The sequence below is a fragment of the Bradyrhizobium sp. LjRoot220 genome, assembly GCF_964252915.1.
Lineage (GTDB): Bacteria > Pseudomonadota > Alphaproteobacteria > Rhizobiales > Xanthobacteraceae > Bradyrhizobium.
Genome location: NZ_CAXUPS020000010.1, coordinates 168,122 through 224,765, shown reverse-complemented (window position 1 = coordinate 224,765; position 56,644 = coordinate 168,122). Strand labels below are relative to the sequence as shown.

At 62.2% G+C, this 56,644-nt stretch carries 54 protein-coding genes and 2 pseudogenes (2 of these 56 cut by a window edge); 27 read left to right on the top strand and 29 right to left on the bottom strand.

Annotated features, from left to right (window positions below):
* Together ACSQ84_RS31375 and ACSQ84_RS31370 are read right to left on the bottom strand one after the other, a co-directional pair.
* Positions 1-90, bottom strand: the 5' end (the start) of a protein-coding gene (locus tag ACSQ84_RS31375; protein ID WP_436215598.1) for a rhodanese-like domain-containing protein. Its footprint begins 324 nt before the window's first position; the window shows 90 of its 414 coding nt (coding positions 1-90); it begins with the start codon at positions 88-90; the stop codon falls past the left edge of the window.
* A gap of 127 nt (positions 91-217) precedes the next feature.
* Complete coding sequence (locus ACSQ84_RS31370) at positions 218-1,393, bottom strand: vWA domain-containing protein (protein WP_436215597.1); 1,176 nt, start codon at positions 1,391-1,393, stop codon at positions 218-220.
* A gap of 158 nt (positions 1,394-1,551) precedes the next feature.
* On the opposite strand from ACSQ84_RS31370, the gene ACSQ84_RS31365 reads away from it, so the two are divergent.
* The 6 genes from ACSQ84_RS31365 to ACSQ84_RS31340 all read left to right on the top strand — a co-directional run bounded on the left by ACSQ84_RS31365 (position 1,552) and on the right by ACSQ84_RS31340 (position 7,343).
* Entirely contained in the window at positions 1,552-1,794 is a 243-nt protein-coding gene (locus ACSQ84_RS31365; protein WP_436215596.1) for a GlsB/YeaQ/YmgE family stress response membrane protein, read from the top strand.
* 98 nt (positions 1,795-1,892) lie between these two features.
* On the top strand, positions 1,893-2,735 hold the full coding sequence (locus ACSQ84_RS31360; RefSeq protein ID WP_192740053.1) for an AAA family ATPase: 843 nt from the start codon (positions 1,893-1,895) through the stop codon (positions 2,733-2,735).
* A 98-nt stretch (positions 2,736-2,833) separates the two neighbouring features.
* Positions 2,834-4,336, top strand: a complete 1,503-nt coding sequence (locus ACSQ84_RS31355) for a flavin-containing monooxygenase (protein ID WP_436215595.1) — start codon at positions 2,834-2,836, stop codon at positions 4,334-4,336.
* A gap of 192 nt (positions 4,337-4,528) precedes the next feature.
* A complete protein-coding gene (locus tag ACSQ84_RS31350) occupies positions 4,529-5,578 on the top strand; it encodes an aromatic ring-hydroxylating dioxygenase subunit alpha (RefSeq protein ID WP_436215594.1) in 1,050 nt (349 codons plus the stop codon).
* 26 nt (positions 5,579-5,604) lie between these two features.
* A complete protein-coding gene (locus ACSQ84_RS31345; protein WP_436215593.1) occupies positions 5,605-6,357 on the top strand; it encodes a GntR family transcriptional regulator in 753 nt (250 codons plus the stop codon).
* A gap of 8 nt (positions 6,358-6,365) precedes the next feature.
* Positions 6,366-7,343, top strand: coding sequence for a PDR/VanB family oxidoreductase (locus ACSQ84_RS31340; RefSeq protein WP_436215592.1), 978 nt, complete (start codon positions 6,366-6,368; stop codon positions 7,341-7,343).
* On the opposite strand, the gene ACSQ84_RS31335 is transcribed toward ACSQ84_RS31340, so the two are convergent.
* The 7 genes from ACSQ84_RS31335 to ACSQ84_RS31305 form a co-directional block, all read right to left on the bottom strand.
* On the bottom strand, positions 7,340-8,194 hold the full coding sequence (locus tag ACSQ84_RS31335; RefSeq protein WP_436215591.1) for an arylamine N-acetyltransferase family protein: 855 nt from the start codon (positions 8,192-8,194) through the stop codon (positions 7,340-7,342). The genes ACSQ84_RS31340 and ACSQ84_RS31335 overlap by 4 nt on opposite strands.
* An 11-nt stretch (positions 8,195-8,205) precedes the next feature.
* On the bottom strand, positions 8,206-9,837 hold the full coding sequence (locus ACSQ84_RS31330) for a GMC family oxidoreductase (protein WP_436215590.1): 1,632 nt from the start codon (positions 9,835-9,837) through the stop codon (positions 8,206-8,208).
* A gap of 29 nt (positions 9,838-9,866) precedes the next feature.
* Entirely contained in the window at positions 9,867-10,460 is a 594-nt protein-coding gene (locus ACSQ84_RS31325; RefSeq protein ID WP_436215589.1) for a GNAT family N-acetyltransferase, read from the bottom strand.
* Positions 10,461-10,581: 121 nt separating this feature from the next.
* Positions 10,582-11,508, bottom strand: a complete 927-nt coding sequence (locus ACSQ84_RS31320) for an SMP-30/gluconolactonase/LRE family protein (protein WP_436215588.1) — start codon at positions 11,506-11,508, stop codon at positions 10,582-10,584.
* A gap of 293 nt (positions 11,509-11,801) precedes the next feature.
* Positions 11,802-12,944, bottom strand: coding sequence for a hypothetical protein (locus tag ACSQ84_RS31315; protein ID WP_436215587.1), 1,143 nt, complete (start codon positions 12,942-12,944; stop codon positions 11,802-11,804).
* A 515-nt stretch (positions 12,945-13,459) separates the two neighbouring features.
* Positions 13,460-14,296, bottom strand: coding sequence for an AraC family transcriptional regulator (locus ACSQ84_RS31310; RefSeq protein ID WP_436215586.1), 837 nt, complete (start codon positions 14,294-14,296; stop codon positions 13,460-13,462).
* A 133-nt stretch (positions 14,297-14,429) separates the two neighbouring features.
* Positions 14,430-14,780 (bottom strand): hypothetical protein, encoded by a 351-nt coding sequence (locus tag ACSQ84_RS31305; protein WP_436215627.1) that lies wholly within the window; start codon positions 14,778-14,780, stop codon positions 14,430-14,432.
* A 199-nt stretch (positions 14,781-14,979) separates the two neighbouring features.
* Here ACSQ84_RS31305 and ACSQ84_RS31300 point away from each other — a divergent pair, with 199 nt between their 5' ends.
* Positions 14,980-15,198 (top strand): hypothetical protein, encoded by a 219-nt coding sequence (locus ACSQ84_RS31300; RefSeq protein ID WP_436215585.1) that lies wholly within the window; start codon positions 14,980-14,982, stop codon positions 15,196-15,198.
* Positions 15,199-15,366: 168 nt separating this feature from the next.
* On the opposite strand, the gene ACSQ84_RS31295 is transcribed toward ACSQ84_RS31300, so the two are convergent.
* On the bottom strand, positions 15,367-15,531 hold the full coding sequence (locus ACSQ84_RS31295; RefSeq protein WP_436215584.1) for a hypothetical protein: 165 nt from the start codon (positions 15,529-15,531) through the stop codon (positions 15,367-15,369).
* A gap of 88 nt (positions 15,532-15,619) precedes the next feature.
* The gene (locus ACSQ84_RS31290) at positions 15,620-16,273 is read right to left on the bottom strand and encodes a glutathione S-transferase family protein (protein ID WP_436215583.1); all 654 of its coding nucleotides are present in this window, start codon (positions 16,271-16,273) and stop codon (positions 15,620-15,622) included.
* 204 nt (positions 16,274-16,477) lie between these two features.
* Here ACSQ84_RS31290 and ACSQ84_RS31285 point away from each other — a divergent pair, with 204 nt between their 5' ends.
* A complete protein-coding gene (locus ACSQ84_RS31285) occupies positions 16,478-17,701 on the top strand; it encodes a polyhydroxyalkanoate depolymerase (protein ID WP_436215582.1) in 1,224 nt (407 codons plus the stop codon).
* A gap of 241 nt (positions 17,702-17,942) precedes the next feature.
* On the opposite strand, the pseudogene ACSQ84_RS31280 reads toward ACSQ84_RS31285, so the two are convergent.
* Both ACSQ84_RS31280 and ACSQ84_RS31275 read right to left on the bottom strand, forming a co-directional pair.
* A pseudogene (locus tag ACSQ84_RS31280) lies at positions 17,943-18,890 on the bottom strand (alpha/beta hydrolase); the annotation flags it as partial.
* An 85-nt stretch (positions 18,891-18,975) separates the two neighbouring features.
* Entirely contained in the window at positions 18,976-19,425 is a 450-nt protein-coding gene (locus ACSQ84_RS31275; protein ID WP_436215581.1) for an ester cyclase, read from the bottom strand.
* Positions 19,426-19,760: 335 nt separating this feature from the next.
* Between ACSQ84_RS31275 and ACSQ84_RS31270 the strand changes: the two genes are divergently transcribed.
* The 3 genes from ACSQ84_RS31270 (at position 19,761) to ACSQ84_RS31260 (ending at position 22,943) form a co-directional block, all read left to right on the top strand.
* Complete coding sequence (locus ACSQ84_RS31270) at positions 19,761-20,393, top strand: LysE family translocator (protein WP_436215580.1); 633 nt, start codon at positions 19,761-19,763, stop codon at positions 20,391-20,393.
* Positions 20,394-20,654: 261 nt separating this feature from the next.
* Positions 20,655-21,947 carry a M20/M25/M40 family metallo-hydrolase gene (locus ACSQ84_RS31265; RefSeq protein ID WP_436215579.1) on the top strand — a complete coding sequence of 431 codons (1,293 nt, stop codon included), beginning with the start codon at positions 20,655-20,657 and terminating at the stop codon, positions 21,945-21,947.
* Positions 21,948-22,148: 201 nt separating this feature from the next.
* A complete protein-coding gene (locus tag ACSQ84_RS31260) occupies positions 22,149-22,943 on the top strand; it encodes a substrate-binding domain-containing protein (protein ID WP_436215578.1) in 795 nt (264 codons plus the stop codon).
* 215 nt (positions 22,944-23,158) lie between these two features.
* Here ACSQ84_RS31260 and ACSQ84_RS31255 read toward each other — a convergent pair whose 3' ends face one another.
* From ACSQ84_RS31255 to ACSQ84_RS31245, 3 genes are all read right to left on the bottom strand, one after another.
* Positions 23,159-24,898, bottom strand: coding sequence for a protein kinase domain-containing protein (locus ACSQ84_RS31255; protein ID WP_436215577.1), 1,740 nt, complete (start codon positions 24,896-24,898; stop codon positions 23,159-23,161).
* Between the two features lie 125 nt (positions 24,899-25,023).
* Complete coding sequence (locus tag ACSQ84_RS31250; protein WP_436215576.1) at positions 25,024-25,836, bottom strand: formate/nitrite transporter family protein; 813 nt, start codon at positions 25,834-25,836, stop codon at positions 25,024-25,026.
* A 558-nt stretch (positions 25,837-26,394) separates the two neighbouring features.
* Entirely contained in the window at positions 26,395-27,192 is a 798-nt protein-coding gene (locus ACSQ84_RS31245; RefSeq protein WP_436215575.1) for a transporter substrate-binding domain-containing protein, read from the bottom strand.
* 61 nt (positions 27,193-27,253) lie between these two features.
* Between ACSQ84_RS31245 and ACSQ84_RS31240 the strand changes: the two are divergent.
* Together ACSQ84_RS31240 and ACSQ84_RS31235 are read left to right on the top strand one after the other, a co-directional pair.
* A pseudogene (locus tag ACSQ84_RS31240) lies at positions 27,254-28,231 on the top strand (GMC family oxidoreductase); the annotation flags it as partial.
* 66 nt (positions 28,232-28,297) lie between these two features.
* Positions 28,298-28,960, top strand: a complete 663-nt coding sequence (locus ACSQ84_RS31235; RefSeq protein WP_436215626.1) for a GMC family oxidoreductase — start codon at positions 28,298-28,300, stop codon at positions 28,958-28,960.
* A 19-nt stretch (positions 28,961-28,979) separates the two neighbouring features.
* Here ACSQ84_RS31235 and ACSQ84_RS31230 read toward each other — a convergent pair whose 3' ends face one another.
* A complete protein-coding gene (locus tag ACSQ84_RS31230) occupies positions 28,980-30,158 on the bottom strand; it encodes an MFS transporter (RefSeq protein WP_436215574.1) in 1,179 nt (392 codons plus the stop codon).
* Between the two features lie 94 nt (positions 30,159-30,252).
* Here ACSQ84_RS31230 and ACSQ84_RS31225 point away from each other — a divergent pair, with 94 nt between their 5' ends.
* From ACSQ84_RS31225 to ACSQ84_RS31215, 3 genes are all read left to right on the top strand, one after another.
* On the top strand, positions 30,253-31,053 hold the full coding sequence (locus tag ACSQ84_RS31225; protein ID WP_436215573.1) for an AraC family transcriptional regulator: 801 nt from the start codon (positions 30,253-30,255) through the stop codon (positions 31,051-31,053).
* Positions 31,054-31,245: 192 nt separating this feature from the next.
* The gene (locus ACSQ84_RS31220) at positions 31,246-32,598 is read left to right on the top strand and encodes a malonyl-CoA decarboxylase (RefSeq protein WP_436215572.1); all 1,353 of its coding nucleotides are present in this window, start codon (positions 31,246-31,248) and stop codon (positions 32,596-32,598) included.
* A 56-nt stretch (positions 32,599-32,654) separates the two neighbouring features.
* Complete coding sequence (locus ACSQ84_RS31215; RefSeq protein ID WP_436215571.1) at positions 32,655-33,905, top strand: DUF418 domain-containing protein; 1,251 nt, start codon at positions 32,655-32,657, stop codon at positions 33,903-33,905.
* Between the two features lie 2 nt (positions 33,906-33,907).
* Here ACSQ84_RS31215 and serA read toward each other — a convergent pair whose 3' ends face one another.
* The 7 genes from serA to ACSQ84_RS31180 all read right to left on the bottom strand — a co-directional run bounded on the left by serA (position 33,908) and on the right by ACSQ84_RS31180 (position 40,033).
* Complete coding sequence (gene serA / locus ACSQ84_RS31210) at positions 33,908-35,173, bottom strand: phosphoglycerate dehydrogenase (RefSeq protein WP_436215570.1); 1,266 nt, start codon at positions 35,171-35,173, stop codon at positions 33,908-33,910.
* Positions 35,174-35,377: 204 nt separating this feature from the next.
* Positions 35,378-35,641 carry a DUF3297 family protein gene (locus tag ACSQ84_RS31205; RefSeq protein WP_436215569.1) on the bottom strand — a complete coding sequence of 88 codons (264 nt, stop codon included), beginning with the start codon at positions 35,639-35,641 and terminating at the stop codon, positions 35,378-35,380.
* The gene (locus ACSQ84_RS31200) at positions 35,638-36,114 is read right to left on the bottom strand and encodes a glutathione peroxidase (protein WP_436215568.1); all 477 of its coding nucleotides are present in this window, start codon (positions 36,112-36,114) and stop codon (positions 35,638-35,640) included. Before ACSQ84_RS31200 ends, ACSQ84_RS31205 begins: the two co-directional genes overlap by 4 nt.
* A 75-nt stretch (positions 36,115-36,189) precedes the next feature.
* On the bottom strand, positions 36,190-37,590 hold the full coding sequence (locus ACSQ84_RS31195; RefSeq protein ID WP_436215567.1) for an amidase family protein: 1,401 nt from the start codon (positions 37,588-37,590) through the stop codon (positions 36,190-36,192).
* Positions 37,591-37,660: 70 nt separating this feature from the next.
* Entirely contained in the window at positions 37,661-38,227 is a 567-nt protein-coding gene (locus ACSQ84_RS31190; RefSeq protein WP_436215566.1) for a c-type cytochrome, read from the bottom strand.
* A 138-nt stretch (positions 38,228-38,365) separates the two neighbouring features.
* On the bottom strand, positions 38,366-39,646 hold the full coding sequence (locus ACSQ84_RS31185; RefSeq protein ID WP_436215565.1) for a PQQ-dependent sugar dehydrogenase: 1,281 nt from the start codon (positions 39,644-39,646) through the stop codon (positions 38,366-38,368).
* Between the two features lie 129 nt (positions 39,647-39,775).
* Positions 39,776-40,033 (bottom strand): DUF6894 family protein, encoded by a 258-nt coding sequence (locus ACSQ84_RS31180; protein WP_436215564.1) that lies wholly within the window; start codon positions 40,031-40,033, stop codon positions 39,776-39,778.
* 304 nt (positions 40,034-40,337) lie between these two features.
* Here ACSQ84_RS31180 and pqqA point away from each other — a divergent pair, with 304 nt between their 5' ends.
* The 10 genes from pqqA to ACSQ84_RS31130 all read left to right on the top strand — a co-directional run bounded on the left by pqqA (position 40,338) and on the right by ACSQ84_RS31130 (position 50,409).
* Positions 40,338-40,418 (top strand): pyrroloquinoline quinone precursor peptide PqqA, encoded by an 81-nt coding sequence (pqqA, locus tag ACSQ84_RS31175; RefSeq protein ID WP_012029362.1) that lies wholly within the window; start codon positions 40,338-40,340, stop codon positions 40,416-40,418.
* 148 nt (positions 40,419-40,566) lie between these two features.
* Positions 40,567-41,496 (top strand): pyrroloquinoline quinone biosynthesis protein PqqB, encoded by a 930-nt coding sequence (gene pqqB / locus ACSQ84_RS31170; RefSeq protein ID WP_436215563.1) that lies wholly within the window; start codon positions 40,567-40,569, stop codon positions 41,494-41,496.
* 20 nt (positions 41,497-41,516) lie between these two features.
* Entirely contained in the window at positions 41,517-42,272 is a 756-nt protein-coding gene (gene pqqC, locus ACSQ84_RS31165) for a pyrroloquinoline-quinone synthase PqqC (RefSeq protein WP_436215625.1), read from the top strand.
* Positions 42,273-42,329: 57 nt separating this feature from the next.
* Positions 42,330-42,641, top strand: coding sequence for a pyrroloquinoline quinone biosynthesis peptide chaperone PqqD (gene pqqD, locus ACSQ84_RS31160; RefSeq protein WP_436215562.1), 312 nt, complete (start codon positions 42,330-42,332; stop codon positions 42,639-42,641).
* Positions 42,638-43,843, top strand: a complete 1,206-nt coding sequence (pqqE, locus tag ACSQ84_RS31155) for a pyrroloquinoline quinone biosynthesis protein PqqE (RefSeq protein ID WP_436215561.1) — start codon at positions 42,638-42,640, stop codon at positions 43,841-43,843. Before pqqD ends, pqqE begins: the two co-directional genes overlap by 4 nt.
* Positions 43,833-44,813: a prolyl aminopeptidase gene (pip, locus tag ACSQ84_RS31150; RefSeq protein ID WP_436215560.1), complete on the top strand. Its 981-nt coding sequence runs from the start codon at positions 43,833-43,835 to the stop codon at positions 44,811-44,813. Before pqqE ends, pip begins: the two co-directional genes overlap by 11 nt.
* Before the next feature lie 11 nt (positions 44,814-44,824).
* A complete protein-coding gene (locus ACSQ84_RS31145; RefSeq protein ID WP_436215559.1) occupies positions 44,825-45,496 on the top strand; it encodes a hypothetical protein in 672 nt (223 codons plus the stop codon).
* A gap of 241 nt (positions 45,497-45,737) precedes the next feature.
* Positions 45,738-47,537: an FAD-dependent oxidoreductase gene (locus ACSQ84_RS31140; RefSeq protein ID WP_436215558.1), complete on the top strand. Its 1,800-nt coding sequence runs from the start codon at positions 45,738-45,740 to the stop codon at positions 47,535-47,537.
* Positions 47,507-49,357, top strand: coding sequence for a 2-oxoacid:acceptor oxidoreductase subunit alpha (locus ACSQ84_RS31135; RefSeq protein WP_436215557.1), 1,851 nt, complete (start codon positions 47,507-47,509; stop codon positions 49,355-49,357). The genes ACSQ84_RS31140 and ACSQ84_RS31135 overlap by 31 nt, the downstream gene beginning before the upstream one ends.
* Positions 49,354-50,409, top strand: coding sequence for a 2-oxoacid:ferredoxin oxidoreductase subunit beta (locus tag ACSQ84_RS31130; RefSeq protein ID WP_436215556.1), 1,056 nt, complete (start codon positions 49,354-49,356; stop codon positions 50,407-50,409). Before ACSQ84_RS31135 ends, ACSQ84_RS31130 begins: the two co-directional genes overlap by 4 nt.
* Before the next feature lie 49 nt (positions 50,410-50,458).
* On the opposite strand, the gene ACSQ84_RS31125 is transcribed toward ACSQ84_RS31130, so the two are convergent.
* The 4 genes from ACSQ84_RS31125 to ACSQ84_RS31110 all read right to left on the bottom strand — a co-directional run bounded on the left by ACSQ84_RS31125 (position 50,459) and on the right by ACSQ84_RS31110 (position 54,181).
* A complete protein-coding gene (locus tag ACSQ84_RS31125) occupies positions 50,459-51,742 on the bottom strand; it encodes a sensor histidine kinase (protein ID WP_436215555.1) in 1,284 nt (427 codons plus the stop codon).
* Complete coding sequence (locus ACSQ84_RS31120; RefSeq protein ID WP_436215554.1) at positions 51,739-52,467, bottom strand: response regulator; 729 nt, start codon at positions 52,465-52,467, stop codon at positions 51,739-51,741. The genes ACSQ84_RS31125 and ACSQ84_RS31120 overlap by 4 nt, the downstream gene beginning before the upstream one ends.
* Before the next feature lie 31 nt (positions 52,468-52,498).
* Entirely contained in the window at positions 52,499-53,344 is an 846-nt protein-coding gene (locus ACSQ84_RS31115; RefSeq protein ID WP_436215553.1) for a DUF3313 domain-containing protein, read from the bottom strand.
* Positions 53,345-53,473: 129 nt separating this feature from the next.
* Complete coding sequence (locus ACSQ84_RS31110; RefSeq protein WP_436215552.1) at positions 53,474-54,181, bottom strand: DUF3108 domain-containing protein; 708 nt, start codon at positions 54,179-54,181, stop codon at positions 53,474-53,476.
* 513 nt (positions 54,182-54,694) lie between these two features.
* On the opposite strand from ACSQ84_RS31110, the gene ACSQ84_RS31105 reads away from it, so the two are divergent.
* Positions 54,695-55,558, top strand: coding sequence for a DUF4344 domain-containing metallopeptidase (locus ACSQ84_RS31105; RefSeq protein ID WP_436215551.1), 864 nt, complete (start codon positions 54,695-54,697; stop codon positions 55,556-55,558).
* Positions 55,559-55,577: 19 nt separating this feature from the next.
* Here ACSQ84_RS31105 and ACSQ84_RS31100 read toward each other — a convergent pair whose 3' ends face one another.
* Positions 55,578-56,644, bottom strand: the 3' portion of a protein-coding gene (locus ACSQ84_RS31100) for a SpoVR family protein (RefSeq protein ID WP_436215550.1). 472 nt of this gene lie beyond the right edge of the window; only the last 1,067 of its 1,539 coding nucleotides appear in the window; its start codon lies beyond the right edge, outside the window; it ends in the stop codon at positions 55,578-55,580.

The window sequence follows — 56,644 nt, the reverse complement described above, 5'->3', positions numbered from 1 at the left end:
CTTGATCGAATCCGCGGCGCTGAGGGTTTCGATCTCGGCGTTGGCTTCGTCGATCAGCGATTTGATACCGCGGTGGATGGTCTGGGGCATTGATTGCACCTTTAATTTTTTCTGCCAGTCATTCCGGGGCGATGCGAAGCATCGAACCCGGAATCTCGATCGAGTGAAACCTCTAGATTCCGGGTTCGCGCTTACGCGCGCCCCGGAATGACCGTGATCACCGCACCAGTTCCTTCATCGCACCTTCGAGGCCCTCGATCGTGATCGGGTACATCCGCTCCGAGAACAGCCGGCGAATGATGGTGGTGGATTCCGAATAATCCCAGTGCTTCTGCGCCACCGGATTAAGCCAGACGGCGTGCGGATAGGTGCGCGTGATGCGATCGAGCCAGACCGAGCCGGCCTCCTCGTTGACGTGCTCGACCGACCCGCCGGGGACCATGATCTCGTAAGGCGACATCGAGGCGTCGCCGACGAACACAACCTTATAGTCGTGCGGATATTTATGCAGCACGTCCCAGGTCGGCGTGCGGTCGGTAAAGCGCCGCTTGTTCTGCTTCCAGACGCCTTCATAGAGGCAGTTGTGGAAGTAGAAATATTCCATGTGCTTGAATTCGGTCTTCGCCGCGGAAAACAGTTCCTCGACCTGCTCGATATGCGAATCCATCGAGCCGCCGATGTCGAAGAATACCAAAACCTTGACCGCGTTGCGCCGCTCGGGGCGCATATGCACGTCGAGATAGCCGTGGTTGGCGGTCTCCTTGATCGTGGTGTCGAGATCGAGTTCGTCAGGCGCGCCGGTGCGGGCGAATTTGCGCAACCTGCGCAGCGCAATCTTGATGTTGCGGATGCCGAGTTCGACATTGCCGTCGAGGTCCCGAAACTCGCGCTTGTCCCACACCTTCACGGCGCGGTTGTTGCGGTTCTTTTCCTGGCCGATCCGCACCCCTTCGGGATTGTAGCCGTGGGCGCCGAACGGCGAGGTGCCGGCGGTGCCGATCCACTTGCTGCCGCCCTGGTGGCGGCCCTTCTGTTCCTCAAGCCGCTTGCGCAGCGTCTCCATGAGCTTGTCCCAGCCCATCGCCTCGATCTGCTTCTTCTCTTCCTCGGTGAGGTATTTTTCCGCGAGCTTCTTCAGCCATTCGGCGGGAATCTCCGCCTTCTCCATGGCGTCGAGCAGGCTCTCGAGCCCCTTGAACACGGAGCCGAACACGCGGTCGAACTTGTCGAGGTTGCGCTCGTCCTTCACCAGGGCGGCGCGGGAGAGGTAATAGAAATTCTCCACCGTCTGATCGGCGAGGTCGGCGTCGAGCGCCTCCATCAGCGTCAAATATTCGCGCAAGGTCACCGGGACCTGAGCGTCGCGCAGCGATGTGAAGAATTGCAGGAACATGGGATACAGATTGCCCGCCGGACCGCTGGCGTCAAGGGCCCGGACTGTACATACCGCGCGCACTCACCAATACTCACGCATACCAGACAGGCCTAGACCGGGTGGGTTTTTCCTCTAGAATTGAGCCATAAACGGCTTATTCCGGCAGGGGAAATTCAATGGGGATCATCGCTGCACTGATCATCGGCGCGATTGCGGGCTGGCTGGCCGGCAAGATAGTGCGCGGCGCGGGTTTTGGGCTGCTCGGCAATATCGTGATCGGTATCCTCGGCGCGCTGCTGGCGAGCTGGTTGTTGCCGCAACTGGGCGTCAGCCTCGGCGGCAGCGCATTTCGCGACATCGTCAACGCCACCATCGGCGCCGTGATCATCCTGGTGATCCTCTCGCTGGTCAAACGCTGACGAAAGGCCATCACCTCCAATCGCGACCGCCGGACCGGCGGTCGTTTACTGTTCAGGCCGGAAATGGCTCAGGAACGAACAACAAGGCAAAGAGATAAATGAAATTTACCGGCACCAAGGACTACGTCGCCACCGAGGACCTCAAGGTCGCGGTCAACGCCTCGATCGTGCTCGAGCGCCCGCTGCTGATCAAGGGCGAGCCCGGTACCGGCAAGACCGTGCTGGCCGAGGAAGTCGCCAAGGCGCTCGGCGCGCCATTGCTGACCTGGCACATCAAGTCCACCACCAAGGCGCAGCAGGGCCTCTACGAATATGACGCGGTATCGCGGCTGCGCGACAGCCAGCTCGGCGATTCCAGGGTCTCCGACATCTCGAACTACATCAAGCGCGGCAAACTGTGGGAAGCCTTCACCCACGACAAGCGCCCGGTGCTGCTGATCGACGAAATCGACAAGGCCGACATCGAATTCCCTAACGACCTCTTGCTCGAACTCGATCGCATGGAGTTCTTCGTCTACGAGACCGGCGAGAACATCAAGGCGAGCCTGCGCCCGATCGTGATGATCACCTCGAACAACGAGAAGGAGCTGCCGGACGCGTTCCTGCGCCGCTGCTTCTTCCACTACATCAAATTCCCCGACGCCGACACCATGAACCGGATCGTCGACGTGCACTTCCCCGGCATCAAGAAGCGCCTGGTGGAAGAAGCGTTGCGGATCTTCTTCGAGGTGCGCGAAGTGCCGGGCCTGAAGAAGAAGCCGTCAACGTCGGAGCTGCTCGACTGGCTCAAGCTGCTGCTCAACGAAGACATCACCCCGGAAATGCTGCGGGAGCGCGATCCGCGCAAGCTGATCCCGCCGTTGCACGGTGCGCTTTTGAAGAACGAGCAGGACGTGCATCTGTTCGAACGGCTGGCGTTCCTCAGCCGCCGCGAAGTCTAGTTCGCAAAGCGATCGGCGCCAGAACACCGGTTCTGGCGCTTTGCTTTTGAAACGACAAAGCCGACAACAAGAAGCCAACAACAAGAAGAACAGGGAAGATGAACGTTCAAACCCAGATTCACGCCGCCTCGCCCGGTCATACCGAGCATTTCGACGTCCTGATCGCGGGCGCCGGCATCTCCGGTGTTGGTGCCGCCTACCACCTCACCACGCAATGTCCGGGCACGAGTTTTGTCGCCCTCGAAACCCAGAAGACCTTTGGCGGCACCTGGAGCACGCACCGTTATCCGGGCATCCGCTCCGACAGCGACCTTCATACGTTCGGCTACCGCTTCAAGCCGTGGACCTCGGCGCCGATCGCCAGCGCGGCCGAGATCCTCAAATATATGGGCGATGTGATCGACGAGAATGATCTCGCCCGTCACATCCGCTACCAGCACACCATCAATTCGGCGACCTGGTCGAGCGAGCAGAACCTCTGGACCATCGAGGCCACGCGGAGCGACACCGGCGAAAGACTTCGCTTCACCACCCATTTCTTCTGGATGTGCCAGGGCTATTACCGTCACACCGAGGGCTACACGCCCGAGTGGAAGGACATGGCCAAGTTCAAGGGCCAAATCGTCCATCCGCAGAAATGGCCTGAGGATCTCGACTACAAGAACAAGCGCGTCATCGTGATCGGCTCCGGCGCCACCGCGGCGACGCTGATCCCGGCGCTGGCCAATGACGTCGCGCATGTCACCATGCTGCAGCGTTCGCCGACCTATTTCCGCACCGGCCGCAACGCCATCGAAATCGCCGAGCAACTGCGACAGCTGCAGGTCGACGAGAAATGGATTCACGAAATCACGCGCCGGAAAATCCTGTTCGATCAGGACGCTTTTACCCGCAAGACCTTTGAGGAACCGGAGGCGGCGAAGAAGGATTTGTTGTCGGCGGTGGAGGCCTATCTCGGCAAGGATTACGACGTCGCGACCCACTTCACGCCAAAATACCGGCCGTGGCGGCAGCGCATCGCCTTCATTCCCGATGGCGACCTGTTCCAGGGCATCAAGTCTGGCAAGGCCTCGGTCGTCACCGACGAGATCGAGTGCTTCACCGAGAAGGGCATCCTGCTGAAATCCGGCAAGGAGCTCGAAGCCGACATCATCATCACCGCGACCGGCTTCAACCTCAGTGCAAACGGCGACATCGAATTTTCGGTCGATGGCAAGAAGCTGGATTTCGCCGATACCGTGACCTATCGCGGCATGATGTTCACCGGCGTGCCCAACCTGGTCTGGGTGTTCGGATATTTCCGCGCCAGCTGGACCCTGCGCGTCGACCTCGTCGCCGACTTCGTGTGCCGGCTGCTCAACCACATGAAGGAAACCGGCGCCAAGAAAGTGACGCCGCAGCTGCGGCCCGAAGACCACAACATGCCGCTATTACCCTGGATCGACCCGGAAAATTTCAATCCCGGCTACATGATGCGCGGCATGCACCTGCTGCCCAAGCGCGGCGACAAGCCGGAATGGCAACACAACCAGGATTACTGGGCGGAAAAGGACGAGTTTCCGGCCATCGACCTGAAGGATCATGTGTTCGTCTACGGCTGAAACCAGCCCGGATTGGCTTGAGGGCTTCTGAACCGCTCCCTCGGGAGCGGTTTTTTATTACCTTTCTTGGCGCATTGTAGCCAAACTATGTATACTGATTATGCAATTTTACGGCATAATCGGCAAAGCACCTCGACTTTATCGCCAATACTGTATACAGCTTGCACTCAAGCATCAGTTAGGAGTGCAGCCATGCCGTCATCGTTCCCGCTCAATGCCTGGTACGCCGCCGCCTGGGACGTCGATCTCAAGCACGCGCTGTTTCCCCGCACGATCTGCGGCAAGCACGTGGTGATGTACCGCCGCTCCGACGGCCAGGTGGCCGCGCTGGAGGACGCCTGCTGGCATCGGCTGGTGCCGCTGTCCAAGGGGCGGCTCGATGGTGACACCGTCGTCTGCGGCTATCACGGGCTGAAATACAATGCGCAGGGCCGCTGCACCTACATGCCCTCGCAGGAGACCATCAACCCGTCCGCCTGCGTGCGCTCCTATCCCGTGGTCGAGCGGCATCGCTTCGTCTGGCTGTGGATGGGCGACCCGGCACTGGCCGATCCGGCGTTGGTGCCTGACATGCACTGGAACGACGATCCGGCCTGGGCCGGCGACGGCAAGACCATTCAGGTGAAATGCGACTACCGCCTTGTGGTCGACAATCTGATGGACCTCACCCACGAGACCTTCGTGCACGGCTCCAGCATCGGCAACGACCACGTCGCCGAAGCCCCGTTCGACGTCACCCACGGCGAGCGCACCGTGACGGTGACGCGCTGGATGCGCGGCATCGAGCCGCCGCCGTTCTGGGCCGCGCAACTCGGCAAGCCCGGCCCGGTCGACCGCTGGCAGATCATCCATTTCCAGGCGCCCGGCACCGTCAACATCGACGTCGGCGTGGCGCCCGCCGGCACCGGCGCGCCGGAAGGCGACCGCTCGCAGGGCGTCAACGGCTTTGTCCTCAACACCATGACGCCGGAGACCGACACCACTTGTCACTATTTCTGGGCGTTCGTCCGCAATCACCGCCTCACCGAACAGAAGTTGACCACCGAAATCCGCGAAGGTGTCGCCAACATTTTTCGCGAAGACGAGATCATCCTGGAGGCGCAGCAGCGCGCCATGGACGAGAACCCGGATCGCACCTTCTACAATCTCAACATCGACGCCGGCGCGATGTGGGCGCGGCGCGTGATCGACCGCATGGTGGCGCGCGAAAATTCGCCGCCGACCGCGCAAGCGGCGGAATAGCGCCATGAGCGAAGCGGAGTAAGAACATGAGCGAACGCGATCCCGAACGCTCAGTCTCGCAGACGGTGCGGGCCCAGCTCGCGCTGCGCGACATGATCCTGTCCGGCCAGTTGCGTCCGGGCGAGCGCATCAGCGAACTGCAGGCGGTCGAGATCACCGGCGTGTCGCGGACACCGGTGCGGCTGGCGCTGGTCCGGCTCGAAGACGAAGGCCTGCTGCAGGCGATCCCCTCCGGCGGCTTCATGGTGAAGGCGTTCACCGAGCGCGACATTCTCGATTCGATCGAGCTGCGCGGCACGCTGGAAGGCCTCGCCGCCCGCTTCGCCGCCGAGCGCGGCGCCAGCGCGCGCAGCCTCGAGCCGCTGAAGGAATGCCTCGCCGATCTCGATCAACTGGTCCGGCAGGATCCGGTCTCGGTCGAAGCGTTCTCTGCCTATGTCACCCTGAACGCGCGCTTTCACGCGCTGCTCACCGAGCTTTCCGCCAGCCCGCCGCTGATCCGGCAGATCGACCGCGTCTCGGCATTGCCATTTGCGTCGCCGAGCGGTTTTGTGATGGCGCAATCGGCGCTGCCGGAAGCGCACCAGATCCTGCTGATCGGGCAGGACCATCACCGCATCGTGGTCGACGCGATCGAGAACCGCGAGGGCGCCCGCGCCGAAGCCATCATGCGCGAGCATTCCCGCCTCGCCGCGCGCAACCTGCGGCTGGCGCTGCGCAACCGCACGCATCTCGACTTGCTGCCCGCGCTCGCTTTGCTTCAATCCCCTGCTGAATAGGGATCGTCATGCGGTTTGCCGAACAATGGAACTGGTGCACAGTCGATGCGACCCGCGATGTCACGCTTGGCATCCGCGAATTCCGCCTGCGCCCTGACGGCGGCGCGGCGCCCTACCCGCCCGGCAGCCACCTCAACGTCGCCGTGCTGATCGACGGACAACCGGCGCGACGGTCCTATTCGCTGGTTGGCGACCGCGATCCCCATACCTATCGCATCGCGGTGCGGCTGGCGCCGGACAGCCGCGGCGGCTCGCGCGCGATGTGGAATCTCAAGCCGGGCGCGCGGATCGAAATTTCCAGCCCATCATCGCTGCTTGAGATCGACTGGAACAGGCAGAACTATTGCCTGATCGCGGGCGGCATCGGCATCACCCCGATCACAGCGATCGCCAGCGCCCTGCACCGCCGGAATATCGACCTGCACCTGCACTACGCCGTGAAGTCGCGCGGCGACGCCGCTTATCTCAGCGAATTGTCTTCGGCGCTCGGCGACCGGCTGATCGTTCACGCCAGTGACGAAGGCGCGCGGCTCGATCTCGATTTAACCTTCCGCGCGCTGCCGTCGGATGCGGTTGCGATCATGTGCGGCCCGATGCGGATGCTGGAGACGGCGCGGCGCGCCTGGAACGACGCTGGCAGAGCGCCCGCCGATCTGCGCTACGAGACCTTCGGCTCCAGCGGCCTGCTGCCGACGGCGGAATTCCGCGTGCGGCTAAAAGATTCCGGTGCCGAACTTGTCGTTTCGCCGAACAGCTCGATGCTCGACGTGCTCAATGACGCCGGCTTCGAGGTGATGTCGGACTGCCAGCGCGGCGAATGCGGCGTCTGCGCGGTCGACGTCATTGCCGTCGATGGCGCGATCGACCACCGCGATGTGTTCTTCAGCGAGCAGCAGAAGAAAGACAACCGCAAGATCTGCCCGTGCGTGTCGCGTGCAGTTGGTATCGTCACCATCGACACGCTGTACCGGCCCGAAGCGGCCTAGGCAAAAGACGGATGCGGCGCGCCTTGTGTGCCGTTCCGCGCGACAGCATCGAGCGCCGCCGCAAGCTCCTCATCGGATAGTGCGAGGCCGAAGGTTTCGGTCAGGACATCCCGATATTCATCCTTGTCGGCGAGCATTCGCCGTTCGACCTCGCCTGTGGCGTGGCGCACATTCAGCCGCGCGTTGAACAGGGTGATGCGGGTACGGTTCGCCCCCGGACGCGCCGCGATCAAGTTGCTGCGATGAGGACTATCGGGATGACTGGCGGTAAACCAGTTGCCGATATAGTATTCGGCATCGACGCGCGGCAGCAGCACGACGCGGTAGATATGCTCCCATCGGTCTCCCAGACGCGATTGCAGGGTCAATTCGTCTCCCATCCGGATGAAACGCATCACCTCGTGCGGCGTATCCTGTTCGAGATCAGGAGACAATTGCAGCGGTGCGGTCGGCGCCAGATTGCCGAAGCCGACATCGACCAGATACGGCCCTTCCGGTAGATTGACCTGCAGCACCATGTGAAGCATCGGGCGCGGCGCGTCGATCGCGAATCCACGCACAACGCGGACCTGCAAGCTGGCGACGTCGAAGCCCAGCGAGCGCAACCCGCCGCGGAACAGCATGTTCTGCTCGAAGCAATAGCCGCCACGGCGGCTGCCGATCATCTTTCGCTGCAGCGAATGCAGATCGAGCTTTGGCACCCGGTCCAGCAGCACGTCGATACTCTCATAGGAAATCGCCGCTGAATGCGCCTCGACCAGCCCGCGCAAAGTCGCAAGCGTGGGTGCGCGCGATCCCGCATATCCAATTCGACCGAACCAGGCGTCTTGATCGAAAAGATCGTCTGGCATGGCGAAATACCCTAGACCCGTGCCGCCTCCGGCGCGGCCTTGCCGCGGATCATGTCGGAGGCCTTGTCGGCGATCATCATGGTAGAGGCGTTGAGATTGGCCGAGATCATCCTCGGCATGATCGAGGCATCGACCACGCGAAGGCCCTGCAGCCCGTGGACGCGCAGCTGGTCGTCGACCACGGCCCATTTGGCATCCGCCGGTCCCATCCGGCAGGTACAGCCCGGATGGAACGTGGTGGTGCCGCGCTCGGTTGCGGCGGCGAGAAACTCGTCGTCGCTCTGCACCTTGGGGCCGGGGAAATCCTCATAGGCGTAATATTGCGACAGCGGGGTGGAGGCCAGCAGCCGGCGCGCCAGCTTCATGCCGGCGACGACGACGCGGCGATCGAGCTCCTCGACCAGATAATTGGTCTGGATGATCGGCGGCGCGAACGGATCGGCGGAACGGATACGGACATAGCCGCGGCTCTCGGGGCGCTGCTGCCACGAGGCGATGGTCATGCCGGGCTCGTCCTCGAGCTGGCCCTGCACGCCCTCCTTGTAGCTCGCCGGTGTGAACGTCAGCTGCAGGTCGGAGCTTTCGGTGGTCTCGCCGGAATGCCAGAAGCAATAGACCATGGTCGGCGACAGCGAGAGCAGCCCGCGCCGCGTCGTCGCCCATTTCAGCGCTTCGACCCACAGACTGAGCCCCCGCCGCAGTTCGTTGATGGTCCGGATGTTCTTGACGCGCGCCACCGAACGCGGCGCGTAATGATCCTGCAGGCCCTCGCCGACGCCGGGCAACGCGTGACGCACCTCGATGCCGTGCGACTGCAGCAGCTCCGGCGAGCCGACGCCGGACAATTGCAGCAGCTGCGGCGAATTGTACGTGCCGCCGGACAGGATGACTTCCTTGTTGGCGCGCACTTCGACGGGAACGCCGCCCTTGCCGCCCCTGAGGTAGCGCACGCCGACCGCGCGCTTGCCTTCGAAGATGATGTTGGTGACATGCGCATGGGTGCGGACATGGACGTTCGGCCGCTTCCGTGCCGGATGCAGGAACGCGGTCGCGGCACTGACGCGCAGGCCGTTCTTAATGGTGCGCTGGGCGTAGGAGACGCCTTCCTGGATCACGCCATTGTAATCGGGGTTGCGCGGAATGCCCAAGCTCATGGCGCCAGCCATGAACGCCTCGCACAGCGGATCCCGCCAGTCCATGGTGGTGACGGTCAGATTGCCGTCACGCCCGCGATAGGTGTCTTCCCCCTCGCCGACGCGCCGCTCAAGCCGCCTGAAATAGGGCAGCACGTCCGGATAGCCCCAGCTGCGATTGCCGAGCTGCGCCCAGGTGTCGAAATCCTGGCGCTGGCCGCGGTTATAAATGTGGCCGTTGATCGACGACGAACCGCCGAGCGTCTTGCCGCGCGGCGCATAGATGCTGCGGCCGCCGGTCCAGGGGCCGGGCTCCTGCTGATAGGCCCAATTGACGCTCTTCATGTGGAACGTCTTGATGAAGCCGGCCGGCAGATGGATGTAGGGATGCCAATCCTTGCCGCCTGCTTCGAGCACGCAGACGCTGGTGCCTGCATCTTCGCTCAGGCGATTGGCGAGCACGCTGCCCGCGGAGCCCGCACCGATAATCACATAATCGAACGTTTCCATCGCACTTTCTTCTGCCGCGGGCCGAATAACTACCGCAGTCTGTCGTTGAGTTGATAATTGAGATGCGCCTTCACCGTCGGCCATTCGCTGGCGATAATGCTGAAGACCACGGTATCGCGCAACGTGCCATTCGGCGCGATCACATGGTTGCGCAAGATGCCATCCTGCTTGGCGCCCAGACGTTCGATGCCGCGGCGGCTCTGCTGATTGAAGAAGTGCGTGCGGAACTCTACCGCAATGCAATCGAGCGTCTCGAACGCGTGCGTCAGCAACAGCAATTTGCACTGCGTGTTGACGGCGCTGCGCTGCACGCGCTTGGCGTACCAGGTGGAGCCGATCTCGACGCGCCGGTTGGCGGCATCGACATTCATGTAGGTCGTCATGCCCGCGACCTTGCCGTCGGCATCGAATACCGTGAACGGCAGCATCGAGCCCGCCGCCTGCAAGCCGAGCCGGCGATCGATCTCCTTGGTCATGTCATCAGGCGCCGGCACGAAGGTGTACCAGAGATTCCACAGCTCGCCGTCGCGCACCGCTTCGATCAAGCCATCGCGCTGATCGTGCGACAGTGGTTCGAGCCGCGCGTGGGCGCCGCGAAGGGTAACCGGTTCAAGCCAGGGCATCTTAGTTATCCTCTCTCCGCCGTCATTCCGGGATGGTCCGAAGGACCAGACCCGGAATCTCGAGATCCCGGGTTCGATGCTTCGCATCGCCCCGGGATGACGATCGCGTTTTACGCGATCGTCACTTATTCAAAAAGTTAAGCGGCAGCCCCGGCCGCGGCCAGTCCATCGCGATCAGTTCGCCTTTGCCCGACAGCGTGATGTACGCGGTCTTCAGGTCAGACCCGCCGAAGGCGATATTGGTGGTGACGCGGTCGCCGGTCGGCACCTGCTCGACGAGGGTACCGTCGGGGGCGATCACGGAAATGCAGCCCGAGATCAGCGTCGCCACGCAGATATTGCCGGATGCTTCGACCGCCAGCGAATCGAACATCTGATAGCCGCCGAGACCGGCGATCGGCTTGCCGCGCTCGCCGCGATAGATCACCTCGCGCGGCTTGATGGTCCCCGGCTCGGAAACCTCATAGGCCCACAACCGCGCCGTCGGAGTCTCCGCGATATAGACCGTCTTCTCGTCCGGCGACAGCCCGATACCGTTGGCGGGCAGCACGCCGTGAACGCCTTCGACGATCTCCTTCATGCCCGGCTTGAGATAATAGAACGCGCCGACATCCATCTCGCGGGCGCGGCGCTTGCCGAGATCGGAGAACCAGAGTCCGCCATGCCTGTCGAACACCAGGTCGTTCGGGCCCCGCAACGCATGCTCGCCGCATTTGTCGACCACCGTCTCGACCTTGCCGCTTTGCAGATCCACGCGCTGGATCGAGCCGCCGAGATAGTCATCGGCCTGCGGCCCCGGCATGATCATGTTGCGCGTGGGAATCCAGCTGAAGCCGCCATTGTTGCAGACATACATTTTGCCGTCGGGACCAAGCGCCGCACCATTGGGGCCGCCGGGAATCTCCGCCACCACCTCCTTGCGGCCGTCGGGCCAGATCCGCGTCAGCCGCCGGCCGCGGATTTCGACCAGCACGACCGAACCATCCGGCATGACCACCGGACCTTCCGGAAACTCCAGATCGGTGGCGAGAACGCGGATATTTCCCATGAAATCCTCCCGGCTTTTTATGGCTGCAGGCGGATTTTGGCTCAATCCCGCACACGCAACATTTCGTTGCGTGACCTTATGGCAAAGCATATCAGAATTGCCAACCCGGCGACCTGCGCAACAGGTATGCCGCGCTCCCCGGAGACGAATTCCTCCGGCCTCGGTCGCCTGCGGATTAAGGGGATCGAAATCCGGTCGAACTTCAGTCAGCCCCGCCGGCTCCCGTACGGCCGCGCCACCAGCGAACGGATATCCGATAGCTGTACCGCAAAAGGCGTATGGGCCGTTTCAGCTTACTCGTACAAATACCCGACCGGTTTGCCTTCGTTGCGCAGCGGACGAACGTCCTTCCGCGTAATGATTTGACCAGCCAGGCCGTCAATTTCGTCGCGCTGCGTCGGCGTCCAGCTGCGAAGATTCTCCATGCCTTTCAGCAAGCCCAGTCGGAGGATTTGGGTATTTTCACCCAGCCCGACCAGATCGATCGTGTTCTTGCCCGCCGTGACCGTATCGCCGGTCGCAAGTTCAAAATTCTCGGCCGCGCTGTTCGTGAATTGGGCCGTGCCGCGAATGACGCGATAGATGACAACCTCACCTTTCCCGAGAAAGGCGGTTTCCGCTGCTGCGGAGCTACTCTTGGGCAACAGCGACTGGCCGCGCGGGTCGGTCGCGATGATATGTCCAGTTGTAAGGCGACCGCTCGGAATCTCGATTCCGATATCGCGCACGTAAACAGGCCCGGCGGATTTGATCGGCGAGCCTGCCGGCAGTGGTTTGTAGAGTGCTTCCAGCTCCAGCGGATCCTGCAGCCAGAAACAGGCATCGGCAGGACGGTCGTGCAGCGGATGGCTCCAGGCTACACGTGGCGTTTCCTCTTCGTTGATGTGATCATGATCCACCACCGTCGGGTTGGGGAAGGTCGTGGGATCGGTGATGAAGGCTTCAAGAAATTTGCCCGAATAGCCCATCGACATCGGATCCGGCACTACCGTCTGGGGCGTTTTCAGGTTTTCTTCGGTGGACAATCCCGACCAGGTGTAAAACAGCTGGCGATGCACGATCGCGCTTTGCAGCATCACCGCACCGGGACCGACGTAGTAAAACCGGCCATCGTAATCGAAGGTGAATACGCCGGATGTGACCAGCACGAGCTGGTAACCGCCGGGCGGAAGGTGAAGATGGAAATCGGTCGGGCCGGTGTCGGAGCGGTAAATCGGCAGATTTGTCGCAACCTCGTGGAGCAGGAAGGTTTCGTTATTGGCATGAAAGCCTTCGTTCGCGCGATTGTAGAGGGCTTGCGGGCGATAGGTCGGCTCGTGCTTGGCATCCCGATCGCGGTCGATCGCCACGAAGTTCGTTTTATTGAGACGGAGGGCATCGCCGTCCGGGCGAGTAAGGCCAGGCCATTTGAGATCAACCGCGGCATGTATATTCATGGCACCCTTCAATCCCTGAATTTTAGCGAGACCCAAGTCTGCTCAAATTTTGCCTGTTCAAGTTTGCCTGTTCAAATTGGCTGCTCAGCTTTGGCAGAGCGCTCGGAGTCGCCGGTCGATCCTGACGGACTTATGCTGCAATGCGAATTCCGGGCCAGTTCGAGCGCGCAGCATCGCATCGACTCCCAAACCACGCTTTGGGGCGGGGTGATTGAAATAATTCAAGGCGTACAGGATGTTAGACAGCCCGCCGCGTGACGCTGCCTTACCCCTTATCGCCAACTTCGCAACTCAAGCGAAATAGCGAGAGCTGCCTTGCGTAAATTGTCAGCAAGCCTTGCCAGGAAACGCGCAGTTCTATGCCGCGAGACTGATCTGCCGTCCCCCCTGCTCTGGTTGGTCATGCAGTCGGATCATCCCGGAGAGAATTCATGCACGGCGCGTCGGCCTCGCGCTCCGGCGCTCGCCCCGAAGGTGATGGATTTCGCTGGCGCCAACCCATTCCACGAGCCGCCCTAGTCCCTCACCGGTATCCATATCTCAAGCCCGCCATTGCCGGTGAGCGGATCGAATTTCTCGTCGTAGCGTTCGAAGCTCGGCGCGTCGGCGGCCTTCATGCCGGACGCCGGCAGCCAGTGATTCCAGATCGTGTTGACGGTGCGCCTGATCGTCGAGATGTGCTCTGAGTGGGTAAACACGGCGTATTTCTGTTCGGGAATCCGCACGCACTGAAATTCACGCGGCAGGTCGGAGAAGTCGGTCACTTCGACGGCGGCGACGTAGTCGAAATTGCCGGCATCGTCGGCGTTGCAACAGACGCCATAGGCGACCTTGCCGATCCGTCCGGGGACGCGGTCGATGGTCTGATGGAAACGCTGCCACAGGCTGGGAATGAAGGCGCCCTGGTTTTCGTGGGTGCAGCGTTCGCCGACGCCGGCGACGAGCAAGGCCTTGCCGGTTTCGAAACGCGGGGCCTTGAGGTGATCGAGTGCGGTTGAAATCATGACGATGGGCTCCTGAAGCTTGAGGCGATCAAGGCACGTTCCGGCGCGGACCGTCTCGGGCGTAACGCCGAAATGGTCGCGGAACGCGCGGGTGAAGGCTTCGTGAGAACTATAATCCGCCTCCAGCGCCAGGCTGAGAATGTCGGGCGCGCCGGCCGCCAGCGCACGCGCCGCGTTAGACAGGCGACGCGCGCGCACATAGCGCATGACCGAGCACCCGGTCGCGGCCGCGAACGCCCGCACCAGATGGAAGCGCGAGACGCCGGCGATCGCTGATATCTCGTCGAGGGTCAACGCCTCGGCAAGATGGCTTTCGATATACCAGAGCGCCTTCTGGGCTGGATTCATCGGTGACAGCCTTCAATCGAAGCGGCCGCATCATGAACGCTTGCCGCGCGCTGCATTTGACCGGCATTGCTCTCGCGGTCGCCATAGCGGAGCGGGAACCGTGGTTTGCTGCGCTTCGCCCGGAATGACGGCGTTACTTCGCAGCCGGCGCCGCATCCTTTGCCGCCGGCGCGTCGGCTTTCTTCTTCAATTCCTCCGCCGTCTTCTTCTGCAGATCGTCCACGAACTTCTGCAGCGCAATGAAGCTTCCCTTCAGGGCCTCGATCTGCCGGTTGGCGGCATCGAGCTTCTGCTGGTGGTCCTGTGTCATCTTGTTGATGGTCTTTTGCAGGAAGTCGACATTGCTCTGCAGACAGGAGGTGCGCCGCTCCATGGTCTTTTCGACGGTGCAGATTTCAATGCCGGGAACATCCTGCGCGTAGCTCGGGTACGGCATCAGCAGTACGACTGCGGCGGCAGTGGTTTTTGCAATCCGGGAAATCATACGATCCTCACTCAATCATCGTTCCATCGCGCAACAGACAAGTCGATCACATCAAATTGCGCGTATCAGGCCGCAGGCTGCAGCGATACCACACTGATACCGCATTCAGGCGCTGAGATTCCCGCTTATTGGTGGATGGACTTTGGCCGGGGAACCCAAACGTAAAGGTTTGCACGCCCCGGAAGTGGAGATTGAGCCTATGGCAACGCGCGAGAGACGGCTGGCACAATTCGATGGCAACGGGGAACCGCCGCCGGACCGGCCGATAGAGGTGCTTTGCGAAGATCATAGCGGCACGTATCAGTTGCCGTTCGCCTGCCGATGGATCGAGGGGCAATGGCGCAATGAGCGGACCGGCGGCGCGGTCGAGGCGACCGTGGTCGGCTGGCGGCTGCCGCGGGTTAGCAGTCAGGTTTGACAGGCATTTTCCGGGCGAAGCGACTTATTGCTCGCGACTTTCTAGGTTCCTAGCGCCTCGCAGGCGCAGCCGGGAGCACGGCGCCTTGTGCCGGATTGCGACGGGATCGGACGTCGCCTGAGCGATCCCTTAAGTTTTGGAACGCGGACGGAACGAACCGCGCCCGAATCACGGGTTTGGCGCCGTACTCCCTTGTTCACGGCTAGATGTCGGCTGAAAGGTCAGGCGGCGCACCACATGCAGCACGGCCATGATCGGCCACATCCAGCGCCCGACGACAAAGGTTAATTCCTCCGGAGATGACATGGCGTCACCGCCGCTGATAGCCAGCATCAACGACGCACAGCCTTGATGGCATCGCTTTAAGCAAATCCGACCCGATGCTTGAGCCCGTCTAACGGGCACAGCGCGCTCGCGCTGCCTAATATTCGACCTCGAGCTCTTCGATGTCGGCGGGCTCGGCCTTGGCGGCTTCGATCCACTCCTGCATCTCCGGCATCGCCATGATGGTCTTGGCATAGGCGGCAAGCGTCGGCTCGAGCTTCACGTCATAGGTCATGAAGCGGGTCACGACCGGGGCATACATGGCATCGGCCATAGTGCGCTCGCCGAACAGGTACGGCCCGCCGGACTGAGCCAGGCACTCGCGCCAGATGGTGCAGACGCGGTCGATATCGGCCTGCGCGCGCGACCAGATCTTGAAGCCCGGGAAGTGTCCCTTCAGATTGACCGGCAGCGAGGCCCGCAGCGTCGTGAAGCCGGAGTGGATTTCGCCGCAGATCGAACGGCAATGCGCCCGCTGCACCCGGTCGGCCGGCAACAGGCCGGCATCCGGCATCACCTCGTTGAGGTATTCACCGATCGCCAGCGTATCCCAGACGGTGGCGCCGTCGTGCCGCAGGCACGGCACCAGGATCGACGACGACAGCAGCAGGATTTCAGCCCGCGCCGACGCATCGTCGGGTGCGGTCACGACCTCCTCGAACGGAAGACCCGAGAATTTCGTCAGCAGCCAGCCGCGCAGCGACCACGACGAATAATTCTTGCTGCTGATGGTCAGTGTCGTTTTCGCCATATGGCCTCTTCCCCTGCCGCCGCCTGAACATCCTCCGCGCGACGAAACGGACGGTCGCGTTGCAGCGTCACCGCCCATTGCCTCTACGTCGGGCATTTTACGCAGCAAGCGACGTGCCAGTTTATCACATGCCTGTTTACGAGGCTATTTGACTCCTTTCTGGCTTCGATATTGCATGGCAGCATGGGACAGGGGCGGATGTAAATGAAATCAATGATGTACCAAGCCTACCAGAACCACATGGACCTGACGGCGCCATGGCGGACGGGGGCCTCGGCCGCGCTCGGATATCTCAACCTCGTGCCGCAAGGTGGGTCCGACAAGATGTTCGGGCGGCTGGCGGCGGCGCTCGAACTGATCTCGCGCACCTCGCTGACCTACACCCGGCCGGCCTACGGCATCGACAAGGTGATGGTCGGCAACCAGGAATTGGAGGTGACCGAGGAGGTCGCCTTTGCCACGCCGTTCGGCTCGCTGCTGCGCTTCAAGAAGGAGCATGCGCCGGAGCAGCCGAAACTGCTGCTGGTGGCGCCGATGTCCGGCCATTTTGCGACGCTGCTGCGCGGCACCGTCAAGACGCTGCTGCAGGACCACGACGTCTACATCACCGACTGGCACAACCCGCGCGACATTCCGCTCAATGCCGGCCGCTTCGGCCTAGAGGACTACACCGACCATTTGATCAGCTTCCTCGACAAGATGGGCCCGCGCTCGCACATGGTGGCGATCTGCCAGCCATCGGTGTCAGCACTGGCGGCGGCGGCCGTCATGTGCGAGCAAAATCACCCGGCGCGGCCGGCGACGCTGACGCTGATGGCGGGGCCGATCGACACCCGCATCCAGCCGACCAAGGTCAACGATTTCGCCAAGAGCAAGCCGATCAAATGGTTCGAGGAGAATTTGATCAACTACGTGCCGCTGCAATGCAAGGGCGCGTTCCGGCAGGTGTATCCCGGCTTCGTGCAGCTCACCGCGTTCGTCTCGATGAATCTCGAGCGCCACATCAAGCAGCACATCGACCTCGCGCAGCATCTGGCCAAGGGCGAGAAGGACAAGGCCGACATCATCAAGACGTTCTACGACGAATATTTCGCGGTGATGGACCTGCCGGCGGAATTTTACATCGAGACCGTGCGCGACGTGTTTCAGGAGCATCTGCTGCCGCTTGGCAGACTGACGCACCGCGGCAAGCCGGTGAACCCGGCCGCGATCAAGCGCATGGGCCTGATGACGGTCGAAGGCGAAAAGGACGACATCTGCTCGATCGGCCAGACGCTGGCCGCGCAAGACCTCTGCACCGGCGTGCGCGCCTATCGCCGCGTCCACCACATGCAGGCCGGCGTCGGCCATTACGGCGTGTTCTCGGGCAAACGCTGGAACAACGAGATCTATCCGCTGCTGCGGGATTTCGTGCATGTGAATTCGTGAGGGGGGAGATCGTTCGCTGTGCGTCGTAGCGAGCCTCGCGTAAATTTCCGCGTCGTCCCTGCGAACGCAGGGACCCATAACCACCAGCGATAATTGCTTTTGCGCGCAGGTCGTTATCTTCTTTTTTCAACAACAGGGGCCGCGGCGTCGCGATGAGCGCAATGCGCTCACGCTGGGGTCCCGGCGTTCGCCGGGACGACGTGGATGAATGTGTGTTCGCATTCTCGCGACGCGGGTTGGCCTACGCGGGCAGGTGAACCCGCATCAGCTCCGAAGCTGCCTTGGTAGCTCCGCAGAGGCTTCGGCCGAGCAGATGGCGGTGAAGAAATTCGATCTCGTCGGCAACCACGGCCTCATGGGCCGGCCCGTCGTAAATGTCGAAATGATCGACGCCTGGATAGATTCGGAGCTCGCCTTTCGGGGCTTGCCGCGCGGCCTCGATGGCAGGTCCGGGCCTGGCCACCTGATCGTCCGCAGCGACGCAAACCAGCCAGGGGCAGTGCAGCGAGGCGGCATGCCGGATCGGATTGTAGGGAGGACCCAGCAGCCAGGACGCCGAGACTCGATTGCGCCACCGGGATTCCTCACCGATTGCGACCACGCGACGCCAACCGACCTCGGCGCCGGGCGCGCTGATCAACGCCGCCTCATCGGGCTGACCAACGGCAGCCAGATAACCGCCCTCCATGGCCGCAGCCTTCATTTGCTCCAGAACGTGCCGAGGCTTGGCGTAGGTCTGGGAATCCCTGTCGAGAAATGGCACCTGGCTGATCACCGCGGCCACCTTGGGGTCTTCCGCCGCCGCGGCGAGCGCGTTGCCTCCGCCCAGCGAAGAACCAAACGTCGCCACGCGCCCGGCATCGATATCGGGTAGCGAACGCGCCAGCGCGATGGCCGCGCGCCAGTCTTCCAACTGAAGCGAAGGCTCGAAAAAATCCGGCTCGCCCGTGCTGTCGCCAAACCCCCGATAGTCGAAAACCAGCGCCGCGATGCCGGCGGCGGCAAACCGTTCGGCGAACGCGCCAAGACGGTCCCGGCGCGTGCCGGTCAAGCCGTGCGCCATGACGATAACAGGCCTCGCTCCCTTGTCCGCCGCCGCGGGATAAAACCACGCAGCGCAGGTGTCCTGGCCGGAGGCGAAGGTTAATTCCATTCGGATCATACTCATTGAAATTCTCCTCCTTGTTGATGATACGGCCCGCGGCTACCAGGCAGCGAACCGAACCGGGGAATGATCCCGGTTCGATCCGTTTCGAGAGAGGCCATCAACCCGATCAGGCCGCGCGCAAAATGTTGAGCTGCTGCAACGCAGTCACGCCGTCGTCCAGGCCGATCTCTTCGGCGATCTTGCCGTTGTCGACGCGGAGCACGGTCGTTCCGGTGAAGCGCATTCTCCGGCCCGAGGCCGCCGGCAATGATCCGATGATGAAATCATCGAAAGCAGGCCCGCTATGCGTGCCGCCACCTTCCCAGCGGCCGACGACGTAATCGCCTTCCGCGATCAAGTCCGCCGCGCCCCAGAAGTTCAAATCCGGAAACGCATTGCGGAATCCGATCATGAATTGCTTCACGTCACTGCGACCGCGGCGCGGCGCATGCAGCGAATACTGCAACAGCATGTCAGGCGCAGCCAGCTCGTCGACGATGTCGGGGTTCCAGGGATTGCCCCAGAACTCCTTGAACCAGCGGCCGACAACCGCCTTGTTTTTCGCTTGCTTCGACATTTGCAACTCCTTCCATTGTGTGCCCCACAATTCGCCGCGCGGCATCGTCCCTCTCACCTAAGGCACGAGCGATGTTCCAACCACCCGTTTCCCGACGCGGAAACTCTTGCGTTGATCGCGCCTGTTCACGGCTCAAGTCGTTGGCGCGGGCTGGCGTCCTACTGTGAAGGAAGCGGGCCAGAGGGCTGGCGAAATGCACAGGATACGCGTATGGGCTGTGCATAGGCCACGACCTCACTGCCAATAGACCGGACCCCGCCACCGTCGTAGCCATCGTCCGCCAGCAACATCCGACACGTGTCGCTTGTACGCACTACGCAACTGGATTTCGCACCATGACCTTGACGACCTACTTGCTGTACCTGGCCGCCGTTGCCGTGCTGGTGCTGTCACCCGGCCCGACCATGCTGATGTGCATGACGACGGCGCTGAACGACAGCAAGTCAGGCGCGCTGGCGGCTGCGGGCGGCAGCATCACCGCGGTCCTCGGCGTCATGACGCTTTCAGCGCTGGGCCTCGGTGCGTTGCTGGCGGCGTCGGAGCTGGCCTTCACCGTGGTCAAGGTGATCGGGGCTTTCTATCTGATCTGGCTTGGCGTCAAGACGTTCTGCGACAACGCTGAAGCTGTCGATATCGAGCGGGCCGCAACGGACACCGGCAGGCGTTTGCGCGCGCACTACGTCAGAGGCCTCCTGGTCGGATCCAGCAATCCCAAGGCCATCCTGTTCTTTACCGCGTTCTTCCCGCAGTTCCTGAACCCGGTCGAGCCGCTGGTCCACCAATACGCCATCCTCGCCCTCACGTTCATCGCCTGCGAGTTCAGCGTGCTGGCGATGTGCGCCTTCGGCGTCTCGGCGATCGCTCCCGTTCTGCGCTCCAGATGGCACATGCGCTGGATCAACAAGATGACCGGAGGCCTGTTCGCGACGATGGGCGGCCTGTTGTTGTTCAGCCGCCGTCACGCCTGAGCAACTGCTACCGCGCGCGATGCTACCTGCGGAACAGCGCCAAGGACTGCGCCTTCAAGTAGTCGCCCGCCGCAGAGACGGCGGGTTAAAGGGAACCCGCCCTACGCGAGTTGGCATGATGCAAGTGTTTGGTTGTTCAACAAACTTCGCTACATCTCGCCGGAGCATTTGAAGCTAGCGCATGGTTCGGCTTACCATTGATCGGTCGGGTGTAGTTCCCGTTTGAGTACATCGATCATCAGCCCCCTTCGAAAGTCCCCCATGCCTGGCCCTGCCCCCTTCCCGCTGCGTTTCCCCCTCGCCTTCCTCACCGCCTGCGCCCTGGCCTTCACGTCCGCACCCTCGCGAGCTGCGCCCGTCGCCAATGTCCAAGAGCAAGCGCAGCAGGAAAAGGCGCCGCTGCTCGACACGCTGCGCGATCTCGTCAACATCGAATCCGGCAGCAAGGATTCCGAGGGCCTGGCCCGGCTGGCGGCGTTGATCGGCGAACGCCTGACCAAGCTCGGCGGCAAGGTCGCGATCGTCGAGCCGGCCGACATCTACCGGATGGACGACACGCCGGAAAAGCCGGGCGCCATGGTGCATGCCGAGTTCAAGGGCACCGGGACCAAAAAGATCATGCTGATCGCCCACATGGACACCGTCTATTTGCGCGGAATGCTGAAAGACCAGCCGTTCCGCATCGACGGCGAGCGCGCCTACGGGCTGGCAATCCTCGACGACAAGCAGGGCATTGCGCTGATCCTGCACGCGGTGGCGATGCTGCTGAAACTGAATTTCAAGGATTACGGCACACTGACCGTGCTGATCAACGGCGACGAGGAGATCAGCTCGCCAGGTTCGCGCAGCACCATCAGCCGCATGGCGGGCGAGCACGACGCCGTGTTCTCCTACGAAGGCGGCGGAATGGATGGCAATTTGCGCCTTGCCACCAGCGGGATCGGCGCGGCGTACCTGACGGTGGACGGCAAGGCCTCGCACGCCGGCAGCGCGCCGGACAAGGGCGTCAACGCACTGTACGAGCTGTCGCACCAGCTGCTGCAACTGAGCGACCTGTCGCGCCGCGAACACGGCCTCTCCCTGAACTGGACAGTCGCGCAGGCCGGCACCAACCGCAACGTGATCCCGGCGCAAGCCACCGCGCAAGGCGACGCACGGGCGCTGAAAGTATCCGACTTCGCCGAACTGGAAGCCACGCTGCAGCAGCGCGTCAAGACGCAGCGGATTGCCGACGCCAAGGTGCAGCTCCGGTTCGAGGCGCGCCGCCCGCCGCTGGAAGCCACAGTCGCCTCGCGTCAGCTGGCCGCCCACGGCGCCGCCATCTACGGGGAATTGGGATTGCCGTTGAAGGTGCTCGACGTCGCCACCGGCGGCGGTACCGACGCCGCCTTCGCGGCGCTGAAGACCAAGGCCGCCGTGATCGAGGGGTTTGGTCTTAGCGGCTTTGGGGCCCACTCCAACGACGCCGAGTACGTCAAGCTGGAGACCATCGTGCCGCGGCTTTATTTGTCGGCGCGCATGATCATGGATGTGTCGCAGGACAAGGTGAAATAAGGTGCTGCGATGGTTGCATGACGGGAACCGTCCCCTCGCGCACGGGTTCCCAAAATAAAAGGCCGCTGAGTGATGTCAGCGGCCTCGCTTGAATTTGTAAGTATGAAATCCTGCTCCGACAGTTCGATAGCGCAAAACCGGCCTATTGTGGATTCCGGGCAAATACGGTGATCTGCCAGGCACGCCCCGGGAGGATCGATCATGAGACCCGTACCAACGACTTTGCGCGCACTCGCACTCGGCTTCGTTACCGCCCTCGCGCTTTCAGGTGCAGCCTCTGCCGCCGAAGTGCGGGTGATGATCTCGGGCGGATTGGCCGCCGCGCATAAAGCGCTGGTGCCTGAATTCGAGCGCTTAACCGGCCACAAGGTGCTGACCGCCTACGGTCCGTCGATGGGCACGACGGCCAACGCAATCCCGGTACGGCTGGAACGCGGCGAGGCCGCCGACGTGCTGATCATGGTCGGCTATGCGCTCGACGATCTCGCCAGCAAGGGCAAGGTGATCGCTGACAGCCGCGTCGATCTGGTCAAATCGCCGATCGGCGTTGCCGTGAAATCGGGTGCACCGAAGCCGGACATCTCCAACGCGGATGCGCTGAAGCGCGCGCTGCTGGCGGTGAAAACCGTCGCCTATTCCGACAGCGCCAGCGGCGTTTATGTCTCGACCGAGATGTTCGACAAACTCGGCATCAAGGACGCCATGAAGGACAAGGCCAGGAAAATCCCGGCAACCCCGGTCGGCGAAATCGTGGCGCGCGGCGATGCCGAGATCGGCTTTCAGCAGATCAGCGAGCTGCGGCCGGTCGAAGGCATCGACATCGTCGGTCCCCTGCCGGATGAATTGCAGAAGATCACGGTGTTCTCGGCCGGGATCGCCACCGGCTCGAAAGAGCCCGACGCCGGCAGGGCGCTGATCCAATTCCTCGCCTCGCCCGCGGCGCGGCCGGAGATCGTCAAGAGCGGGATGGATCCGATCGTGGGGGCGACGAATTAGGCGGAATGGCCTTGTAGGCTCGTCCGCGGACTTACTTCACCTCTCCCGCTTGCGGGGGAGGTCGGATCGCATCGACAGATGCGATCCGGGTGGGGGCTCTATCCACACGAAGAGTGTCGCTCGCGGAGAAACCCCCACCCCAGCCGTCCCCCGCAAGCGGGAGAGGGAGTTCAGCTCCCTCGTGGAAGCAATTCGACCTAATCTCTCTACGCCCCTCACCGATGCATCCCGTGCTGCATCGCCAGCAGCACGATCACCGCAAGCGCGAGCACGACCGTGGTGCTCTTCCAGAACAATAGCGGATTGCGCTCGATCAGCGGCGTCGAGGAGGTGCTGAGATAATTCGAATTCGGATGCCGCAGATCATGCAGGAATTCCGACAGGCTGTCGTATCGCTTGTAGGGGTTCGGATGCACCGCCCGCTCCAGCGTGCCGTCGACCCAAACCGGAACCTCGCGGTCGCGGTGCGAGGCCGGGCTGTAGACCAGCTTGTTGAACTGCGAACGGGTTCGGGCTTTCGCCGCCGCGGCGCCATAGGGCAGCTTTCCCGTCAGCATGTGATAGGTGATGACGCCGAGCGAGAACAGATCGGAGCGCGACGAGACCGGCTCGCCCAAAAAATATTCCGGCGCGGTGTACTGCGCGGTGCCGAGGATGTCGTTGCGGTTGCCTGACGGCGCGGCTTCCATGACGCCGGTGATCTTGGTCGATCCGAAATCGATGATCTTCACGGTGCCGGTGCGGTCGATCATGATGTTGTCGGGCCGAAGGTCCTGATGCAGCATCTCCTTGCGGTGGAACGCGCGCAGGCCCCTGGCGATCTGTTCGACAATGCCGCGCACCGTCTCCAGCGTCGGCCTCGGGTTGTCGATCATCCATTGCGTCAGCGTCTGGCCGTCGATGTACTCGGTCACGACATAGAGGAAGTTGCGCTTGCGTGACGGCAGGCACGGTTTCAGCACATGCGGACTGTCGATCCGCCGCGCCACCCACTCCTCCATCATGAACCGTTTCAGATATTCCGGATCGTCGCGCAGGTCGATCGACGGTATCTTGAGGGTGACGACGTCCTCGGTCTCGATATCGACCGCGAGGTAGATGTGGCTGCGGCTGCTGCCGTGCAATTCGCGGACGATCCGGTATCCATCGAAAACCTGCCGCGCTTCCAGCAGCGGCGGCAGCGGCAGTTCACGCGGCTGCCCGAACACTTCGCTGGCACCACTTTCGGGTAGTTCGTCGACGCGAACGATCTGGACCGTGAGATTGTCCTTGCTGCCGAGTTCAAAGGCCAGTTCAGCCACGGCCTTCGCCGCCTGGTCGAGATCGGCGGCGTTGTCCCGGATCGTCCTGGCGATATGGCGGTCGCCGACATGCTCGTAGATGCCGTCGGTCACCAGCACGAAGGTGTCGCCCTTCTCGATCCGGGACATCATGTAGTCGATTTCGATCTGCGGATTTACCCCGAGCGCGCGGCCGAGGTAGGACTGCTCCGACGAGATGACGACGCGATGGTCGTTGGTCAATTGCTCCAGCGAGTTGCCGGAAAGGCGATAGATCCGGCTGTCGCCGACATGAAACAGATGCGCCGTGGTCGACTTGAAGACGATGGCGCTCAGCGTGCAGACGTAGCCGCGATCCCGGTCGTAGGAATACTGGCTTCTTTTGGTTTGCGAGTGCAGCCAGGAGTTGGTCGCCTCCAGCACGCGCTGGGCTGATGTTCGCACCGACCAGGATTCCGAAGTGCAGTAATAGTCCGTCAGGAATCCCTTGACCGCGGACTCGGCTGCGATCCTGCTGACATTGCTGCTCGAGATGCCGTCCGCGAGCACGACGGCGATGCCCTTGAGGCTCAATAGCGGCTCGGCCGGAATCAGAACGCCGTGAAAATCCTGATTGGTCTCCTTGCGACCTTTGTCAGAATATTGCCCGACCGATATTTTCAGTTCTCGCGGCATCTCACCCGTCAAGGAAATGGGGTCTCAACTCTTGGAGTTGAGACCCATAGCACGTCGAAGACGCGCGTGAACGCGCTGACGGCACGTCGAAGACGCGCGTGAACGCGCTGATGAGACCGATGCGGTCAACCCACGGCGCGCTTCGGCGCTGTCTTGACGTGGGTGGCGTACAGCGTCAGGCCGGTGAAGGCGAGACCGCCGACGAGGTTGCCGACCACGGTCGGGATCTCGTTCCAGAAAATATAGTCCCACCAGGTGAACTTGCCGCCGAGCAGGAGGCCCGATGGGAACAGGAACATGTTCACGATCGAGTGCTCGAAGGTCATGTAGAAGAACAGCATGATCGGCATCCACATCGCGATCACCTTGCCGCTGACGTGGGTGGAGATCATCGCACCGACGACGCCGGCCGAGACCATCCAGTTGCAGAGCATGCCGCGAACGAAGAGCGTCAGCATGCCGCCCGCACCATGGTCCGCGTAACCGACGGTGCGGCTTTCGCCGATGGTGCCGATGACCTGGCCGACCTTGTCGGGGGGTGACGTGAAGCCGAAGGTGAAGACGATCGCCATCATCACGGCGACCGTGAAGGCGCCGGCAAAATTGCCGACGAACACCAGGCTCCAGTTGCGCAGGACGCCGCCGATGGTCACGCCCGGACGCTTGTCGATCAGCGCCAGCGGACACAGCACGAACACGCCGGTCAGAAGGTCGAAGCCGAACAGATAGAGCATGCAGAAGCCGACCGGAAACAGCGCCGCGCCGACGATCGGCACGCCGGTCTGCACGTTGATGCTGACCGCAAAGGCGGCCGCGAGCGCGAGAATGGCGCCGGCCATATAGGCGCGGATGATGGTGTCGCGCGTCGACATGAAGATTTTGGCTTCTCCGGCATCGACCATCTTGGTCACGAATTCCGAAGGCACGAGATAGGCCATTGCAGTTCCCCTTATTCGCAAAAATCAAATGACGCCCGGCAGTGGCCTGCGCCGATGTAAAGAGAGGGCCGTCCTCGCGCACGCATGCCGCAACCAACAGCAGAAGCAAAAATGCTTCTGTTGGGCGCCGCGGGTCACACGCTCACGCTTGATCCGAGACAGAGATGTTTGTGGAGTGGTCCCGATGACTGCTCCAGGCGCCTCACGGAGGTCGCCTGATCCCTGCGCCTTGGCCAACACTGGCTTTGGCAATCCGTAGGACGGCAGTCGTCATTGACTGAGAAGTATTTAAGCAATCGATGTGCCAACTGGGCACGGGGGTGAAAAGGACGAAAACCCGGTGATTTTACAGGCTTAATCGCGCCGGATTACATCCAGGGACATGGATGTCATGCCTTGTATTTGTGCAGTTGCACAGATGTAGCGCATGCCGCGAAACGGCTCACCACGCCACGAACAGGCTGACTCGCGGAGGCACCCCCACCCCGCCCTCCCCCGCAAGCGCGGGAGAGGGAGCGCAGCGTCATCGTGGATGCTATCGATCCAACCTCCAATCGCTCACCTGGTCTGCGTTCTGATCTGCCAGTCTTTCAGGCCGTTATGGTCATAGGCCTTGCGCCGCGTGCCGTTCGCGATCGCCTCGGTCAGGAACTTCGCCGCAAACGCGTGCGCCAAGGGATGATTGGGCGGCACTGCGACCGCGGTCACCGTCTGCTTGAAGGTTTCGTCGAGCACGCGCGTGCCTGGAATCTTCCTGGCCATCGCGTTGAGTTGTTCGCGCGACAACGCGAATGCATCGATCTCGCCATTCCTGAGCAGGCCGGCGATTTCATCATAAGTCTGATAGCCGGTGACCTTGGCGTTCTTCAGATGCGCAATCGCGCCGCGCATGGTGGTCGTGTTGTTGACGGCGGCGATCTTGATGCCGGGCTGATCGAGGGTCGCAAAGTTCGTGACGGTCGAGCCCGGCCTGACGATGTAAGTGGCGTCGGCGACCTCGTAGATCGGCCCGAACGACATCTTGCCCTCGCGCTCGGGATCCTTCGGCAGGAAGGTGACGTCCCAGGTGCCTTTAGAGGCGGCGTCGACGACCTGGCCGGAATTGTTGTGCGCGACATATTCGACGAGAACGCCGAGCTGCGCTGCCATCGCCTTGCCGAGATCGACCGGCACGCCGGCATAGCCGGATTCGGTCTTGGTCGACCAGAACGCACCGCCCGCCGGGCTGATCGCAATCGCCACCCGCAGCTTGCCGGTCGGCGCGATTTCATCTTTCAGGGCATCGGCATTGGCCGGCATGGCTATCACCACGGCTCCAAGGATGAGGCCGGCGAAAATCGGCAATTGATGCGACATCGGCTTCCTCCACGCCGGATCTTCGTCCGGTCAGTTCTGGAAGTTTGTTATTAGCGCAGGGATGATCGGGCGTACAGCGATCCGCCTATCCAGACCGTGCGTCGCCCACTATGCTCTGCGGCAAAAGCAGATCGGGAGCGAAAACGTCTTGATGAGCAAATCCGGCTTTGATGCGGAGTTCGATGTCGTCGTGGTAGGCGGCGGTTCCGCCGGTTGCGTGCTGTCGGCACGGCTGACGGAGAATCCAAAAGTGTCGCTTTGCGTCATCGAGGCCGGCGGACGCGATCGCAATCCCTGGATTCACATTCCGATGGGTTTCGGCAAACTGGTTCCGAACCCGAAGATGAATTGGGGTTACGAAACCGAACCCGAACCGGGTCTTGGCGGCCGCACCATAATCTGGCCGCGCGGCAAGGTTTTGGGCGGCTCCGGCTCCATCAACGGCCTCGTCTTCCTGCGCGGCGCACCCAGCGACTATGACGAATGGCAGCGCCTCGGCGCGCGCGGCTGAGGCTACAGCGACGTACTGCCCTATTTCAAGCGGATGGAGCACTGCGTCGAGGGCGCCGATGCGTGGCGCGGCACCGGCGGCCCGATGACGGTGTCGAACATAAAACGCCCTTCCACGGCAGCGAGGGCATTCGTAGAGGCCTGCGAACGCCTGCAATATCCCCGCAACCCTGATTTCAACGGCGAGCGCATTGACGGCGTCGGGTTCGCACCGCTCAACGTCCACAATGGCCGACGCCGCTCTACGGCGGTCGGATATCTCAAGCCGAACCTCAGCCGCAAAAATCTCGAGCTGATGACCAGGACTCGCGTCCGCCGTATCCTGTTCGACGGAAACCGCGCCAGCGGCGTCGAGATCGAGCGCGATGGACAGATCCAGCGCATCGGCGCGCGCCGCGAGCTCATCGTTTCCGGCGGCGCGATCAATTCGCCGGTACTGTTGCTCGCCTCGGGCATTGGCCCGGCCACAGAACTGGCAAATCTTGGTATCGACGTGAAATGCGATCTTCCCGGCGTCGGCAAGAATCTGCAGGACCATTATCAGTCGAGTTTCACATTCAAGACCAACGCGACCGACACCTTGAACGAGGCCGTGATGAGCCCGGCCAAGTCGGTGAAACTCGCGCTCGAATGGCTGCTCAGGGGATCGGGACAGCTCTCCGTCGGCGCCACCGAAGCGACGCTGTTTGCGAAATCGGACCCCTCCGAGCCGGTGCCTGACATCCAGTACCAGTGCCTCAATTTTTCGACCGACGGGTTCAAGAGCGGCCTGCATCGCTGGCCGGGATTTACCTTCATCTTCAGCGTCTGCCGGCCCAAAAGCCGCGGTGAAATAACGTTGCGCGACCCGGAGGGGCGAACGCCACCGCGCATCCGCGCCAACTACCTGACCGATCCCGACGATATGCGCATCATGCTGGCGGGCTTTCGCATTGCCCGGCAAATCGTCGCCACCGAACCTTTCCGGTCGCTGGTGATCGAACAGATCAGGCCCGGTCCGGAGGTCACCAGCGACGAACAGGCCGCCGATTATATCAGGAACATCGGCTCGACCGTCTATCATCCCTGCGGCACCTGCCGGATGGGTGAAGATGACGGGGCCGTCGTCGATAGCCAGCTCCGCGTCCGCGGCATCGACGGTCTGCGGGTCGTCGACGCGTCCGTCATGCCGGCGATGCCCTCGCCGAACATTCACCCGGCGACGATCATGGTCGCAGAGAAGAGCTCCGATATCATCGCCAAGTCCCTGACGAACTGACGCTGGCGAAACCCGGCGATCAATTCGCTTGTGCTGCCGGCACCTTGATTTCCTGCGGCAGGATGATGGCGGCGACGATCACCAGCAGGCACAGCGCACCGAAGGTCTGCAGCATGGTGACAAAGCCGCCCTGCTCGTACAGCCACGCCACCAGTCCGACGGAGGCACCCGCGGCGGTGAAGCCGATGAAGTACCGCACCGAGTAAGCGCGCGAACGCCATTCATCGGTGGTGTATTTGCCGACCATGGCGTCGTTGACCGTGACCTGGCCGAACGCGCCCATCACGATGCCGATCGAGGCGATGATCAGCGGCAGGTTCGACAGCGTCGCCGCGAAGTACAAAAACGGCGCCAGCAGGAACGACAGCGGCAGCATCACGGTTTTCAGTGAATAATGGTCGATCAGCTTGCCGACGGTGTACTGCGTCATCGCGCCGAACACATAGACGCCGGCCGCGATCACGCCGAGCAGCGCCGGGCTCGCAGTCAAGTCGGCGAGCCGCTCCGCGAACAGCTTTGGCAGCGCCACGGTGACGGCGTTGAAGGTGGTCGAGATCGCGATAACGACGATCAACAGCGCCAGAATCACCCGCCACATGTCCTGTTTCGCGATACGCGCTTGCGCTGCCGCCTGCCTGCTTCCGGTTCGGTCCTCGTGCACGACCAGCATGGCGAAGGCCACGCCGATCAGCATGGTGACGACGCCGGGCACGATGAAGGACCAGCGCCAGCCGAGATATTGCCCGATCACGCCGGTGACCAGCGCCGACGACGCCACGCCGAGATTTCCCCAGACGCCGTTCAGCCCCATCTCGCGGCCGAGCTTGTCGGCATAGGACACGATCATGGCCGTGCCGACCGGATGATAGATCGAGGCGAACAGGCCGATCGAGAGCAGCACCGCGCCGAGCTGGAGCGGGGTCCGCACCAAGCCGACCGCGATCATCGAGGCGCCGATGCCGGCAAAGAAGATCACCATCATGTGGCGGCGGCTCCAGCGGTCGCCGAGCCAGCCTGTGATCAGCGATCCGGCGCCGAAGGCGACGAAGCCCGGGGTGGCGTAAGGCAACAGTTCCGAATAGGCCATGCCGAACGCCGGGCCCATGATGATGACGGCGGCGGCGAAGATCAGCATCGCGTAATGGTCGATGAAATGGGCGGCGTTGACGAAGCCGATCACCCGGCTGGGGCTGTTCATGGTCTGGTCCAGTCGCTGGCGTTTCTTGACGGGGTCGAATCCCCGCAACATTCCAAAATAGGTTATACGGAGTTGTCCTGACGGGATGTCGCCAATGAATATCGCCGAAAAGCCAATCGCCGCCATTATCGGGCGCCGCATCTCGACCGGCGACGGCATCCACATGATCGCCAACGGCTACAGAAAGGGCGTACGGCTCGACACCCATATGCACCGCGAGGCGCAGCTGGTTTACGCCGCCCGGGGCACCATGCAGGTCACCACCCCAAAAGGCCGCTGGCTGGTGCCGCCGGACCGCGCGGTCTGGGTGCCGGCGCGGCTGGCGCATGCCATCGACGTGCTCGCGGACATCGAAATGCGCACCCTGTATTTCGACCTCGACTGGCTGGCGCGCGAGCAGCGCAGCCAGAGCCTGCAGGTGGAATTCGTAGTGCGGGTATCGCCGCTGTTGCACCAGGCGATCCTGGCGCTGTTCGACGACCACACCACGCCCGAGCGCACCACGCTATTGGTGAAACTCGCGATGCTGGAGCTGCACCAGGCCGAGGATTCCGCCACCTTCATCCCGCTGCCGCATGAACCGCGCTGCCGGCGCGCCGCTGACATCGTGCTGTCGGATCCGACCGGCGCCCACGAGATCGAGACGCTGGCGCGCGAGGTCGGCACCTCGGCGCGGACGCTGTCGCGGCTGTTCTCGGCGGAGACGCAGCTGAGCTTCAAGAGCTGGTGCCAGCGCGCCCGCGTTGCGGCTGCGATCGAAAAACTGTCGACCGATACTAATGTCTCGGTCAAGCAGCTGGCCTCGGACCTCGGCTATGCCAGCGTCCCGGCGTTTTCCCATGCCTTCCGGCAGGTTACGGGCAAGACGCCGACCGAGTTTGCCGACAGGACGTGAGGCCACGACATTGCCGTCATTACCCGCGAAAGCGGGTAATCTAGTATTCCGCGAGGCCCTGTGATTCACCGGGAAGCCGCGGCGTACGGGAGGCCCCGCATGCGCGGGGCATGAGAGGAATGCGCTTGAATATGATCGGCCGTGCCTTAAATCCCATATAAGGTTCGGCATCACCTCGGAATCGACCCACCCATGGCCAACGCCTTCTTCTCCGACCTGCTTTCGACGATTTCCGAACGCGGCCGCACCCTGCTTCGGCGCGGCGGGTCCTCGGACACCAAAGAAGATGCCTCCGAACTGCTTGAACTGTGCGAGGCGCTGCTGTCGGGCCGCGGCGAGGCTTCGGGCACCGCGATGGCCCGCGAGGTGCTCGACCGTTACCACGATCTCGACATGGCCGGCCGGACGGCGTTCTTCGTGGCGCTTGCCCGCGACTACGGGCCGGACCGCGAACGGCTTTCGCGCGCGATCGAGCGCTGGCGCACGCAGCCGAGCGACGCCGACGCCAGCGACCTTCATTTCGCATCCGAGCCGCGGCGCCAGGAACTGGTGCGCCGGCTCAACCGCGCGCCGGGCGGCACCAGCGACCTGGTAGCGATGCGCGCCGACCTGCTTTCCCTGATGAAGGGCAACAAGGATCTGGCAGCGCTCGACCGCGACGTGGTGCATTTGCTGTCTTCTTGGTTCAACAGGGGATTTCTCGTGCTGCGCAGGATTGACTGGTCGACGCCAGCAAACATTCTGGAACAGATCATCCGTTATGAGGCAGTGCATGAAATCCACGACTGGAACGATCTGCGCCGCCGCATCGATCCGGTCGACCGCCGCTGCTACGCCTTCTTCCATCCGCAGCTGACCGACGAGCCGCTGATCTTCGTCGAGGTCGCGCTGACCGAGACGATCCCGACCGCGATTGCGCCGCTGCTCGCCGCCGAACGCCAGCCGGTCGCGATCGACCGCGCCCGCACCGCCGTGTTCTATTCGATTTCGAACACGCAAAAAGGGCTAGGCGGCATCTCGTTCGGCAGCTTCCTGATCAAGCAGGTGGTCGAGGAATTGCGGCGCGAATTGCCAAAGCTCGATACCTTCGTGACACTGTCGCCGGTGCCGGGCTTCATGCAATGGCTGAAGGAAGCCGATGATGTCCCGCTGTCCGACGACGAGCGAACGCTGCTCGAGCAGCTCAACAAGCCCGACTGGTTCGAAAATGCAGAGGCCACTACGCAACTGCGCACGATACTCGAACCGCTGGCGGCGTATTATTTCCTGAAAGCCCGCACCTCAAAAGGCCGGCTGATCGACTCGGTCGCCCGCTTCCATATCGGCAACGGCGCGCGGCTGGAGCGGATCGACTGGCTCGGCGATCTCTCGCCCAAGGGCCTGCGCGAGTCCGCCGGCATCATGGTCAATTATTTGTACCGGCTCGACGACATCGAAAAAAACCACGAGGCCTACGCCAACCAGGGCGAAATCGCCGCCTCCAGCGCGGTGAAGAAACTGCTAAAGACCGAAGGGCGGCGGCTACTCGATATGCGGCTGTCGTAGAGGCCGCTATCGTTCTCCGTCATTGCGAGCCACCGGGTCGCGCGAATGCGCGCCCGATGACAGGCTCCACGAAGGAATCCATGGGGCCGCAAAGCAAGGATGGATTGCTTCTTCGCTTCGCTCCTCGCAATGACGTTGGGGCGTCAACCCGTCACCTTACCCCGATCGACCCACTGCAGCGGATCGACACCATCGACGTGTTGCGGGGCATCGCGCTGTTCGGCGTGATGGCGATCAACGTCGTGACTATATTTCGCGTCTCGATCTTTGAGCGGTTTGTCCCCCACAGGCCCACGGCATCGCCGATCGACAGCGCTGTCGAAACGATCTTGATGCTGGCCGTCGATCTGAAGGCGCTCGCGCTATTTTCGCTGCTGTTCGGTGCAGGCCTTGCCATCCAGTTCGAGCGGCTGTCAAAGAGCCCACGCCGCACCTCGCTGCTTGTGCGCCGACTCGCCGTGTTGCTGGCGTTCGGACTCATTCACCTTTGCCTGATCTGGAACGGCGATATCCTCACCGAGTATGCCCTCGGTGGCCTGATCATCCTGCCGTTCCTGTTCGGCCCGCGCTGGCTGCTGGCTGTCGCCGCGCTGGCGTCTGTCGGATTGTACCTTGCGATGCAGGCCTTTCCTCCGCCGGGATTATGGCCCAGCACGGCCGCGATGAGAGAGAATGTCGCGCAGGCGGATCGCATCTATGCCACTGGCGGTTTCCTCGACGTACTGGCGTTCCGGCTCCGCGAGCTCGCTCTTTTTGTCCCCCTGCACGCCTTCATCTTTGCCCGCACGATCGGGTTGTTTCTTCTCGGCGCGCTGGCCTGGCGCACCGGCATTCTGCGAAACCCGCCTCTCCATCTGCTCTTCTCGATCGCCATCGCCTGTATCAGCCTCGGCGCAGCATTGATCTTTGCTCATGCCGCAGGCTTAGCCCCGCGTGGCCGGATCGGCGCGCTGGCAGAACCTCTCGGCACTATCCTGCTGGCATTGGGTTACGGGGCGGGCATCATCGGCATCGCCAGTCTCAAGAGCGGAAAGAAGCTGCTGGGCTGGGCCGCGCCGCTGGGGCGGATGGCTTTTACCAACTACCTCGCACAATCCCTGATCTTCGGCTGGATCTTCTACGGCTATGGCCTTGGGTTGTTCGGCAAACTCGGCGTAACCAGCGCGTTCGCCATCGGCATCGCGGTTTACGCCGCGCAGGTCCTGTTTAGTGCATGGTGGCTTCGCCGTTACCACTACGGACCGGTTGAATGGCTGTGGCGCACGCTGATGTATGGCGCGGCGCAGCCGATGCGGCAGACGGCGTAGCGTCAGATCTTGTACTCGTACAGCAACCGGGCGCGAATGGTGCCCTCCAGCGCGCGAATATCCGCGAGCACACGCTGGCCATCGGCGGCGGAGGCGTCGGCGTCGAGTACGACATAGCCGACGTCGTGGTCGGTCTCGTAATATTGCGCGGCGATGTTGACGGCGTGGCGCGCCAGCACTTCGTTCAGGCGGCCGAGCATGCCCGGCAGATTGCGCTGCACCTGGATGAACCGCGTGCCGGACGGTCGCGGCGGCAGCTGGACCTGCGGGAAATTGACCGCGCCCATGGTCGAGCCGGAATCGCTGTAGTCGACCAGCTTGCGCGCCACTTCGGCGCCGATGCGCTCCTGCGCCTCTTCGGTCGAACCGCCGATATGCGGCGTCAGGATAACATTTTCCAGCCCCTGCAGCGGGGAGACAAAGCGGTCCGCGTTCGAGCGCGGCTCGACCGGAAAGACGTCGACCGCGGCGCCGCGCAGCCTGCCTTCGCGCAGCGCGTCGGCCAGTTCCTCGAGGTCGACGACCGTGCCGCGGCTGTTGTTGATGAAATAGGCGCCACGCTTGATCGCCCTGATTTCCTCGCGTCCGATCATCCCGTTCGTGGCCGGCGTTTCCGGCACATGCAACGACACCACGTCGCTTTGCGCGAGCAGCTCATGCAAGCTCCCGACCGGCTCGGTGTTGCCGTGGCGAAGCCGGTCCGTGTGATCGTAGTAGATGACCTTCATGCCCAGCGCTTCGGCGAGATTGGAGAGCTGCGAGCCGATATTGCCGTAGCCGATGATGCCGAGCGTCTTGCCCCTCACCTCATAGCTGTCGTCGGCGGTTTTCTCCCAGCGGCCCTGATGGGCCGCGTTGGAACGCGAGACGATCCGGCGCAGCAGGATGACGATCTCGCCGATCACCAGTTCCGCCACGCTTCGGGTGTTGGAAAACGGCGCGTTGAACACCGGAATTCCGCTGCGGCGCGCGGCCTCGATATCCACCTGGTTGGTGCCGACGCTGAAGCATCCGATCGCGATCAGCCGGTCCGCGGCTTCCAGAACCTCCGGCGTGATCTGCGTGCGGGAACGGATGCCGAGCAGATGCACGCCCTTGATGGCTTCCTTGAGCGCATCGCCCTCAAGCGCCTTGGACAGGCGCGTCATGTTGGAATAGCCGGCAGCCTCGATCAGCTGCACGGCGCTGTCGTTGACGCCTTCGAGGAGCAAGACCCGGATCTTGTCCTTGGCGAGCGAGAGCTGGGGAAGAGCTAGTTTGCTGGTCACGATCGCTGCGTCCTCTGGAGCTAGATGATCACTAAGCTGGCGGTGCGAAAATTCAGACATCGACGATGCGGACGAACATGTGGATGGCTTTCTTAAGTCACCGTCATTGCGAGCGCAGCGAAGCAATCCATTTCGCCGCACAAAGAATGAATGGATTGCTTCGTCGCAAGGGCTCCTCGCAATGACGAACTGCGCACGATCGCCTCAGGACGACGCCTTATCCCTAAAATACGGCTCGACCGGCCCATGCACCTTGATCGTCAGCGGATTGCCGAAGCGATCCTTGGCATTCCCTGCGGTGACGCGGATCCAGCCTTCGCTGATGCAGTATTCCTCGACATTGGTTTTCTCGGCGCCCTTGAAGCGGATGCCGACGTCGCGCGCCAGCAGCTCTTCGTTGTAATAGGGGCTGCTCGGATTGGTCGACAGGCGGTCCGGGAACACGTCAGTTTCGATTTTCTCGTTCATAGCAGTGCCTCGATTTCTCTTCTCAGTGCTTCGGGTGTCACGGTCGGTGCATGGCGCCCCACCACCTTGCCCGCACGGTCGACCACGAATTTGGTGAAATTCCATTTGATCGACGAACCCAGCAGACCCATCTTCTCGCGCCTCAGATAGTCCCACAGCGGGTGGGCCTTGCTGCCGTTGACGTCGATCTTGGCGAACATCGGAAACGTCACGTGGAATTTGGTTTCACAGAACGCCTCGATTTGTTTTGAATCACCCGGCTCCTGCGCGCCGAACTGGTTGCAGGGAAAACCGAGCACCGCAAAGCCGCGCGGCGACAGATCGCGATGCAAGGCTTCCAGCCCCTTGTATTGCGGCGTGAATCCGCAGGCGCTGGCGGTGTTGACGATCAGCAGCACCTGGCCCTCGAACCGCCTCAGCGGGACTTCATCACCCGCCAGCGACTGCGCCGTGAAATCATAGATGGCTGACATCAAGTTCTTTCGGTCTCTTTGTTTGACGCGTTTTCTTCACGCGAACCGGTCTCCACTTCGCTCGAAAACGCCGTACTAAGAAGCCGGATCGATCGCCGCCGACGGCGTTCCGCCGGCCTCGATCGCCTCGCCCGCGGCGAGGCAGAGATCCTCACGGTAACGGCCGGAGACCAGCTGCACGCCGACCGGGATTCGCCCGACCAGCCCCGTCGAGACCGTTAACCCGGGCAGCCCCATGAAGGGAATGGCAATCTGCGGTAATTGGGCGTGCCAGACCCTCGCAAAAGACGCCTCGTCCTTGCGGTCGAGGTGATCGGGGAACGGCAATTCGCCGGACACCGGCATCAGCAGCACCGGGTATTTTTCGAAGAACGCCAGCCATTCACGGGTCAGCGTCGCGCGCCGCGTCAGCGCCTTTGAGAAGGCCGCGGCGTCGAACGGAAAGACTTTTGTCCGGTTGCCGCGCAGACAGGCCAGCGCGCCGGGATCGCCCTCGCGCTCGGCGGCCTCCAGTTGGGCCTCATAGCCATCGCCGAGCCAAAGCTTGGTCTGCAGATCGGCGGGCTCGCGCAGCGGCGGCGTGTTGGTGATTTCCTCGACGATCCAGCCCGCGCGCTCCAGCCGCTTGCCGGCATCGGCGACGGCAGCCTTCACTTCAGGCACGGGATCGAGTCCGTCCGGATTGAGGCACATCGCGGCGCGCTTGGGCATCTTTGGACCTTCCAGCGGCGCCGGCACCCACCAGGGGTCGCGATAATCTCGGCCCGACATCGCCGCCAACGCGATCCGGATATCGCCGATGGTCCGCGCCAGGGGTCCGGATACCGCGCTGATCTGGGGACCGATAGTGCGCTCGGGGAGTGCGGCGTTGAACGCCGGAATCCGGCCAATCGTCGGCCGCAGGCCATGGACGCCGCAGGCATAGGCCGGGTAGCGGATCGAGCCGGCGATATCGGTGCCGTGCGCGATATGCCCGATGCCGGCGGCGACCGCGGCGCCCGCGCCGCCCGAGGAGCCGCCCGGCGTGATGCCGGGATCGCGGGGATTCTTGGTGTCGCCATGCACCAGATTGGTGGTGAACCAGCGATAGGAGAAGGCCGGGCAGTTGGTGCGCCCCAAAATCACGGCGCCGGCCTTATAGAGATTGTCGACCACAGGGCTGTTGGTCGCAGCGATCGCCTCGCGCTGCAGCTTCAGGCCATTGGTGGTGGCAAAGCCCTGCTGGTCGATATTGACCTTCACCGTGACCGGAACGCCGCCCAGCGGGCCGACATCCTCGCCCCGCCCGATCGCCGCATCGATGGCCGAGGCCTGCGCCAGCACTTCCTCCGGCTTGTGGTCGACCACGGCATTGATTTTTGGGTTGACCGCATCCAGCCGCGCCAACGCCGACGTGGCCGCCTCCGTCGCCGAGACCTTCTTTGTCTTGATGAGCGAGGCCAACTCTTGGGCCGACAGGCGCCAGATTTCTTGCATGGGGAACTCCGTTTGACCGCCTTGTAGCGCCGCACGAACGGCAACGCCAGCGGGGCCGTGAGGGGCGGTTTTAGCGCACGCGGGCTATAAAATAAGCGAGATCGGCGATCTGCTCGGACGTGACCGGGCCCATCACGTCGGCCATGCTGCCGTCATAGCCGTGGCGGGTATTGCTCTTGTATTCACCGAGCGTCTTGGCGAGGTAATCCTCGCGCTGGCTGGCGATCCGCGGCACGTTTTCCTTGCCGGAATAATCGGGGTTATGACAGTTGTTGCAGCGATGCTGCTGCCCCAGCGCCTGGCCGCGCTGCATCCGCGCGGGATCACCGGCATCCGCGGGCGGCGCCGGCTTCGGCATCCTGGCGATGAAATCGGAGAAGGTTCGAAGATCGTCATCGGTCAACGCCTTCGTCATCTCGTTCATCGGCTCGAAGACGCGCAGCTTCTCGCGAAACATGAAGAGCTGGATCAGCGTGTAAGGCGCCAGCTGCGCGCCGAGCGAGGGCGTGTTTTCGGTTTCGGACTGCCCGCGCTCGCCGTGACAGGCGAGGCACGGCGCGATGCGATTCTGGAAGGTCTCGGCCGATGCCGCCGGCACGATCAGGGCGAGCGCCAGCACGGCTATTGTTTTACGCATCGGCATTCCCAGGAATGGCTGTCGTTCCGGGGCGATGCAAAGCATCGAACCCGGAATCTCGAGATTCCGGGTCTGGTGCTCACGCACCATCCCGGAATGACTAAACTAGGTTCGTCGCTTGCTTCGCGCGCCAATCACCTACTGCGCAGCTACCTTCTGCTTGCCGTAGGTGATGCGGTAGACAGCGCCGTTGTAGTCGTCGGAGACCAGCAGCGAGCCATCCTTCAGCGGCAGCACATCGACCGGGCGACCGATGTATTTGTTCTCCTCGACGAACCCGGTGATGAACGGCTCCATCGATTTGACGCTGCCATCCTTGTTCAGCTTGACCACCATGACGTCACCGCCGACCTTCCTGGTCCGGTTCCACGAACCGTGGCGGGCGACGAAGATCGCGTTCTTGTAGGCCTTGGGGAACATGTTGCCGGTGTAGAACCGCATGCCGAGGGCGGCGGAATGCGGGCCCAGCAGGGCGACCGGCGCGGTGTACTCGCTGCAGGATTTTCCCCAGCCGAATTCCGGATCGACGATATTGCCCTGCAGGCAATAGGGCGCGCCGAAATGCTCGCCGACCTTGGTGACGCGATTGAGTTCATCCTCGGGCACGTCCTCTGACATCCAGTCGCGGCCGTTGTCGGTGAAATAGAGCTGCTTGGTTTCCGGGTGCCAGTCGAATCCCACCGTCTGGCGCACGCCGCGCGCGAGCACTTCGGCGCCGGAGCCGTCGAGATTCATGCGCCTGATCTGGCCGTGGGCATTGGAATGCAGCACGTTGTTGCCGGGCTGCCCGACCGGAACGTACAGCTTGTTGTCCGGGCCGATGCCGATGAACTTCCAGCCGTGGGATTCGTCCTTTGGCAGATCGTCGTAGATCACGGTCGGCTTCGGCGGACTGTCGAGATTGTCCTCGATCTTGTCGATCCTCGAAATCTTCGACAGTTCGGCGATGTAGAGCGTGCCGTTCTTGAACGCGACGCCATTCGGACGGTAGAGGCCGGAGGCGATCACCTTCACCGAGCGTTTGCCGTCCTTGTTGACGACGGCATAGACCTTGTCGATCAGGCGGGTGCCGGCAAACACCGTGCCCTTCTCGCCTTCGATCAGCGAGCGCGCGTTGGCCATGCCGGCAGCGTAGACCTCGATGTTGAAGCCGGCCGGCACCTTCAGTTTGGCGGTCGGTAATTTGTCAGGTGCAGCGGGGATCGGCGGCGGCGCGATCGGTGCGAGCTTGGCGGCGGCCTCGTTGTCGGCGGGCCGGCCCATCAACGGCGATCCTGGGGGAAGCGGCGTGGCTGCGGCTGGCGGCGCACCGGCGGCCGGCGGCGTGGCGGGCTGCTGGGCCGCCGCGTTCAACGTCAATGCACCGAAAAAAACACCGGCCAGCAACAGGCTGCGCGGCGCCGACGGATAGCTCTTCATGGCGTTCTCCCTGGCGGAAGCCTTATCCTCGCGCGAGCAAGCATGTCGGCGCCGGTGGCTTTCCCGGGCGGCAGTCTCAATATTTCCGAAGATGCGCAATCGGAAAACAGGATTGGCCTCTGACCACCGTCAATGCTTGGTAATGGAGCGATCCGGCGTGTCGAGAACGGCCTCCGTGAACGGAAACTCCAGCACGATCTCGCCCTCGTCGTCGGTGACTTCGATGGTCGCACTCAGCAGCGCGCCGTCGGCGCCTTCGGTCTTGAGCAGTTCCCGGATCATGGCGCGTGCCATTTCCCAGGCACGGTCGGGATCCCGCAGCACTTCGCCATCGGGATCGGAAATCAGCTCATCGCCGATACGGGTGTTGAAAAAATAGCGTGGCATCGGCGGTAACCCTACTCCGTTGCAGCCCCGCTGCCGGAGGCCAACCTATTCTCACAAGTTCTTTATCTGAAGCCGGCAACGCTCCTAAACCGAAAATCAGCATTCGCGGCGTTGCGATCAACCCGGAAAGGCTTGATCCCACGCCGTTTTGAACGCGGCCTCCGCACAAAAAAGTGAGTTTGTTTCGCGACGCAACATGAAAGCCGCAGAGCCGCGGCAAAAAAGATTCAATTGGCGAACTTTCTGATCCGCAGTACCTTATCTGCCAGGGCGGAAGTTCGTCCGGTATCAAAAGGAGCGCCAAATGGCTTGGAAAGCACCAAAAATCGTCGAAGTGCCGGTCGGCATGGAAATCAACATGTATGCGTGCGCCGCCCGCAAGTAATCGGCAGCGATCATCACGGGTTTAGTGAGGTGGACCTCCGGGCCTGACACGTTCCCGATCGCGGAACTGTGTCTCGGCTCGTGTCCACCTTGCGGCGCTTTTGCCTCGCGTTTGTGCCTCAAGTCTTGAATTTGCCAGGAGACGGATCATGCTTCGCGTCGTCGTCCTGGGCGCCGCGGCGGGTGGCGGCGTTCCGCAGTGGAACTGCGGATGTCCGGTGTGCCGGACGGCGCGCAACGAGCATCCCGAACTCCAGAGCACACAAGCCTCAATCGCGGTCAGCGCCGATGGCGAGCACTGGTTCCTGATCAACGCCTCGCCCGATCTGCGGCAGCAATTGACCGCGACGTCGCAGCTTCACCCCAAGCAGGGCCAACTCCGCCACAGCCCGATCGCGGGCGTGATCTTGACCAATGGCGAGATCGACGCGGTCGCAGGCCTGTTGTCGATGCGCGAAGGGTCGCCCTTCACCCTCTATGCGCACGAACGGGTGCTTGCGATCCTCAAATCCAACAGCATCTTTAATGTGCTGAACGAGAAGAACGTGAAGCGCCAGCCGATCGCGGTGGAAAAAGCGTTCGAACCCGCGTTGCCCGATGGTTCGCCATCCGGCATCGAAATCCTTCCCTTCGAGGTTCCCGGCAAGGGCGCCTGGTATCTCCAAGGCAAGGCCCATCCGGCCGGTGCCGGCGGCGCGGGCGATACGCTCGGGCTTCGGATCCTGGACAAGGCCAGCGGCAAGTATCTCTACTTTGTTGCCGCCTGTGCGAAGGTAACCGACGATCTGAAGGTGCGGCTCGAAGGCGCCGCGCTAGTGTTCTTTGACGGCACGGTGTGGCGCGACGACGAATTGATCGCGGCCGGCCTCGGCAACAAGACCGGACAGGGCATGGGACACATCTCGATGTCAGGCGAGCACGGCGCGATCGCAAGCCTCAAAGGCCTCGACATCGGGCGCAAGATGTTTTTGCATATCAACAACTCCAACCCCGCCTTGCTGCACGGCTCGGACGAACGCAAGACCGCCGAGCAAGCCGGCTGGCACATCCCCGCCGATGGAATGGAGATCACGCTGTGAGCATCGTGCCCGTAACCAGAATGACAGCGCTATCGATCGGCAAAGGCATTTCGCTCAACAACGCCGTGGAACTGGAGGCGACGCTGCGCCACATCGGCGCGACGCGCTATCACAATCTGCATCCGTTCCACCGGCTGCTGCACGGCGGCAAGCTTAGCAAGGGCCAGGTGCAGGCCTGGGCGCTGAACCGCTATTTTTACCAGAGCACGATCCCGCTCAAGGACGCGATGGTGATCTCGCGGTTCCGCGACCGCGCGACCCGCGTCGAATGGCGGCACCGGATCGAGGACCATGACGGCGATCTCGGCTCCGAAGGCGGCATCGAACGCTGGCTCAAGCTGACCGAGGGGCTCGGGCTCGACAGTGCCTATGTCGAATCGACTGAAGGCATCCTGCCCGCCACGCGCTTTGCGGTGGAGGCCTATGTGCATTTCTGCCGCGACAAGACGCCGCTCGAGGCGATCGCCTCCTCGCTGACGGAACTGTTCGCGCCGAACCTGCACGAAGAGCGCATCTCGGGCATGCTGCAGCACTATGATTTCGTCAATCCCGATATCATGAGCTATTTCAGCCGCCGCCTGCAGCAGGCGCCGCGCGATGCCGGTTTTGCGCTCGAATATGTCAAGCAGCATGCCAATACGCCGGCGGAACGCGAGGCGGTCTGCAACGCGCTGATTTTCAAGACCAATGTGCTATGGGTTCAGCTCGATGCGCTGTATCATGCCTATGTCGACGGCCACATCCCGCCCGGCGCGTTCGTGCCCCAGGAGGGCTGAAAGCCGGACCTGCGAGCCAGAACTGAAACCTGAACCGAGAACCGGAATCCGCGATCGATGGCTTTGGGCCGCAACATCAGTGTCAGCGAGGCGAGCCGGCCGAAATTGCCGCGGCACGCCAAGCTGAAATTCGATGAGACGCGGCAGGTCTGGGTAATCCTGGCCCCCGAACGCGTGCTGGCGCCGGATGAAATCGCGGTCGAAGTGCTGCAGCTGTGCGACGGTGTTCGCAGCGTCTCTGCGATGATCGAGCAGCTGGCCGCCAAATACGCCGCCCCCCGCGAGGCGATCGCGACCGACGTGGTCGCGATGCTGCAGGACCTCGCCGACAAGGGCTTTCTCACCGAAGCGCGCGAGAAGACGTCATGAGCGAGATTCTCACCGACGGCAAAGCGGCAACCACACCCCATGACGGGCTCTCGGTGCTGGAGCAACGGCGCTCGACGGCGGAAACGTTTGGCATTCCGCTCGCGGTGCTGGCCGAGCTGACACACCGCTGCCCGCTGCAATGCCCCTATTGCTCCAATCCGCTCGAGCTCGACCGCGGCGGCACGGAGCTGACCACCGCGGAATGGAAAAAGGTTTTGACCGAGCTCGCCGAAATCGGCGTGCTGCAGATCCATTTTTCCGGCGGCGAGCCGACCGCGCGCAAGGATCTCGTCGAACTGGTCCAGCACGCCAGCGATGTCGGGCTCTACAGCAATTTGATTACCTCGGCGGTGCTGTTGACACGCGAAAAACTGTCTGCACTGGCCGATGCCGGGCTGTGCCATGTGCAGATCAGTTTTCAGGGCAACGAGTCCGGGGTGGCCGACCGCGTCGCCGGGCTGAAAAACGCGCATGCGAAGAAAATCGAAGCCGCGAAGTGGACGCGCGAACTCGAACTGCCGCTGACGGTCAACGCCGTCATGCACCGCCAGAACCTGCATCAGCTGTCCGACATCATCCAAATGGCAGTCGATCTCGACGCCGACCGGCTCGAAGTCGCCAACGTGCAGTATTACGGCTGGGCGCTGAAGAACCGTGCCGCCTTGATGCCGACGATGGCGCAGATCGAGGAAACCAGCCGCATCGTCGAGGAAGCCGAGGTACGGCTGAAGGGCATCCTCGCGATCGATTACGTGGTGCCGGATTATTACGCGCTGCGGCCGAAGAAATGCATGGGCGGCTGGGGCCGGCAGTTCTTCAATATCTCACCCGCCGGCAAGATCCTGCCGTGCCATGCGGCGGAAAGCATCACCGGACTAGAATTCCTGTCGGTGCGATCCAATCACTCGATCGCCTGGATCTGGCAGAACTCCGAGGCCTTCAACCGCTATCGCGGCACCGGCTGGATGCCGGAGCCCTGCAAGAGCTGTGAATTCCGCGAGGTCGATTTCGGCGGCTGCCGCTGCCAGGCTTTTGCGCTGACCGGCGATGCCGGCAACACCGATCCGGCCTGCACGCTGTCGCCGATGCATGAGCAGATCTTCAAGCAGGCCGAGCAGGAAGCGGCCTCCGGCAACAACCGTTTCCTCTATCGCAATTTCGCCGGCGGCACGCTGGAGACGGAAGACGAGCATGGCGCCTGACGCCGACGCCGGAAAGTTCGCCAAACGCGCCGATCCGTTTGCACCGCTGACCTCGGAGCAGCTCGATGTCGGCAATGGCCACGAGATCTATGTCGAGAGCGTCGGCCGCATCGACGGCATCCCTGCGGTCTACCTGCACGGCGGACCCGGCAGCGGTTGCCAGCCCGATCACCGGCGCCTGTTCGACCCCGAGCGGTTCCACGCGGTGCTGTTCGACCAGCGCGGCGCCGGCCGCAGCCGCCCCAAGGGCCGGCGTGAAGACAACACCCTGCCGCATCTGATCGCGGACCTGGAGATGATCCGCGAAAAATTCGGCTTCGAGCGCTGGATGGTGGTCGGCGGCTCCTGGGGTGCCACGCTGGCGCTGGCCTATGCACAAGCCAATCCCGATCGCATCACCGGCATCGTGCTGCGCGCCACGTTCCTCGGCACCCGACAGGAGTTGGAAGCTGCTTTCCTCGACGTGCTGCCGCGCTTCTATCCGGCGCTGCATGCGGACTTCCTCAATGTGTTGCCACCGGGCGAACGCGCGCAACCGATCGACGCTTACTTCCGCCGTATCCTCGATGCTGACACCGCTGTGCATGGCCCGGCGGCGAGGGCGTGGGGCGAGACCGAGCGTATCCTCTCCGAGCACATTCCGAGCCGCGCCCGGCTCGATCCGGTCAACTCTTCGCGCAGCCTGCCCGCCACGCCGTTCATGGAAGCGCATTATTTCGCCCATGACTGCTTCATGCGGCCGAACCAGCTGATGGAGGACGCCGGCAGGCTCGCCGGCATTCCCGGCATCATCGTGCAGGGCCGCTATGATTTGCTGTGTCCGCCGGCGACCTCGCACGCGCTGGCCGCGGTGTGGCGGGAAGCCGAGATACGCTTCGTCGAAGGCGCCGGTCACACGCTGTACGATCCAGGTGTGCGCAACACCGTGATGAAAGCGGTCGCGGACATGGCTTCCAAAATTACCAAATAAGGATTTTTGAAATGCCGATAGCCGGACAGGGCATGCTGCTGACGTCGATGAACATCGATGCCGCCCATGAGGCTGAATTCAACCGCTGGTACGACCGCGAGCATCTCGAAGAACGCGTCGCGATGCCCGGTTTCCTCGAAGCGCGGCGCTATGTCGCGCAGGACGGCAACCCGAAATATCTCAGCCTCTATTCCACCGAAACCATCGAGGTGCTGGACAGCCCGTTCTACCGCAATGCGCTCGCCAACCAGACCGCCTGGTCGAAAGCGAACATTGCCCGCTTCAGGAACATGATCCGGGGCGTTTCGCGCATCACCGTTAGCCGCGGCACCGGCCGCGGCGCCGCGCTCGGCATCGTCCGGCTGCGCCCTCCGGATGGCGGCGAGGATAAGTTGCGTACAGTATTGCGGGATCAACTCGATCCGGCACAACGCGACGGCATCATCTCCATGCATCTGCTGGAAAACGATCCGGCGCTGTCGAAACCCATCACCGACGACGCTTCCGCTCCCAATCCCGGCGCCGGCGACTGGTTCGTGCTGATCGACGCCACCGATGTCAGTGCAGTGCCCGCGACGGTCGCGCAGTTCACCGACAACGCCGCGATCAAGCCGCTGGTGGTGACGAGCGGCGTCTACCGGCTGATGTGGGATCTGGCGAAAAGCGATCTGCCGCGCGCGTAGCCGCCGGTGAAAAAAGTGCCGCTATGCTGCACCGCCGCATAGTTCCGGGCTAACCCTGACGCTCACGCGTGCCATGCATTGAAAGCGGGAGATCGCGCAAAATTGCCTTTGTGCCTCGTCTGGAATGGCTCTAAGCTCCGATAAGATAAGCCTATGATCCGATTTAAGAACCACAAGAACGCCGACTAAGCGTTCCAGGCTAACAAGGCCGCGCCCGGATGGCTGGCGCGGAAAGGTAGGAATGAAACCGACTGATATCTCGGCGCCGGACTACTTTCATAAAGTGGTTGATTGCCAATGGGCCTGCCCCGCTCACACGCCAGTTCCCGAATACATCCGTTTGATTGCCGAGGGGCGTTATAGCGACGCCTACATGATCAATTGGAAATCGAACGTGTTTCCCGGAATTCTGGGACGCACCTGCGATCGCCCGTGCGAGCCGGCGTGCCGCCGCGGCCGTGTCGAGGAAACGCCGGTGGCGATCTGCCGCCTGAAGCGCGTCGCCGCCGATTTCAAGGATGACGTCAAGCACCGCATGCCGGTTCCACTGGCCAAGAACGGCAAGCGCATCGCGCTGGTCGGCGGCGGTCCGGCCTCGCTTGCGGTGGCGCGGGATCTTGCGCCGCTCGGCTATCACTGCACGGTGTTCGATGCCGACCCCAAGGCCGGCGGCATGATGCGCAGCCAGATTCCAAAATTCCGGCTGCCGGATTCGGTGATCGACGAGGAAACCGATTACATCCTCAACCTCGGCATCGAGTTCAAGGGCGGTCATCGCATCGACAGCCTGAAGCAGCTGATGGCTGAAAACTATGATGCGATCTTCGTCGGCTCCGGCGCGCCGCGCGGCCGCGAGCTCGACATCCCCGGCCGCAAGGAAGCCGCCGGCAATATCCATATCGGCATCGAATGGCTGGCCTCGGTCTCATTCGGCCATGTCGAGAAGATCGGCCGACGCGTGATCGTGCTCGGCGGCGGCAACACCGCGATGGATTGCTGCCGCACCGCGCGCCGCCTCGGCGGCGAAGAGGTCAAGGTGGTGGTTCGGTCCGGCTTCGAGGAAATGAAGGCCTCGCCGTGGGAAAAGGAAGACGCCCTCCACGAGGACATTCCGATCCTCAATTTCATGGTGCCGGTCGCCTTTACCCACGACAACGGCAAGCTCACCGGCGTCACCTTCCAGAAGGTGAAGGCGGAATACGACGCCAAAGGCCGCCGCAACCTGGTGTCCGCGGGCGAGCCGGACCAGACCATTCCCTGCGACGACGTGCTGGTAGCGGTCGGCCAGGAAAACGCCTTCCCCTGGATCGAGCGTGACTGCGGCATCGAGTTCGACAAGTGGAACATGCCGCAGGTCGACACCACGACGTTCGCGTCGACCAACCCGAAAGTGTTCTTCGGCGGCGACGCGGCGTTCGGTCCCAAGAACATCATCTGGGCGGTGGCACACGGCCATGACGCCGCGCTGTCGATCCACAAGATGCTCTCCGGCGAGGACATCACCGAGCGCCCGCTGCCCGAAGTGAACGTCTCGTCGCAGAAGATGGGCATCCACGAGTGGAGCTACGACAACGACATCTCCGCCGACAAGCGTTACAAGGTGCCGCATCGCGACAAGGTAATCGCGCTCAAGGACATCCGCGCCGAGGTCGAACTGGGCTACGACGTCAAGCTCGCGCTCGGTGAGGCGCAGCGCTGCCTGAACTGCGACATCCAGACCGTATTCTCGGCGCCAGCATGCATCGAATGCGACGCCTGCGTCGACATCTGCCCGATGGATTGCATCACTTTTACAGAGAACGGCGACGAAGCGGATCTGCGGACACGGCTGAAAGCGCCCTCGCCGCATCACGACCAGGCGCTCTATGTCGCCGACGGGCTCAAGACCGGGCGCGTCATGGTGAAGGACGAAGACGTCTGCCTGCATTGCGGGCTTTGCGCCGAGCGCTGCCCCACCGGGGCCTGGGACATGCAAAAATACCTCATCGATATGACTCACGCGGGATCAACATGTCCGTCCAAAGCCCGATCAGCAGCGTAAACGACTTCGTCGTCCGCTTTGCCAACGTCAACGGCTCGGGCTCGGCCAGCGCCAACGAAATGTTCGCGCGCTCGATCCTGCGCCACGGCGTGCCGGTAAGCCCACGTAACGTCTTCCCCTCCAACATCCAGGGGCTGCCGACCTGGTACGAGGTGCGGGTCACCGAAGCCGGTCACCTCGGCGCCCGCGGCGGCGTCGACATGATGGTGGCGATGAACCCGCAGACCTGGGACAAGGACGTCGCCTCGATCGAGCCCGGCGGCTATCTGTTCTACGATTCGACCAAGCCGATGCCGACCTCGAAATTCCGCGCCGACATCACCGTGATCGGCGTGCCGCTGACCGCGATCACCAACTCGACCTATACCGATCCGCGCCAGCGCCAGCTGTTCAAGAACATCATCTACCTCGGCGCGATGTGCGCCCTGCTCGACATGGACCCGAAAATCGTCGAGCAATTGATATCGGAACAATACAAGGGCAAGGAAAAGCTGCTGTCTTCGAACGTCCACGCGCTGCATCTCGGCCGCGACTGGGCGCTGCAAAACCTGAAATGCCCGATCGGGCTGCGGGTCAAGAAATCCGACAAGGTCGGCGACCGCATCTTCATCGAGGGCAACAGCGCGGCCGCGCTCGGCGCGGTCTATGGCGGCGCCACCGTCTGCGCGTGGTATCCGATCACGCCGTCATCTTCGCTGGCGGACGCGTTCGGCGCCCATTGCAAGAAGCTGCGGCACGATCCCGAGACCGGCAAGGCCAAATACGCCATCGTGCAGGGCGAGGATGAACTCGCCTCGATCGGCATCGTGATCGGGGCCTCATGGAACGGCGCGCGCGCCTTCACCGCGACCTCCGGCCCCGGCATCTCGCTGATGACGGAATTCATCGGCCTGTCGTATTTTGCCGAAATTCCCGGCGTCATCATGAACGTGCAGCGCGCCGGCCCCTCGACCGGCATGCCGACGCGCACCCAGCAATGCGACATCATCGCCTGCGCCTATGCTTCGCACGGCGACACCAAGCACATCCTGCTGTTTCCGGAAGACCCGGCCGAAGCGTTCGAATTCGCGGCGCAATCGTTCGATCTGGCCGAACGGCTGCAGACCATGATCTTTCTGATGCTCGACCTCGACATCGGCATGAACCACCGGCTGTGCCGTCCCTTGAAGTGGGACGACGCCAGGCAATATGACCGCGGCAAGGTGATGACCGCGGAGATGCTCGATGAACCCGGCCGCGATTTCGGCCGCTATCTCGACGTCGACGGCGACGGCATTCCCTACCGCACCTATCCCGGCACGCATCCGACCAAAGGCTCGTTCTTCACCCGCGGCACCTCGCGCGACCGCTACGCGCGCTATTCCGAGGACGGCGCGGTTTATGCCGACAACATGCAGCGGCTGGTGCGCAAGTTCGAAACCGCGCAGGACATGGTGCCGCGGCCGTTACAGGCCAACGCCGCCAAGCCGACCAAATACGGCGTGATCTATTTCGGCTCGACGGCGCCGGCGATGGACGAGGCGATCGGTTTGCTGGAAGCAAAGGGACATCAGCTCGACCGCTTGCGGATCCGCGCCTTCCCGTTCCACTCCAGCGTCGCGAGCTTCATCGCCGATCACGACTTCGTCTATGTGGTCGAACAGAATCGCGATGCCCAGCTGCGCCAGTTGATCGTCAACGAGAACGGCATCGATCCGGTCCGGCTGGTGCCGATTCTGCACTATGACGGCACCCCGATCACTGCGCGCTTCATCGCCAGCACCATCGGCGACCATCAGGACCATCTGAAAGTGACTCCTCTCCGCAAGGCCGTGTCATGACCTACATTGCAAAACCGAAATTCCATCATCCCGGCCTGCCGAAGAACGATCTCGGCTACACCCACCGGGATTACGAGGGCAAGATTTCGACGCTGTGCGCCGGCTGCGGCCATGACTCGATCACCGCCTCGATCATCGAGGCCTGCTACGAGCTGTCGATCGAGCCGCATCGCGTCGCCAAGATCTCCGGCATCGGCTGCTCCTCGAAAACGCCGGACTATTTCCTCGGCAATTCGCACGGCTTCAACTCGGTGCACGGCCGCATGCCGTCGGTCCTGACCGGCGCCAACCTCGCCAACCGCGACCTGATCTATCTCGGCGTTTCCGGCGACGGCGATTCGGCCTCGATCGGCTTCGGCCAGTTCGCCCATTCGATCCGGCGCGGCGTCAACATGACCTACATCGTCGAGAACAACGGCGTCTACGGCCTGACCAAGGGCCAGTTCTCGGCCACCGCCGACCGCGGCTCGAAATCCAAGAAGGGTGTGATGAACACCGACAACGCCATCGACCTGGTGGCGATCGCACTGCAGCTCGGCGCCAGCTTCGTGGCGCGTAGCTTCTCCGGCGACAAAACCCAGCTGGTGCCGCTGATCGCGGCCGCGATCCGCCACAAGGGCGCGTCGTTCATCGACGTGATCAGCCCCTGCATCGCCTTCAACAACCACGCCGGCTCGACCAAGAGCTTTGACTACGTCCGCGAACATAATGATGCGGTCAACTATCTCGACGTCATCACCGGCCGCGACCCGATCACGGTCGATTACGCCCCGGGCTCGGTGCAGGTGGTGGAGCAGCATGACGGCACCAGGCTCGCGCTGCGCAAGATCGACGCCGACTACGACGCGCACGATCGGCTCGCGGCCATGACCTTCCTGCAGAAGCACGCCGCCAAGGGTCAGGTGGTGACCGGGCTGCTCTACGTCGATCCCGACGCCGAGGACATGCACGCCCATCTCGACACCGTCGAGACCCCGCTCAATACGCTGGAAGCCAAGGAATTGTGCCCCGGCTCCAGCGCATTGGAAAAGATCAACGCCAGCCTGCGGTAGATAGTCAGAAATCCTTTCAGCGCTCGATTGAGCTTCCGTGCTCAACCGCTCAATTTCGGCTCTCGCTGAGAAAGCCGGTCGTCTCCCTTGTAAAGCGGCACTCCATCTTGTTCCGAGCGGCAAGTACGATGGTCTGTTTGAGTCCCCTCGGCGTCCTGTTCTCCATGCTGAGCGTGCCGCCCATACGTTCAATAATTTCCTTCGCGATCGCCAACCCCAGTCCCGCGCCCGGAACATGCTGTCTGCGCGCTGGATCGACCCTGAAAAACGGCTCAAACACGCTGGCCATTACGTTTTCCGGAATACCGGGACCGTCGTCTTCGATCACAACGAGGCAATTGCTGCCGTGCCTCTCGACGCTCACCCGGGCGCCGCCGCCGTGGCTGGCAGCATTAATGATCAAGTTGCGCAAGGCCCGGGTAAATGCGAGCGGTGCGACGACGACGTCGCCTGCGCTCAACTGAAGCAAAGTCACTGAAAAGTTCAGTCTTGCGAGCTCCTCGCACACTCGCTTGACGAACTCATCCAGCTTGATCGGCTCGCTGCTGTTTGCTGAGGTTTCCTCGCGAACGAGCTGGATCGCGCTATCCGCAATCCGGTCCAACTCCTCCAGATCGCGGAGCCAATGCGGCCTTTCGTCTTCGGGGAGGAACTCAGCGCGCAACCGCATCCGGGTCATCGGCGTTCTCAGATCGTGCCCGGCAGCCGCAACAAGCCGCATTCTGCTTTCAACGGCCATCCTTAGACTTTCGCCCATCATGTTAAGGGCGCGTGCGGTTACTTTGACCTCGGCCGGGCCTTCTTCCGGGATTTTCTGTAGCGAACCATCGGCGCCGATCTTTGTAGCCATCGATTGCAGAAAACTGAGCTGCCTGGTGATGCGATGGGCAACAATCAAGGCAACTCCGATCACCCCGATCGTAATAAGCGCCATCCATCCCAAAACTGCATACCAGACACGGCGCGGAGGTCGTTGATCAGGAATGGGCGCCGTCAACCAACCGTGATCCAGATTGACCGACGCGGTGGGATGACCGCCGCCCGGCGGTTGCTTTACGACGACGTCGAAATGAATGCCGGCATGACGAAACGATTCCTTTAGCCTGGCGGTCGGTTCTTCGAGAATCTCTCCGGGCCCAGGCTCAGGCGCCAGGCGCAATATCGCAGCCTTCCCGTCCAAGGTCAGTGCAGGCTTGATCATCAGAATGCGTTCGACAAGTCCCTCGCCAAAATTGCGCTGCTTCACCGAGTAGATCACGAAGGTCGACAGCGCGACGACGCAAATGATCGAAACGACTAACGTCACAGCAATGCGGGCACGCAGGGAATTCACCGCTCCGCTCCTACATTCTCCACGCGCGCGGCGAAGATATAGCCGCCGTTTCGAACCGTCTTGATCATCTGAAACTCGTCGTTGTCGCCCAGCTTTTTTCTTAGTCTGCTCATCAGGACGTCGATCGAGCGGTCAAAGGCATCCTCCGCTCCTCGCTTGGTGATTTCCAGCAATTGATCTCGCGACATCAAGCGACCCGGGCGGGCGACCAAAGCCAGCAACAGGTCGAACTCGGCTGCGGTCAAGTCGAGTGGCGCGCCGGTCTCGTTGTCAACGACGTGTCGAATACCAGGATGCAGTCTAAATCTTCCAAAGCGATGCTCGAGCGCATAGGACAACTGGATGTCCTGGTTGACCTGTCGACGGAGGACGGCGCGTATCCGCGCAAGCAACTCCCGTGGGTTGAACGGTTTGCCGACATAATCGTCCGCACCGATCTCCAATCCAATGATGCGATCGATATCTTCCTTGAGCGCCGTGAGAAGTATGACCGGTATGTGCGATCCTTGCCGGCGCAAATCCCGGCAAATGTCCAGACCGGACCCGTCCGGCAGCATCACGTCGAGGACAACCAGATTGATTTCGTGAAGGCTGAGCGCATTGTCCATCGTCCGTCGGTCCGACGCGAGGGTCACCTGAAACTCTTGTTCGGTCAAATAGCGCCCGAGGAGCTTGCGTATCTCCAGATCGTCATCGACTATCAGGACATGTGGGTTACGAGACATCGTGCTCCTGAAACCTCTGGAACCTGCCGCATTAGTTACCCGCAGCGGCTCCCTCGTCAGACCATTCCGGCGGTGCTCCGAGCCGGCCACCTACGAGCCCCGGAATTCCCACCCGTCCGAAAGCATCGCAGGCTGCATTTTTCGGCGCGCCGCCCAGCGTCGAGGTTACACGCTGCACTGTCGGGATCGACAATTTTTTGTTGAACGGCGTTTCCGCCGTGACCAGCAACTTGCTGAAATCGTCGCCGAAGGCGCTGGCGAGGTCGTAAGCGTCCCCGGCTGTCGATACGCGCGCGGTGCTCGTGATGGAGTCGGCAGCTCGCGCCCAAACCATCGCGGCCTTCTGCTCACCCCTGCTGTTGCGCGCCTCCGACTCGATTGAAAGGCTGCCCAAGCCGATCGGAATACGTGGTACCGGCACCGGCACGCTGAGATTAAGAAACATCGGAACAATTCCAACCACTTTCGATGCGCCGGCCATTCCCGGATCGGTCAGAGTGACATGTGTGACCGTCGCGTGAACGACCAGATCGGCGGATTGTCCCGGCGGCACGACTTCAAAGCGATCGCTAAGCCCGATGCAGATGGATCTGTCGACGGCATTGGCTATGATCTTCCGCTGCTTGTCGGAAAGCTCGACCTGCGCCGCGGCGCTTGAGAACGAAGTTCGTGAAATCGATACCGTTTTTGCCGCAAGGACCTCAGCTCGATCCACATGAAGCCTGGACTGCGTGAGGGTGCCATTGGACGGCGCTAGACTGTCATATGCCGAGAGGGACCCTGAGGTCGCCAGCGGTGCGGTGGCACAGCCGGACAGGATGGCACCAAGACCGATGAATGCGAGCCCATACGAGACCCGCGATATTGTCAGATCCATCTTATGCCCCGTGACCTGCGACACGCCGGATTGTTGCCTAGCATTCCCGGCAGTTGGCAAAATGTCCGAACCTTGCCTGATCCACCCGGTTTGTTGCTGAATATTACCGGTTAAAGACCCTCCCTCGGATTAGCTGATCCGACGGATCATGACTGTTCCGACCGGCAGCGGAATCTCGACTCGGACGGGAAGCTTTGGCTCGCCGGCCTTGCTGACCCTGGGATAGGCGATGATTATCGCGATGGGCTTGCTGCTGCTCGAGGGCTTGTGACCCGCGATCGGGCGATAGACGGCGCGGCATACGATTTCGCCGGCCACGGGATCGCCGGACATCAGCGTCAAATCAAATCGCATGCTTCCCGTGAAGACGTGAGCGATGCCGTCGCATCGGCTATCCGATTGCGACGCCCGCATGATTTCGGTCACCATCGCGCTCATCGGGTCGAGAACTTCCTTCAGATGCGGCAGTTCGATCGGGAGCCGGCCCGCCTGGTCAGCGGCGCTAAGTGGCGGTTCAATCGACACGCTGGTGGCCCTGTCGCCTGCGAAGTTGACCTCAACCGTTCGCGCGGTACTCCCTTCGGTTTTGAGAACAAAGCTGGCTGGAATAATGCGATTGCCGCGCGACGCTCCGTTGGACGAGGCGTCGAAGCGGCTCGAATAGCCCAGGAGCGAGGCGTCACCGTTGACGCGAATGGCATACGCGCCCGGCGCCATGTCGCCAGTCAAGCGCGCCTTTCCTATTGGAATACCTGCAAGTGTGGCGCGATAGACGGCATCAAATGCTTCGGCCATCGCGGGTAAGGGAGTCGCGAGTAATGGAATGATGGCCAGCAAGCTTCGAAGCCGAAACAAGACGATTACGGCGTTTATTGCGTTCGCGCTCACGAGGACCACTGTCATGTCTGAACGAACGGGATAGCAACTAATGTCAGGGAATTTAGACCAGAATGAGGGATGCGAAGCCTGAACTGCGAACTGTCGGTTGATGCGGTCGTGTTTTCGCTCTGCAAGTGGTTTGGCGTCCATCGTAACGAGACGCGTTGCGGTTCTTGATCGACGACGGCAGCAGCGGCAGGAATCGTGAACATTTTCAATACGATGAAGGTTATCTTCAGAACGGTTCTCACAGGCTGTTCTCCGGTTCTTGAGAACAGTGCCTTCCAACCGTTGCCATCAAATGGCGCGTTTGTTTCGTTATGTTTCGCTGATCCCCGAAGACCAGTCTGTCGAACTTTTGGTGCGACTGACAAGAGTGCGACCAACGAACTGGCGGCCGAGCATGGTATGGTCGCTCGCCCCACCAGTAGCCAACCATCCCGAATTCACCATTCATAATTGAGACATTTGATGTGGCACAAACCTAGTGCGATCGCCGCCGTTCTGGCGGCAACGATCTGTTCGACCACCGGCACCGTAATCGCAGCCCCCAAAAGCAAGCCCAACCAGATCCGATACGAGTATGTGGCGCCAAAGGATCCGGCGCACCAGCCGATCCTGGACCAAATGAAGCAGGGTCGCGCACTAGAGCACCTGCAGGAATTGCTTAGTCCGCTCCGCCTGTCCTATCCGCTGACGCTCAAGGTCGCGGGTTGCGACGGCGCCGTGAACGCCTGGTACGACGATGAAGTCGTCACCGTGTGTTACGAAATGCTGGCGGAGATCCTGAAGAGCGCGCCGGCCCATGACCTTCCCGGCGGGTTATCCAGGGCCGACACGGTCCTGGGCCCGGTTCTCGCGGTGTTTTTGCACGAAACCGCGCATGCGGTTTTCAACATGCTGCAAATACCCGTGCTCGGCCGCGAGGAGGATGCCGCCGATCAGTTCGCCGCTTACGTGATGCTTCGATTGAGCAAGGACGAGGCCCGCAGGATGATCCTGGGCTCTGCCTATCACCATGCGATCCAGATGCCGGGACCGCAGGTCACCGTTCCGATCCGATCGCTTGCGGGGGAGCACTCGACGCCAGCGCAGCGGACGTTCAACATTTTGTGCATCGCCTATGGCGCAGACAAGACGCTGTTTGCCGACCTCGTTGAAAAGGACTTCTTGCCCAAGGACCGCGCGGAGGTCTGTGCGCGGGAATACGATGACCTCGACTTTGCCATGACAAAGCTGATCAGCCCGCATATTGACAAGCGTCTCGCCGGGAAATTTCACGAAGTCTGGGCACGCACCGTCAGCACCCGTCGCGCCCATTTGGCGCGCCAATAATTTGGGAACGCCGGATTACCTACGCCACGGCAGCCAGCCCGCGCGGGTTGGCGACGTATTCCTTCAACGTCTTGCCATTCGCGTCGGCCTCGACCAGCGAGACGTTGTAGGTCCAGAGGTCGGCGAGATGCTGCAGCACGCGCTTGGCATCGGCGTCATTGAGCTGCGCGCCGTTCAGCACGGTATGGCGCAGCATCAAATGACGGTCGCCGGCGAGATCGACATCGACGACTTCGATGTTGGCATCGATGAAGCCGACGTCGTATGTCCGCGACAGTGCGCGGCGCACGCGGCGATAGCCGCGCTCGTCGTGGATCGCATCGACCCTGATGCCGGCGGTTTCGGCCGGATCGTCATGCAAATGGAACATGCGGAAGTGCCGCATCAGCCGCGGGCTGAGGAACTGGCTGATGAAGCTCTCGTCGCGGTAATTGGCCCAGACGTCGCGCAGCACGCCCATCGTGTCGCCCTTCCCGGCGATATCCGGGAACCACTCGCGATCCTCGTCGTCGGGTTTGGTCACGATGCGCTCGATATCCTGCATCATGGCAAAGCCAAGCGCGTAGGGGTTGAAGCCCGAAAAATGACGATTGTCGAAATCGGGCTGGAACACGACGTTGGTATGCGACGACAGGAATTCGAGGAAATTGCCGTCGGATAGCCGCCCCTGCCGGTGGAGCCGGTTCATGATGCGGTAATGAACATAGGTCGCGGTGCCCTCGTTCATGACCTTGGTCTGGCTTTGCGGGTAAAAATACTGCGCGATGTGCCGCACGATGCGCAGCAGCTCGCGCTGCCAGGGCGCCAGGCGCGGCGCGGTCTTTTCCAGGAAGTACAGGATGTTCTCCTGCGGCAGGCCGAGCAGCGCGCGGCGGCGCTCGGCGCTCAGCGTTGCGACGCTCTTGACCGGTCCGGTTGGAACGGTCCGCCATAAATCATTGAACACGCTTTCTTCGTGCAGGCGGCGCTGCTGGGCCCGCTTCTCCTCGACGCGGAGATCGGGCACCTTTTTGCCGGGATAGCGGTTGATGCCATGCGACATCAGCGCGTGCGCCGCATCGAGCGTCTGCTCGACCGCCAACCGGC

Coding starts and splice junctions, on each gene's coding strand:
- ACSQ84_RS31370 (WP_436215597.1), bottom strand. CDS start 1,393: ATGTTCCTGCAATTCTTCACATCGCTGCGCGACGCTCAGGTCCCGGTG.
- ACSQ84_RS31220 (WP_436215572.1), top strand. CDS start 31,246: ATGGCCAACGCCTTCTTCTCCGACCTGCTTTCGACGATTTCCGAACGC.
- ACSQ84_RS31350 (WP_436215594.1), top strand. CDS start 4,529: ATGCCGTCATCGTTCCCGCTCAATGCCTGGTACGCCGCCGCCTGGGAC.
- ACSQ84_RS31185 (WP_436215565.1), bottom strand. CDS start 39,646: ATGAAGAGCTATCCGTCGGCGCCGCGCAGCCTGTTGCTGGCCGGTGTT.
- ACSQ84_RS31285 (WP_436215582.1), top strand. CDS start 16,478: ATGAAATCAATGATGTACCAAGCCTACCAGAACCACATGGACCTGACG.
- ACSQ84_RS31345 (WP_436215593.1), top strand. CDS start 5,605: ATGAGCGAACGCGATCCCGAACGCTCAGTCTCGCAGACGGTGCGGGCC.
- ACSQ84_RS31335 (WP_436215591.1), bottom strand. CDS start 8,194: ATGCCAGACGATCTTTTCGATCAAGACGCCTGGTTCGGTCGAATTGGA.
- ACSQ84_RS31300 (WP_436215585.1), top strand. CDS start 14,980: ATGGCAACGCGCGAGAGACGGCTGGCACAATTCGATGGCAACGGGGAA.
- ACSQ84_RS31235 (WP_436215626.1), top strand. CDS start 28,298: ATGAGCCCGGCCAAGTCGGTGAAACTCGCGCTCGAATGGCTGCTCAGG.
- ACSQ84_RS31225 (WP_436215573.1), top strand. CDS start 30,253: ATGAATATCGCCGAAAAGCCAATCGCCGCCATTATCGGGCGCCGCATC.
- ACSQ84_RS31360 (WP_192740053.1), top strand. CDS start 1,893: ATGAAATTTACCGGCACCAAGGACTACGTCGCCACCGAGGACCTCAAG.
- pip (WP_436215560.1), top strand. CDS start 43,833: ATGGCGCCTGACGCCGACGCCGGAAAGTTCGCCAAACGCGCCGATCCG.
- pqqC (WP_436215625.1), top strand. CDS start 41,517: ATGACAGCGCTATCGATCGGCAAAGGCATTTCGCTCAACAACGCCGTG.
- ACSQ84_RS31135 (WP_436215557.1), top strand. CDS start 47,507: ATGTCCGTCCAAAGCCCGATCAGCAGCGTAAACGACTTCGTCGTCCGC.
- ACSQ84_RS31340 (WP_436215592.1), top strand. CDS start 6,366: ATGCGGTTTGCCGAACAATGGAACTGGTGCACAGTCGATGCGACCCGC.
- ACSQ84_RS31195 (WP_436215567.1), bottom strand. CDS start 37,590: ATGCAAGAAATCTGGCGCCTGTCGGCCCAAGAGTTGGCCTCGCTCATC.
- pqqD (WP_436215562.1), top strand. CDS start 42,330: ATGGCTTTGGGCCGCAACATCAGTGTCAGCGAGGCGAGCCGGCCGAAA.
- ACSQ84_RS31200 (WP_436215568.1), bottom strand. CDS start 36,114: ATGTCAGCCATCTATGATTTCACGGCGCAGTCGCTGGCGGGTGATGAA.
- ACSQ84_RS31215 (WP_436215571.1), top strand. CDS start 32,655: ATGACAGGCTCCACGAAGGAATCCATGGGGCCGCAAAGCAAGGATGGA.
- pqqA (WP_012029362.1), top strand. CDS start 40,338: ATGGCTTGGAAAGCACCAAAAATCGTCGAAGTGCCGGTCGGCATGGAA.
- ACSQ84_RS31255 (WP_436215577.1), bottom strand. CDS start 24,898: ATGCCGCGAGAACTGAAAATATCGGTCGGGCAATATTCTGACAAAGGT.
- ACSQ84_RS31260 (WP_436215578.1), top strand. CDS start 22,149: ATGAGACCCGTACCAACGACTTTGCGCGCACTCGCACTCGGCTTCGTT.
- ACSQ84_RS31250 (WP_436215576.1), bottom strand. CDS start 25,836: ATGGCCTATCTCGTGCCTTCGGAATTCGTGACCAAGATGGTCGATGCC.
- ACSQ84_RS31130 (WP_436215556.1), top strand. CDS start 49,354: ATGACCTACATTGCAAAACCGAAATTCCATCATCCCGGCCTGCCGAAG.
- ACSQ84_RS31205 (WP_436215569.1), bottom strand. CDS start 35,641: ATGAACGAGAAAATCGAAACTGACGTGTTCCCGGACCGCCTGTCGACC.
- ACSQ84_RS31315 (WP_436215587.1), bottom strand. CDS start 12,944: ATGAATATACATGCCGCGGTTGATCTCAAATGGCCTGGCCTTACTCGC.
- ACSQ84_RS31270 (WP_436215580.1), top strand. CDS start 19,761: ATGACCTTGACGACCTACTTGCTGTACCTGGCCGCCGTTGCCGTGCTG.
- ACSQ84_RS31330 (WP_436215590.1), bottom strand. CDS start 9,837: ATGGAAACGTTCGATTATGTGATTATCGGTGCGGGCTCCGCGGGCAGC.
- ACSQ84_RS31320 (WP_436215588.1), bottom strand. CDS start 11,508: ATGGGAAATATCCGCGTTCTCGCCACCGATCTGGAGTTTCCGGAAGGT.
- pqqE (WP_436215561.1), top strand. CDS start 42,638: ATGAGCGAGATTCTCACCGACGGCAAAGCGGCAACCACACCCCATGAC.
- ACSQ84_RS31120 (WP_436215554.1), bottom strand. CDS start 52,467: ATGTCTCGTAACCCACATGTCCTGATAGTCGATGACGATCTGGAGATA.
- ACSQ84_RS31145 (WP_436215559.1), top strand. CDS start 44,825: ATGCCGATAGCCGGACAGGGCATGCTGCTGACGTCGATGAACATCGAT.
- ACSQ84_RS31325 (WP_436215589.1), bottom strand. CDS start 10,460: ATGCCCTGGCTTGAACCGGTTACCCTTCGCGGCGCCCACGCGCGGCTC.
- ACSQ84_RS31295 (WP_436215584.1), bottom strand. CDS start 15,531: ATGCTGGCTATCAGCGGCGGTGACGCCATGTCATCTCCGGAGGAATTA.
- ACSQ84_RS31355 (WP_436215595.1), top strand. CDS start 2,834: ATGAACGTTCAAACCCAGATTCACGCCGCCTCGCCCGGTCATACCGAG.
- ACSQ84_RS31140 (WP_436215558.1), top strand. CDS start 45,738: ATGAAACCGACTGATATCTCGGCGCCGGACTACTTTCATAAAGTGGTT.
- ACSQ84_RS31190 (WP_436215566.1), bottom strand. CDS start 38,227: ATGCGTAAAACAATAGCCGTGCTGGCGCTCGCCCTGATCGTGCCGGCG.
- ACSQ84_RS31230 (WP_436215574.1), bottom strand. CDS start 30,158: ATGAACAGCCCCAGCCGGGTGATCGGCTTCGTCAACGCCGCCCATTTC.
- ACSQ84_RS31365 (WP_436215596.1), top strand. CDS start 1,552: ATGGGGATCATCGCTGCACTGATCATCGGCGCGATTGCGGGCTGGCTG.
- ACSQ84_RS31180 (WP_436215564.1), bottom strand. CDS start 40,033: ATGCCACGCTATTTTTTCAACACCCGTATCGGCGATGAGCTGATTTCC.
- ACSQ84_RS31275 (WP_436215581.1), bottom strand. CDS start 19,425: ATGTCGAAGCAAGCGAAAAACAAGGCGGTTGTCGGCCGCTGGTTCAAG.
- ACSQ84_RS31115 (WP_436215553.1), bottom strand. CDS start 53,344: ATGGATCTGACAATATCGCGGGTCTCGTATGGGCTCGCATTCATCGGT.
- ACSQ84_RS31265 (WP_436215579.1), top strand. CDS start 20,655: ATGCCTGGCCCTGCCCCCTTCCCGCTGCGTTTCCCCCTCGCCTTCCTC.
- ACSQ84_RS31305 (WP_436215627.1), bottom strand. CDS start 14,780: ATGATTTCCCGGATTGCAAAAACCACTGCCGCCGCAGTCGTACTGCTG.
- ACSQ84_RS31105 (WP_436215551.1), top strand. CDS start 54,695: ATGTGGCACAAACCTAGTGCGATCGCCGCCGTTCTGGCGGCAACGATC.
- pqqB (WP_436215563.1), top strand. CDS start 40,567: ATGCTTCGCGTCGTCGTCCTGGGCGCCGCGGCGGGTGGCGGCGTTCCG.
- ACSQ84_RS31290 (WP_436215583.1), bottom strand. CDS start 16,273: ATGGCGAAAACGACACTGACCATCAGCAGCAAGAATTATTCGTCGTGG.
- ACSQ84_RS31245 (WP_436215575.1), bottom strand. CDS start 27,192: ATGTCGCATCAATTGCCGATTTTCGCCGGCCTCATCCTTGGAGCCGTG.
- ACSQ84_RS31310 (WP_436215586.1), bottom strand. CDS start 14,296: ATGAATCCAGCCCAGAAGGCGCTCTGGTATATCGAAAGCCATCTTGCC.